Genomic DNA, 57,671 nt, shown 5'->3' with positions numbered 1-57,671 from the left:
GAAGTTGATCTACGGGATTTTCAAAATCCAGCAGTTTAAAAAACAGTTTCAGAAAGAAAGCTTTGACGGGATCAATTTTTACCGTACAAACCTGACTGAAGCACCATTTTCATACTTTAAAAACCTTTTCTGGAAGAATACAATCACATTGAATTCTGAAGTCGGAAAGCAGATTTTAAAGCACGAAATGGTACATATTGAACAGAAACATTCATTCGATAAAATCTTTATTGAGGTGATTACCTCTGTTTTCTGGTTCAATCCGTTCTTTCATTTGATCAAAAAAGAAATTAGTTTAATTCATGAATACCTGGCTGATAAAAAAGCCGTAAAACACTCGGACACCAAAGCATTTGCGCAGATGCTTTTAGCAAGCCACTTTTCCGGAACACAGTTGCCTGCCACCAGTCCGTTTCTAAGTTCAAACCTTAAAAAAAGACTTAAGATGTTACAAAAACCAAAAACCAAATTCGGATATGCGCGAAGAATTTTAGCATTACCGGTTTTATTTTCAGTAGCTTTTGCTTATCTGGTAAATGCTAAAAACAGAGAAATTGAAGAAACCAATCTGTCTATCAAAAAAGTGGTTTCTCAAATGCAAAAAGATACAGTGAGATCTGAAAAAGCAGGAGCGGAAAATGTTAAAGAGCCAAAGGCTTTAAATTCAGATGATGAGAAAAAACTATCTGCAATTGAGAAGAAAATTGATAAAAAAGGGAAAGAACTGGATAAACTAAAACCGGGAACTGACGCTTTTGATAAGAAAATTAAAGAGATTAGCAAGCTTGCCGGAGAAATAGGAAAGCTGGCCGATAATCAAGCTCTTAAAGCAACTACCGAGTATTTCAAATCTCCTGAATGGAAAAATAAATTGCAGGAAATTGAAAATATGAAGGTTGAAATACCGGATCTGTCGAATTTAGATGTTGATGTTGACTTCCCGGATCCGCCGGCAGCTCCATCAGAACCAGGAATCGCTCCATCTACACCGCCGGCTCCTCCTGCTGCTCCCAAAAGCTCACGAGTGATTTACTATAAAAATCATACGGTATCTTACAGCGATCTGGGTCCGAAGGAAAAAGAAGAAGTACGCCAGGCAATGAAAGAGGCCAAACAAGCATTGAAGGAAAGTGAAAAAGCCAGAAAGGATGCTCAAAAAGCGATGAAAGAAGGCGAAAAAGCCAGATTGGAAGGTGAAAAGGCAAGAATAGAGAACGACAAAGCAAGAAGAGAAAATGATGCGGCAAGGATAGAAAATGCAAAAGCAAGGTTGGAAAGAGAAAAATCTACCATGATAGCTTTTAAAAACTTTAAAGAAACTGACTTCAGCAAAGGTTCTCCCAGAGTAATGGTGATGCAGGCCGATTATATTAAAAAAGATGGCAGCGGAAATATAGCTTTGAATGGGGTTAAAAAATTCAAGGTAAGCGGAGGAGATAATATCAAATATTATATAGACGGAAAAGAAGTTTCGAAAGAAGAAGCTAACGCTTTAAGTCCTGACAATATAGCCAGCGTGAATGTCTACAAAGGAAAGATGGTAAAGGGAGCTGAAGGTGAAATAAAAATTCAGACCAAGAAATAAAGTTTAATCAAGCTTTGTCAATACGGTTGGCAAAGCTTTTTTTATCACTCATTATTATGAAAAATAACATTCTACTTTTTTTATTACTGGGAACGTTTGCCAGCGCTCAGACCAACAGATTCTTTTATGAATATAAATTTATTCCCGATTCTGATCATAAAGAAGAGGTGAAAAAGGAAATGATGTTACTGGATATTGATAAAACCGGATCCAGTTATTACAGTCATGATAAATTTGTGGCAGATTCTACAGGAAGAGCAGAGCTTGAAAAACAGCTGAAAGTTGGAGGCGGGAGTATTAGTATTAATAAACGGGAAAAGCCGGGACAGGTCTCTTATAAAGTGACCAAACAGTACCCTGACTTTAAAACCTACCTTTTCAGGAGCATTGCTATGGATCATTATAAAATACGGGAAGACCAAAAACCGGAATGGAAAATAGCTCCCGACAAGCAAAAGATAGGAGAGTATAATGCCCAAAAGGCTGTCACTAACTTAGGGGGCAGAGAATGGATCGCCTGGTTTTCAACGGATATTCCTTTTCAGGATGGGCCCTACATATTTTATGGACTTCCGGGACTTATCATCAAACTGGAAGATGCTACAGGATCTCACAGCATGATGCTGGTAGGAAATAAAAAGGTAGAATCAATGAGTAGCGAAAAAGAAATGCAGGTCCCTGAAAATGTAAAAGTATTGGGATTGGGTAGCAAAGAAATTGAAGTTTCCAAAGATCAGTTTAAAAAAGCCTGGAAATCCTATGTAAACGATCCTACTAAAAGTATGAGAGAGATGATGATGAAAAATGGAGGTGATTCGGGGACTAAAGTAGCTTTTAAAGTAAGAACCGCTGACGGTAAGGAAATTTCTGATCCTAATCAGGTATTCAGAGAAATGGAGAAAAGGGTAAAAGAAAACCTTAAAAAAGATAACAATCCGATTGAGCCGGATCTGGTAAATTAACTGTATATGGTGAATTGCGTGGGAATAGGATAGAAGTTACAGCGTAAATATTGGTCTTACTAGGGCAAATATCTATATTTTTATAACATTAACCCTTGAACTTTGATGCAATGACAGAAAAAGAAAAATGTGCAGTGGGACTTTTATATAATGCTAACTATGATCAGCAGCTGATTCAGGAACGTATTTCATGCAAAGATCTGTGCCAGGAATACAATGGATTGAAAAATTCTGATTCTGAAAAAAGAAATGAAATCGTCCGGAAAATTCTTGGCTCTGCCAAAGAAAATATATGCATAGAACCTACTTTCTGGTGTGATTACGGATATAATATTGAGGTTGGAGAGAATTTTTATGCCAATCATAATCTTGTTATATTAGATTGTGCCAAAGTGAAATTTGGAGACCATGTTTTCATAGGACCTAATTGTAGTTTTTATACAGCCGGTCATCCGCTGGATGTAAAGCAAAGAAATGAAGGACTGGAATATGCTCATCCTATTACCGTGGGAAACAATGTATGGCTTGGAGGAAATGTTGTCGTTTTGCCCGGAGTGAAAATCGGAGATAACGCGGTGATCGGTGCAGGAAGTGTTGTGACTAAAGATATTCCTGAAAATGCAGTAGCCGTAGGAAACCCTTGTAAAGTGGTCAAAAGTATTGGATAGAATGTTATTTCAATGCCATAAAAAAGAAAATCCCGGAACAGATTGTTTCGGGATTTTTATATTTAAAATTGTTGCTTGTCTTATGATAATTTCTGAGAATCAGCAATAAACTGAGCCAGTCCGCTATCCGTTAAAGGATGCTTTAATAAGCTCAAGATCGGAGGAAGTGGAGAAGTAATAACATCCGCTCCGATTTTAGCACAGTCGATGATGTGCATTGAGTGACGGATAGAAGCTGCAAGAATTTCAGTTTCGAACATATAATTATCGAAAATTAATCTGATTTCCTGGATAAGGTTTAATCCATCTGTTGAAATATCATCTAATCTTCCCAGGAATGGAGAAACATAATTTGCCCCCGCCTTAGCTGCCAAAAGAGCCTGCCCAGGAGAGAAAATTAAAGTACAGTTAGTTCTGATTCCTTTGTCAGAAAAATATTTTAATGCTTTGATACCGTCTTTGATCATTGGAATTTTTACTACAATATTCGGGTGAATAGCAGCCAATTCGTCTCCTTCTTTGATCATTTCTTCATACGTTGTAGAAAGTACTTCAGCAGAAATATCTCCATCTACAAGCTCGCAGATCGTTTTATAATGGTTTTTAATTGCTTCAGCTCCCTGAATTCCTTCTTTAGCCATTAATGAAGGGTTGGTTGTTACACCATCTAAAATTCCAAGATCTCTAGCTTCCTTGATTTGCTCTAAATTAGCTGTGTCAATAAAAAATTTCATTTTGTTAAATAGATTTATTGTTACAAAGATAGGGAATTAATTGAGTTCTGGGGTATGATTTTACGGGTTTTGAACGATTGAATACAGTAAGTATTAGAACGGGAGTATGGTACATTTTGAGTGGCAGATTGATTATAATGAAATAAAAATGGTGCTGTTTTTTGAATTGTAAAGCTTCAATTTTGCTTTGTAATTTAGATTAAATCATTATAAATTTGTGATTATGAAGCACAACCATTTCACAGCTCCATTGGAGATTATCGGGATTAATCCTTTCGTTTTTATTCCGGAAGAGATTTTAAATAAAATTTTTGAAGATTCCGGAAGAAATAAAAGCCCGATTCCTGTGAAAGGAAAGGTAAACGGAAAGGAATTTCAACAAAATCTGATGAAATATTTAGGAGAATGGCGGTTGTATATCAATACCATTATGCTTAAAAATTCTCCCAAAAGAATTGGTGAAACCATTGACGTTACTTTGGAATATGATGATTCTGACCGTTCTATTTCCATACATCCCCAGCTTGAAAAAGCGATCAAAGAAAGTCACCTGGCAACGATAAACTTTGAAAAACTGATACCGTCGAGAAGACATGAGCTGATTCGGTATATTCACAATCTGAAAACTGAAGTCAGCATCCAACGTAATATTGAAAAAATTATCCGACATCTGCACGGAGAAGAAGACTTCTTTGGAAAGAAGATTAAATAGTAAGATTTTAATTTTGACGTAAATAATCTAGCGAATCAAAAAGCCTTTTGCGTTAAAAAAAATAAAATTACAATTCAGCTGAAAAAACAAAAACCGGAAAATTTTTCCGGTTTTTACTATTATTAAGAGTTTAGAGTTTTGCTAAGTTTAATCGCATCCTGGTTGGTTGGGTCATATTGTATGGACTTAGCGATATGCTCTTTTGCTTTATTAGGATCGTTTTGTTGTTCCGTAAAAGCAAGATAGAAATACGCATAAGCCAGATTCTTTTTATTCTGTTCCACTTCTTCCGGTTTTACCGTAGCAATATACTTTTCATAAGCAATTTTTGCATTGGCATCGTCTTTAGCCGATTGGTAGGCGTAAGCCTGGCTATAATATGAAGGAGCCCAATCCGGTAATAAAACAGAGATCTTTTTCCATGTAGCTACAGCATTAGTCCAGTCTGAAGCTTCCTGATAGGCAGTAGCTAACTTAGCTAATGATTCCGTATCCTTTGGATTGGTTGCAATTTGCTTTTTAAGGGTTTCGATGGTAGGATTGCTTTGCTGAGTCGTTGCAACTGTATTAGCAGTGCTTTGTGTACTATCTGTCTGTGTAGTCTGAGCATTCACAAAACTTACACCTCCTACAAGGATTAAACCTAAAAATAGATTTTTAATATTAACTGTCGCCATTTTCATAATCGTATATTTTTAAAATTCTTACATTCTAAAATTCAATAATAATTCCAGAAAAGATCAATTTTTAGAAGCTTTAGGGTTTTTTAGAAAATATTAACGGTTAAGATGTTTTTTTTAGATTAATTTTTGATTCGTTGCAGTTTGAGTTTATCTTTGTTGTTCAACTTTTTAATAATTAATATAATTTCCTTGTATGAATATCATATTAGCTTCAACTTCAACACTTTTTGGTGGCGAATATTTAGAATATCTGAAAGAAGAACTTATCACGTTATATGCCGGAATTGACGAAATCGTTTTTATTCCCTTTGCCAGACCAGGCGGAATTTCCCATGACGACTATACGGCGAAAGCCCGCTCTTTCTTTGAAACCATCAATATTAAAGTAAAAGGACTACACGAATTTGAGAAGCAAGCTGAAGCTCTGAATCAGGCAAAAGGATACTTTACAGGTGGCGGAAATACTTTTTTATTGGTTAAAACATTACACGAAGAAGGATTATTATCTGTTTTAAAAGAAAATGTATCGGGTGGGAAAGCATATCTCGGATGCAGTGCAGGAAGTAATATCGGTGGTCAGAATATGAAAACCACTAATGATATGCCGATTGTGTATCCGCCAAGTTTTGAGTGTATGGGGTTGGTTCCGTTTAATATCAATCCACACTATCTTGATCCACACCCTGATTTGAAGCATAACGGCGAAACAAGAGAAACCCGTATTATGGAATTTCTTACCCAAAATGACATCAAAGTAGTAGGCCTTAGGGAAGGAAACTGGATCAGAAGAATTGGTGATACTATCACTGTGGAAGGAAGTGAGCTGACAAGGATTTTTGAAAAAGATAAAGAGCCTTATGAAATAGAGGCAGGAAGTTTAGTATAATGAAGCAGGATGATATTGACCGTTTTATAGAACGTAACCTTAAAAATTTTTCGGTAAACAGTACGGGTTGGAATGAAATTATCAGGCAAATGTTGTTCGAGTTTGCCATAGGAGGCTGGAATCTTGACAATGACGTTTTTGGACAAGAAAAATTGGGAGAACTGCGATGCCATACTTATTCTGAAAACCCGGACCTTAATACGGTTATTAAAAATATAACCAATAAATATCTGATTCTATCTGCAGAAACCTGCGAAATCTGTGGAAGTGAAGGTAAAAAGCGATATGGTGATTTATGGGAAGCCACCCTGTGCCTGAATCATTACCTGGATCAGAAAATTAGTATTGAGATTGATGATGAACGGAATATTAAAATCAGAAAAAAAGCAATTATCAATATCCGGGAAATCGTTAAGGTTGAAGTTGAGGATGATCTTCAGAAATTACAACTTTACACAAAAGAGAAGACATTTTCCTTTTCTTCATATGAACCTAATTATTATCTGCTTTTGAAAATTCTTCCGCGGGAACTGTTCCCTTTGGATATGCAGAAAAATATTACGAATTTATTTATGAATCTGCAGTACTGTGAAATTTGCGGATATAAGGCGGTTCATAAAGAATGTTGTTTACGTTGTTATAATGAACCATGGAATGATTCCAAACCTTTTATTGAAGATTACGGAGTAAAAGAAAATTATATAAAAAACTGTCAGATCGATATTTTTATTGATGAAGATGACTTTGAAAAGTGTTTTAAGTGTGACAGATCATTTGAAAAATCACCTGACCATCAGATTCTTTTTGAGTATCATGATCTCAGAGAATATGAAAAACTGCATTTTTAACTATATTTGATATCATTTTAAAGATATAAAGGTTTCGGCGAACTGCCATCTGGTAAGTTAAAACCGAACCTTAGTAAAATTAAGAACGAAAATACAATGTAATGAAAAAGACATTTGCAGTGCTAGCCCTTTCAGTTCAGATGGTTGCTGCTCAGAATATTGCCCAAAAACTGGATAAAGTAACGAAGGATCTTATGGAATCCTCATCAGCTGTAGCTTCCGGACTGTCATTTTATGTCTCTGATGAAAGCGGAAACTTTGTTTACGAATACCAGGGTAATAAAGGACTCTCTACGGCATCAACACAGAAAATTTTTACAGCTGCTGCTGCCCTGGAAACATTGGGTAAAAATTATACTTTTAAAACAACTTCCAGTTATTCCGGAAGTATATCCGGAGGTCTTTTGAACGGCAATCTTTTTATCAGTTCAAATGGTGATCCTACATTAGGAAGCTGGCGTTACGATGCCTATAAACCCGAAAATTTTAAGAAGAAGCTGATAGAAGCTGTTAAAAATGCCGGTATTACAAAAATATCAGGCGATCTGGTTGTTGATGATTCCTATTTTGACCATCAGACGGTTCCCGGTGGATGGCCGTGGGATGACTTAGGGAATTACTATGGAGCAGGAGTTTGGGGTGTAAACTGGAGAGAAAATCAATTCGATATCAATATCAATGGAACCGATTTTAAAGGTTTTTCTTATCCTTTGGAAGGTGTAAAATGGTTGAATGATCTGGAAACAGGTGGAAGCTCAGACCAAAGTTTGATTTTTACGGCACCTCATTCCAATGTAGCGTTAATTAATGGAATGCTTCCCGGAGGAAAAACGGTTACCGTCTCAGGTTCTGTGCCCAATCCCCCTTTGCAATTGGCAACAGAGGTAAGGCAGTGGCTGAAGGAATCGGGTATTGAATTATCAGGAAAAGTAGTTACCAATTCACAACTCGAAATAGAAGGCAAACAAGCATTGGAAGCTCCCAAAAATAATATTATTCTAACATATGAATCTCCGTCTCTGGACAAAATTGTCTATTGGTTTTTGAGGAAAAGCATCAATATGTACGGAGAAACTTTGATCAAAACTTTAGGAAAAGAAAAAAAAGGTAATTCCAGTTTCAAAAGCGGTGTTGCCTATTTGAAAGAATTCTGGAAGTCAAAAGGAATCAATCCGAATATGATCAATTTTGCAGACGGAAGCGGGCTTTCTCCTCAGAATTATGTAGCAGCCAAGGCTGAAGTGCAGGCTCTGTTGTATGCCAGAAAACAATCATGGTTTGAAGCTTATTACGACGGGTTTCCGATGCAGGACAACGGAATGAAAATGAAAAGCGGAACCATGAGAGATACCAAATCTTTTGCCGGGTATCATACTGCAAAAGATGGTAAAAAATACGTGTTTTCGATTATTATCAACAACTATCAGGGAAGCGGAAGTACAGAGTTGCAGAAAATTCTGAATGTTTTAAAATAAAATAACTTGAGGAAATCCATACTTACAAGACTCAATAACTGGATCATTTTTGTGGTCATGACGACGTTGGTAATTGCCATCGTGGTAGCTTCTACGTCGCTTATTAATTTTCTAAGAAAAGAGGAAATCAAAAGGATAAGCCTGCTTTCTAAAGCAATCAGAATTCAGCAGGAAGTAAAAACGCCGGATACCGATGTTCTTGATCTTCTGCCGGAGATTCTTAATATTAATAATACCATTCCTTTTATTGTAACAGATAAATATAAAAATCCGATTCTTGACCTGGGATATTACAGAAATATTCCTGAGAGTACGATAAAGGATCCCCGGAAACTGCAGAGTCTGATCCTGAATATGGAGAAAAATTATGATCCGATAGAGATTAAAGTACCTGACGGAAATAATCAGTTTGTATACTATGATAACTCCAGATTACTTAATAACTTACGGTATTCACCTTATATTTTAGGATTATTTATTCTTCTGTATTTTGGTTTCTCTTTCTGGTTTTTCAGAACCATCAAAAAAACGGATGAAGGATATCTGTGGGCAGGTTTGGCTAAAGAAACAGCCCATCAGATCGGTACACCCTTATCATCCATGATTGGATGGATGGAGATTATGAAACTGGATAATCCGGAATCAGAAGGAGTGCATGAAATAGAAAAAGATATCGAAAGATTGAGAACAATATCTGAACGTTTTTCTAAAATAGGCTCTGTTCCGGAACTGAATGATATGAACTTTAATGAAACCATTCAGGAAAACTATGATTATTTAAAGACAAGAATTTCCAGGAAAATCAATTTTACTTTACATCTTCCTACTTATACCTTGCTGGTTCCTCATAATAAAATCCTGATGAGCTGGGTGATTGAAAATCTTGTAAAGAATGCTGTAGACGCCATGAAAGGTGAGGGAACGATTATCATGTCAGTTTTTGAAAGGAATAAAAATATTCTCGTAGAAGTAAAGGATAACGGAAGCGGAATGACCAAACAACAGGCCAGAAATGCCTTTAAACCTGGGTATTCTACCAAAAAAAGAGGTTGGGGATTAGGATTGTCACTGGCGAGACGAGTGATCCACGAATATCATAACGGAGATATTAAGATTTCTCAAACCGAAGTAGGAAAGGGCAGTACTTTCAGAATAGCTATCAGAAGAGAATAATTTGAACAACATAAGCATAAAAAAAGCGGGAAATACTTCCCGCTTTTTCATTTATTTTTTACCAGTCAGCCACTGACTCTGCAGTTTTAATTCTGCAGGACTTGGGTTGGCTTTAAACTTCAGCGTTTCCGTAGTCATCTTATCCAGAATGGCTTTTCCTGTGAGTGTCATTTTGTCTTTTTTACCGGCATTGTCTCTAAGGATAGTTACCGTCACATTTTGTCCGTCTTTGATCGTTTGGGTATAACTGATAAAGTCCTGAACGTTTTTAATGTCTACCGTTTTTCCATCCAAAGCAAGAACCTGGTCGGTAATTTTAAATCCGATGCTTTTTGCAAATGGAGATAATGCAGAGCTTTCATCAAAAGCAAACGCATTGTTTTTATCATCAAACCCGGTTTGATTAGGGTTTTTGATAAACCAGAAAATAGGTCGGCTGTCCTGTTTTTGAATCTCTACTCCCACCATATTCAGATAATCGGCATAAGGAGTCGGCTGATTTCCGGCAATATATTTAGTGTAAAAATCCTTTACCTGAGGATAGCCGGTCACAGTTACTAACTCATCAATTAATTTATCATCTTTGAAAGGTTTATTTTCTCCGAATCTCTGAGACAGCTTTCTGATCATATCACGATAGCCCATTTCTCCGTTTGATAATTTTCTCAATTCAATGTCCAGACACATGGCTAAAAGAGTTCCTTTTTCATAAACATTTCTGTATTGATCTTTATAAGGAGCTTTCAGTACATTTTTACTCATTACCGTAAACGGCATGGTATCATCATAGTTTTTGGAGTTGGCAATTTTTTCACCAATTCTTTGAAGAAACTCATCTTTATTGATGAGACCTTCCTGAATCTGGAATAAGTTGGCAAAATACTCCGTTCCGCCTTCGTACATCCATAGATGCTGAGACATTTTTGGATCTGCATAATCGAAATAATGAATCTCTTCAGAATGTGTTTTCAAAGGATTAACCGTGTGGAAGAATTCATGCGAAACCACATCAGTAATGGTCTTGTCGATGGCATCTTTCGGCATCATTTCAGGAAGAACCACACTTGTTGATTCGTGGTGTTCCAAAGCTCCGAAACCTTTAATCTTAGGTCCGTCGCCACCTGAAAGGTAAAGCATGATTGCATATTTCTTATTGGTATTCATATCACCCAGAAATTTCTTTTGAGCGATTACCATTTTTTCCAGGTTCTCTTTAAAATCGGCGGCTTTATATTTTCCGGTAGGTGAATAAACACCTAGTACAAGCTCCATTCCTCCTGCATTGAAAGTGATGTAATCCGGTTTTGTATACATCAGCGGAGAATCAGTAACCTTGGCATAATTAGCCAAAGTAAAAGTATCTGTTGATTCGGACTTATCCTGATCTACCAATGCCGTTGTTCCATAGAAATCAGTAGGTTTCTGAACCACCAGCTGGTAAGGAACATCCTGCATATTATCAATATATCCAATGAATCCATGCGTATTGATCATGTATACTTTTCCTTGCTCAATATCTGTTCCTGAAGGTGAAAATACGGCCTTATGTTTTGAGGTGTCGGTTTCCTCGTCAAAGCTATCATTTACCAGATAGGAAATTTTGCTAAGGTTTTGAGCATTCTTTAAAGCGTAGGTATTGTCATTAACTTTCGTATACTTAAGCTCACTGCCTTTGTTGTCGTAAAACTTGATGCCTTCTATAAATCTTCCGTAATCATCCTCAGAATAGGTTCCGGGAACTGTTTTAGGAAAATGGAATTTAACATCCCCTGATTTCATTTTAGGGAATTCCATAGTAACGGCTACTTTATCATCTTTTACGTTGACCAGGTCAATCGTTGTTTTTATAGACTGTGCATTGGCTAAAAAAGCGGCAAAAAGGCCTAAGCTAAGTGCTGTTTTTCTCATTAAGATTTATTTTATAGTTAAATAGTTGCACTTTTTCTCGTTTTGTTACGAAATGGAGTATTAAACTTTTCTTAAAATTTAGATGAAAAGAAAAAAGGCAAATCCGCGGTTAAACAGTTTTGCCTTTTTACTTTATTTACTGAACATTTTTATAATTGATATAATAATTTTTATTCCATTCAACAGGAATGCTGCTTTTAAGTTTTACCGTTTGCCATTCTTCCGTTGGAGTAATGGTTTGATCTCCATCAATGATTATTGGTAGTTTTAGATTTTTCACTATCTCAGTATATCTGAATTTCAAGCTGTCTCCGGTTTGAGTATATTCAAGAGTGGGAATTTTTATCGTTCTGAGATATTGATCAAAAACCGTCGAGAAGTCAATTCCTGATTTCGATGAAATATAATCTTCCACTTGTTTTGTAGTAACTGTTTGGTGATAAAACTCTTTGCTTAATCCTCTTAAGATCTGTCTGAATTTTTCATCATCATTGATCATCTGTCTCATCGTATGAAGCATATTGGCTCCTTTCGGATACATATCACCACTGCCTTCATTTCTTACTCCATATTGCCCGATGATAGGAATATCGTTGTCGATTATATGGCGAAGTCCGATGAGATAGATATCAGCAGACTTTTTATCCATGTACCTTTCCGTGAAAAGAACTTCAGAATACATCGTGAAACTTTCATGAATCCACATATCTGCCTGATCTTTTGCGGTAATATTATTGGCAAACCATTCGTGGCCGCTTTCGTGGATGATGATATAATCCCAATTAAGGCCAACTCCCGTCCCGGATAAATCTTTTCCGCGATACCCATTCTGGTAGTTGTTTCCATATGCTACATTGCTTTGGTGCTCCATACCTAAGTAGGGAGAATCTACCAATTTGTAAGAATCCTCATAAAATGGATAAGGACCAAACCAGTATTCAAATGCAGAAAGCATAGGTTTTACCTGTTGAAATTGTTTTTTCGCCTTATCAAGATTATAATCCAGTACCCAGTAATCCAGATCCAGTTTTCCTTTTTCCCCGTCGAAAGTATCTTTAAAATTTACATATTTACCGATATTCGGTATAATAGAGTAGGCGTTAATTGGATTTTTTACCTGCCAGGTGTAGGTCGTCTTGGTGCCTTCTGTTTTTTTGTCGATCAGTCTTCCGTTTCCAACCCCTACAAGATCATTGGGAGTAATGATTTTCATGATGATACCGTTGTCAGGTTCATCACTCCAGATATCTTTGGTAGGAAGCCAGATAGAAGCTCCAATACCTTCATCTGCAACACTCATCCAGGGATTGCCTTTTTCATCCTTTGTGAAAACCCATCCACCATCCCATGGAGCTTTTTCGGCGATATGAGGATTTCCGGAATAGGCAACGTCAATCGAGTATTTTTCTCCTTTTTTAAATTTTTTATTAGCGGTGACGAAAATAAAATCACCATCCTGTTTGTAGTTGGTAATAGGGAAATTTCCACTTACCTTATCCGCTTTCATCGGTTGCTGAAGGTCAATCTGAAAAGTGGGATTTGTAATATCTTTAATGATTTCAAAGCTGATTTTATTGTTTCCTTTAATGCTTTTCTGAACAAAATCAGGTTCCACAGAAAGGTCGTACTTCTTAACATCCCAAAAATTTCTGAATTCAGTATTAGAACCTTTTAAAGTATCTTGTTTAGTGAAAACCTTACCTTTTTCAAAGAATTGTCCGAAGGCAATCCCGGAAACAAACAAAAGTGTATATGACAGCTTTTTCATTTTTAAACTTTATTAATAATCTATTCAAAAATAGAAAATTTAATTTACAGCAAAATCGTAAAAGACCTAAAATATCAATATAAAAAAGCCCGACAAATGTTTGCCGGGCATGAAATCAATAATTTGATTGATTATTTTTTAACAAATTTCAGGTTTGAAGTTGTTCCTTTATCTTCAATTGAAATGATATAAGCACCTGTAGTCAGCTTTGATACAGAAACTTTATTATCCGTAATCTGACCATTCATTACAACTTGTCCGGTCATATTGGTGATTGTAAATTGAGCTTTTGGAGATACTTTATTGATATAGAGTACATCGGTAGCCGGGTTAGGATAAATTTGAATTGAAGAATTATCCTTAGCGACTTCTCTGGTGCTCAATGCATCCTGTACCAAAACAGGGTAATCCTCAGTTTCACCATATTCAGGGCTTGTACACGCATCCAAAGGCTGGGTATTGTAAGCCAACATTACTCTCATAATCACATTTCCTCCAGTATAAGCATCTACAGGAACACTGAAAGTACCTGAAACAGGAGTTAGTTTATTAGGAATACTTGTAAAGATTTTTTCAGAATCAGAGAATGAGCCATCTCTGTTGAAATCGATCCATACCGTTACCCCTTCGTCGTATTTGGTTCCTGTCCATTGTTTTGCAACACTCACTGTATTGCCGGAAGAACCTTTTTTAAGAGTAATCAGTTTCGTAGCATCAGTCGTGTAATTGGTGTAGGCAGATGCTCCGCTATTGTTAGAAACGGCAGGCATTCCCGTAGGAGTTACCGTAACGTTGGATATAAATTCATCCGAAGAATTTGAAGAAACAGCACAAGTACTAAATGAAAGTGTTGTAAAATTGGTAGATGCCGAGTAACTTCCGGTAGTGGAACCACACACATTGGCAATCTGTACTTCGTATTGAGTAGCCTCATCAAGTCCTGTGAATGAATAAGAATTTGTTGCTACAGGAACAGTCGTCCACGTTGCACTTCCGGTTTTTCTATACTGTAAAGAATAAGTGGCGCCTTGTAAGGCAGTCCACTTTATATTAGCTGAAGATCTTGTGATTTCAGAAGCAGCAACACCTGCAGGAGCTGTTGAAGAACAAGCTTCGGCAGTAGCAACGGTAGCATTTCCTATAGCATAGAATACATTGTCAATAGCACTTACTCTTATCTTTAAGCTTGCACCGGTAGCCAGTGAAGCGAAAGAATAGGGTTCTACACCGTCATTAGGGGTAGATGCGGTGATGACTGTCCAGGAAGCTCCATTATCTGTTGTATAATCTATTTTAACATTGGATACATTATAAACATTGTTATTGGTATTGGCAATATCCCATGTGATGGCTCCCGGAGTATTATTATATACTGAAGATGAGGTTACTTTAAATGGACCGTCATTTCCAATATTCAGTTTAACTAAACTGCTTTGAGTCTGCTGCTGAGCAATATCAGGGTTGTTGTCTCTTACAGTTACCTTGAAGTTCATTTCCCTGCTTACATTGGAAACCGTTTCCCATTCTGAAAGATTGGTAAGGTTACCGTTCAGTACACTGGAAAGCTTTGGAAAATATCGGGTTGGAGAATCTGTAGGAGATAAAGATCTGAAGTTGGCTCCATTAGTACGGGTAGCATCCGGGATATTAAACTTAGTTAAAGCAATATCATACTGCTCCCATGTATAAGTCATAGGATCGTTTTGAGCATCTGCTGCACTTGCTGTCAATACGAATGCTGTGCCTTTTGGTATGGTTTTGTTAACAATCGGTTGTATCACCGGTGGAGTATTGGCAACAGGGGTAACAATACCACAGGTTTGAGAATTTACATATTGTTGTATTTGCTCAATATTTAATACATGAAAATAAGCATCAGAATGCATTTGAACATTGGCCTGGGTAATTCCGGCATATCCCATGATGGTGGATCCGGATCCTGGTTCTATAGGGCGGTCTGTTTGCGGGTGTACAACAGACATTGTATGACGTCCGCCAAACTGGTGACCCAGTTCATGCGCCACATAATCAATATCAAAAGCATCTCCGAAAGGTTGATCATTTACACTAGGGGAGGTGATCCCTGCTCCTTTTGAAGTCGCATCATTGTTACTGGAAGGGTTTCTACAGACATTTCCAATATCACCTGCTGATCCACCACCACCTCTATGTCCGAAAAAATGGCCTACATCATAAGCTCCGTTTCCAACACCGGGAGTAGTGGTAAGAGTTCGTTGAACTTCAAGATTCCATGAATTAGGTGCAGAATATGAGCCATTGGCATTGGCAATAACATTAGAATAAGGATCGGTAGCCGGATCGGTGAAAATGAGTTGTGGTAAATCCTGTACAATCATATGAATTCCAAGATCCTTTTCGTAAACCGCATTAACTCTGTTGATCGTGGCATTGATGCGGGCTGCTGCCTGCGGAACACCTCCTGCCAGTTGAGTGTATTCACCATTTACAGAGACTGCTAACCTGTAAGTCCGGTATTTTTGATCTGTACTTTTATTAAAAGTTCCTGATTTTTCCAAAACACTTTTGGAATTGAGCAGCTTTTTCATTTGCTTTTTCGATTGCTCAGGCTCTGTGGCTTTACATTCAAAAGGAGTACCGTCTGATGTTTTGTTAGATTTAAAGAATACTCCAAAGACGTCCTTTTCCTTATTGATAGGCTCTATGAATTCATACTGCCCGGTCTTAGTATCAAAAAGCATGGATTGAAAGTCATTAGGAGCAGTACTGAATCTAACTTGTTTGGTAGGATTATCCAACCCAACTCCGGAATAGGCTCCCAACTGATATCGGTCTGCCATTGATTTTGCGACAACCGGCGCACTGTACACCGAGAATCTTTCAACTCTCCCGTCAGTGGTGGGAAGAGAAATGACCACCGGACTTCCCTGACCTGCTTCCGGAGCATTTTTTAGAAGTTCTCTTAAGGAGTTGAGATCAACTTTGTAAGAATAAATTACATTGACTTCTTTCCTTATCGGATTAATCTTTTGAGATACCGGCTCCCAACGTTGTGCTTGCAAACTCGTTAGCCCCATAGCCAACGCAAATACGAAAATAATTTTCTTTTTCATAATATTTTGGTGTAAACTGAATTGTTTTGTGAATTTTTGGTAAATTTAATTAATAAAATGGTAAAATATTCATAAATGTATTTAATTTCTAATTTTTTATTCATTGTTAGGAATAAAAACATGTATAAATAGTAATTTTAATATTTTTTTTCGTTATAAATGCATTTTAAGAAAAAAAATACATAAACATTTTAAATTCAGTTGACTGAATAATGAAAAAGAGCCGGCCTCTGGATAAGAAACCGACTCTTTATATATTGTAGTAATGCAATTATTTCTGTACAGCAGGAAGATTTCCGTTGCTTTTTTGTACTCTTTTATAAGTGAAATTACACATCATGATACTGAATTCATACAGAATCAATAGCGGGAGTGCAGCCATTATCATACTTAAAACATCTGCCGGAGTAATGATTGCTGCTACGACCATAATCAAGACGATGGCATGACGACGATATGTTTTCATAAACGTCGGTGTCAGGATTCCAATGCTGGTAAGGAAATAAATCAGAATAGGAAATAGGAAAATAACTCCCATACCCAAGACCACCTGTAAGAACAATGTCGTATAATCACTCAGGTCATAAAGCGGAACAATAATATCTGAAATTTTAAAAATAACCCCAAAATTCACCGCAAAAGGAAGGATTAAGAAATAACCGCATAAAACACCGGTCATAAAAAGCATCCAAACAGCATTGATAATATAGATGGAGTTTTTCCTTTCTCTCGGATGTAAAGCAGGCCCGATAAAACGCCATAATTCCCAGACAATATAAGGAAATGCTGCTACCATTCCTCCAAAAACAGAAACCGCCATCATTACATTAAACTGTTGATACAGTCTTTGTACACGAACAGGAAAATCTTTTGGAAGATGAATACTGTCTTCTCCTAAAATCATTCTCGAAAAATGATTCACAATTCTGAAGGTGGGAAAATCATTTCTTGTAGGTCCAAAAAAGATATGGTCCATAATCCAGTTGATATTAAATCCAACCACAAAAGCGGCAACTACGATAGCAATAATCGAACGGACTAGATGTCCTCTTAATTCCCCTATATGCCCTAAGAAGGACATGTCTTTATTATTGTCCATATAATAGAATCTATCTAAAATACCAACCATCGTAGGTTAGCAGTTTAAGTCTGCGAAATTATGAAATAATAATCAGTATTTAGAATTTATTGCTGATGATTTTTCAAGATTTGGCCTGTCGGGATTTTATAGTGTTTAAAAAAAACAGCCAATCAAGAATCTTGTTTGGCTGTATATGATTTTTAGTACTATCGGTCTTCAATTACTTTTCCAGGATTTCCAGTACTTTTTCTGCGACCTGCCCTCCAGACTGAGGATTCTGACCGGTGATCAGTTTTCCGTCTGCAATGGCAAAAGGGACAAAATCCTGATCAGCCTTTACATAATGAGCACCCTTACTTTTCAAAACATCTTCAGTAAGATATGGCATGTGATCGGCAAGCTCTGCTGCAATTTCTTCCGAATTTGAAAATCCGGTAACTGTTTTTCCTTTAATTAATAATTCTCCGTCAGAAAGTTTAATATTGAAAAGTCCTACAGCTCCATGGCATACGGAAGAAATAATTCCTCCATTTTCATAAATTGTACGGGCAATTTCCTGTAGTTTTTCATTATCCGGAAAATCCCATACCACCCCATGTCCACCGGAATAGTAAATAACGTTGTATTCTTCCGGATTAATATCTTCAGGTGTTAAAGCGTTTCCCAGCTTTTCCCTGAATGTTTTATCTGCATAATATTTCCAGTCTACTGGCTGTACAAACATCTGTAAAGAAATAGGATCAAGTGGTGTATAACCTCCTTTTGGGCTCACGAAATCAATTTCGTACCCTTTTTCATGCAGCTTTTCATAAAAATGAACGGCTTCACCCAGCCATAGCCCGGTTGCACGATCCATATTTGGGTATTTTTCTACACTTGTCACTACAATTAATGCTTTCTTTTTCATTGCTTTTGTTTTAAAATTTATAATACAAAGGTTGGAAATTTCCGGCAGTTGATATAAGGATATAGGTCAAAAAAAAGATGTGACCCAGGTCACATCTAAGAATATAGTCTGCTTAACGTTTCTCTTGAAACCCCAAGATAGCTTGCTATAAGCTGTTTGGGGATATGATCTATAAAGCCCGGATATTGTTTTATAAAATCTTCATATCGTTCTTTAGCGGTTTTGCTCATTAATGAAAGAATTCTTTGTTGCAACGCTACATATCCGAAATTGGATTTTATTCTGAAAAAATGTTCTGTCTTTGGAATTTTTGAACAAAGATGATTTAGATTTTCATAAGATATAGCGTACACTTCAGAATCTTCAATACAATCTACAGCTACTGACGACAAATCCTGTTTAAAGAAAGCCGCAAAATCTGAGATCCACCAATTGGGTGCTGCAAACTGAAGAATATGTTCTTTTCCTGTGCTGTCAATGAAACTACTTTTAATAAATCCCTTTTCTATCAGATATATTTCTTTTACTGGCTGATTTTCCTGTATAAGAAACTGTCTTTTCCTGAATTTCCTTTTTACGAAAAGTGATTGTATTGTTTCAAATTCATCATCAGTCAGATGGATGATTTCACTGATATGTTCTTTCAGAAAGTGATTCATACCAACGTGGTTAATTTATTCCTTCATCAAGCAACTTATGCAGATCAATGATTCCGAAGTATTTTCCATTTTCAGTTACCACAAGCTGTCCGATATTATTTTCTTTCAAAATTTTCATGGCTTCTTTAGCCAACGCTTCTTTTTCAATAGTTCTTGGATGTAAAGACATAATATCTTTAGCCGATACTTTACTGATGTCTTCTCCTTTCATCAGCATTCTTCTTAAATCTCCGTCTGTAATGACTCCGATAATCTCCTCCTCACGGGCAACTACTGTAATTCCATGGCTTGAGGCACTGATCGAGATAATCACGTCTCTTATCGAAGCATCCTCTGTTACCTGAGGTTTCTGTGAAGAAAGAAACTGTTCTACCTTCGAAGTCAGATTTTTACCTAAACTTCCCCCGGGATGAAATTTGGCAAAATCATTTGCTTTAAAATCATTGAGTTCCATTAAAGCCACTGCCAGGGCATCACCAAGAGCCATTTGAATAGTGGTGGAGCTGGTAGGGGCCAGTTTGTTAGGACAAGCCTCTACATCTACGTGAGTATCTAATATAACTTCAGAAAACTCGGCAAGTTTACTGCTTTTATTTCCTGTCATTCCGATTAAAGCGGATGAATAATCTCTTAAATAAGGAACCAGATTTGCAATTTCAGGAGAATTTCCTGAATTGGAGATACATAAAACGACATCTTGCTTCTGAATAACTCCCAAATCTCCGTGAATAGCTTCAGAAGCATGAAGAAATTGTGAAGGAGTACCGGTAGAATTCAAAGTGGCAACAATTTTATTACCAACATGGGCAGATTTTCCAATTCCTACCACAATAAGCTTCCCATTTGCTGAATGAATGATCTCTACTGCCCGGGCAAATTGGTCATCAATTCTGTTTTTTAATTTTTCAAGCTCTGAAATTTCAATTTCTAAAGTACTTTTAGCAATTGATATAATGTTGGTTCTCTCCATTTTACTTTGATAGGTATACAAAAAAGTTCTTAAAAAACGTTATATTTTAAAAAGAAAATTTAATATAAGTTTTATTTTTTATAAATTCGTTCGCTTTTATTTTAAGCAGAATTTTTATAACTTTGGGTTAGATGCAAATTTAGCAATAGAAAATTAGATGAGCGCAAAAAAAGCCAATTTATCAGGCGAATTGAAAAAGTATTTTGGGTTTTCTACATTTAAAGGTCAGCAAGAACAAATCATAGACAATCTCCTGAATGGGAAAGATATATTTGTTTTGATGCCTACAGGTGGTGGTAAATCATTATGTTATCAACTTCCGGCACTTATTTCGGAAGGTACCGCGATAGTCGTTTCGCCATTAATAGCGTTAATGAAGAATCAGGTTGATGCAGTGAATGGCCTATCATCAGAAGATGGGGTAGCACATGTATTGAATTCATCATTAAACAAGACACAGACAAAACAGGTTTTTGACGATATTAGAAGTGGAAAAACCAAATTGTTGTATGTAGCTCCTGAATCATTGATTAAAGATGATTATCTGGACTTTTTGAAAGACGTTAAAATTTCTTTCTTTGCCATTGACGAAGCCCACTGTATTTCAGAATGGGGGCACGATTTCAGACCTGAATACAGGAATCTGAAACAAATCATTGACAGGATCGCCAGTGTGCCGGTGATTGCTTTAACGGCAACCGCAACTCCTAAAGTCCAGGATGATATCCAGAAAACATTGGGAATGACGAATGCATTGGTATTTAAAGAAAGTTTCAACCGTCCTAATCTATATTATGAAGTATGTCCTAAAATTAATGTAGATAAAGAGATCGTTAGATTTATCAATCAACATAAGGGAAAATCAGGAATTATATATTGCCTGAGCCGTAGAAAAGTTGAAGAATTTGCCCAGCTATTGCAGGTAAACGGAATCAATGCGCTTCCTTATCATGCAGGTCTTGATCAAAAGGTAAGGGTAGCGAATCAGGACAAGTTTCTGATGGAAGAAGTGGATGTCATTGTGGCAACCATTGCTTTCGGGATGGGAATTGATAAACCGGATGTTCGTTTTGTTATCCATTACGACTTCCCGAAATCCCTTGAAAGCTATTACCAGGAAACCGGAAGAGCAGGAAGAGATGGTGGTGAAGGTCATTGTCTCGCATTCTATGATCCAAAGGATATTGAAAAGCTTGAAAAGTTTCTGGCTCAAAAGCCTGTTTCTGAGCGGGAAATCGGGTTGCAACTTTTGAATGAGGTGGTAGGTTATGCGGAGACCTCAATGAGCAGAAGACAATACATTCTATACTATTTTGGAGAAAGTTTCGATCCGGTAACCGGAGATGGAGCAAGCATGTGTGATAACTCTTCAAATCCTCCAAAACTAAAGGATGCAACTGCCGACCTCGAAAGGGTCCTGGAACTGATCAATGATACAGGTGAAAAATTTAAAGCCAAAGATATTATTTCTGTAATCGTAGGAAAGGAAACTGCGGTAACAAAATCCTATAAATTGGAGCAGAATCGTCATTTTGGCTTTGGAAAAGAAGAAAAAGATAATTACTGGAAAACAATTTTGAGACAGGCTACTGTTCAGAATTTTTTACAAAAAGATATTGAAACCTACGGGGTTTTAAAGATTGAAGAAAAAGGCAGAATTGTACTGAGTGGCAAATCAAAGGAAGTATTTCAAATTGCTGAAGATAGAGAGTTTGACCTTAACCAGGCGAAAGCAGAAAGCGATCAGGTACAGCAGCTGGCCAGCGGAGGCATGGATCAGAATCTGTTTAACCTCTTAAAAGAACTGAGAAAAAAAGTAGCCAAAAAACACGGTATTCCACCTTATACGGTATTTATGGATCCGAGTTTGGAGGATATGACAGTTCAGTACCCGGTTACCGTAGATGAGATTGCTAAAATTTATGGGGTAGGAGAAGGAAAAGCCAAAAAATATGGTAAAGAGTTCGCCGATTACATTAAAACATATGTTGAAGATAATAATATAGAACGTACTCAGGATATGGTATTGAAGCAGGTGGCTAATAAATCCAGCCATAAAGTTTTCATTATTCAGAGTACTGATAAAAAAATTGATCTTGAAGATATCGCCAGAGCCAAAAACCTTTCTATGGATGAACTTCTGAAAGAAATGGAAAGGATTGTGTATCAGGGAACAAAGTTGAATATCGATTATTATATTGAAGACAATTTTGATGAAGATATCGTAGACGGCTTTATGGAATTCATGAACGAGTCTGAAAGCGACAGTATGAAAGTTTTGCTTGATGAGTTCGGAGATGAATTGTCTGATGAAGAAGTAAGAATGCTGAGAATTAAATTTATCAGCGACGTTGCCAACTAAGGAATGGAATATAGAAAAATCATAAAAACTCTTCAGCTGAAGAGTTTTTTTATTGTAATGAATGAGATTGCTTCGCTTTGCTCGCAATGACTTTTTAGTCATAGAAAATCTTCAGCATTCCAATATTTGAAAGATAATGAAACTTTTTAGTAACTTTAACTGATGAAAAAAATCTCTGTCATATTTATTCTGCCGGATCTGGAGACAGGCGGTGCAGAAAGAATTGTCACTACGATTGCCAATCACCTGTCGAGGGATCGATTTGAACCTAAGATTTTGTTGTTGCGTAAACGTGGTGGATATCTTAATTTCCTCAAGAAAGATGTTGAAGTTATCGATATCAATACAGAGAGAATCAGACATTCGTTAAGACCTATATTGGGTGAGATTTACAGGAGAAAACCTGATATCGTATTCTCGGGATTTGGAGAAGTAAATGCTTATTTAGCATTATTTATTAAACTTTTTCCGAGAACAAAATTCATTGCAAGAGAAACCAATGTAGTAACTGAGCATGTTACCAGAAAAGAAATCAAATTCTTTTATAATTTTTACAATAACTACCAGAAAATTATTGCCCAAAGTGATGATATGATGAAGGATCTGGTGGATAATTTTAATATTAAGAAGAAAAGAATTGTTAAGATTAATAATCCGGTTGACTTTGATTTTATTGACGAAAAAATGGCCAATGTCCTAAAGCCGGAGAGTTTTAAATACAACTACAAAAATGTAGTGGCTATCGGCAACCTGTCTGCCAGAAAGGGATTTGATAATCTTCTGAAAGTTTTTTCCAGACTTAAAAATGAAAATATTTTATTGCATATTTTAGGTGATGGAAAAGACAAAGAAGTCCTTTATCAAATGAAAGACTTTCTGGATCTGAAAAATGTTGTTTTTCACGGCAGACAAGATAATCCCTATCAATTTTTAAAATATGCAGATTTATTTATCCTTTCTTCAAGATACGAAGGGTTTCCGAATGTACTTCTGGAAGCCGGAGCCTGTGGTACCTATTCTTTAGCCAACAATTGCCCCGGTGGAATTAATGAAATCATCCAGAATACAGTGAATGGAGAAGTTTCAAATATTGAAAATTATGAAGATTTTGCTAAAAGAATCATGATGATTTTACAAAAAAATTATAATCGGGATGCAATAAAAAATTCTATTAAATCGAGATTTTCTAAAAATATTATTTTGAATGAATACGAGAAAGTATTATTGGATCTGATGAATAAATAATCAATAACATAAAGGCTTGTGACAACCCGGAGAGTCTGTTTTTCAGATATAGGAAAAGGGAAGGAGATGCTTTCTATAAAACTAAAAACGTTAGTACTCTTCGTTTTGATAATGCCCCAAAAGAAAAGCCACCGGTTTTTACGACAATGTATTTGAAAGAAGGACACGAAGAAAATATTTAGTTTTTGAATAAATAACCCCTATTCTCGAATTCTTCCTTAAACAAAAAGACTTTTTACTTTATCTGCACTGCCAATCGTAAGTTCTGGTTACTGGGTTTTTAGTATTTTTGCGTTTCAAATAAAAATAGAATGAAAATGATTCCTAAAATAGGATGTGCTTGTGAAAAACCTGACCACAATTATACTGAATACAGAAGTTCGGAATTAGGGATAGATCATACCAACGGAAGATACGGCGAAGTAAGTATTCAACAGTGTAAGTTATGCCAGAGAATATGGATTCATTATTTTGTTGAATATGAGCATTATTCAAAATCAGGAAGATGGTACAAAGGAATTGTTTCTAAAAAAGATCGCTCACAGATTACTCCGGAAAATGCAGTGGAATATCTTGAAAACCTTGAATGGTATGTGTATGGAGGTTCATTTTTTGACAGTTCGGGAACAATAGGACAAGGCAAAGTAATAGTAGACTAATAACCGCGTTAAGGTATTTAAAATTTTTCGAACTCAAAATTGATAAAACTCACTTTGGTGCTTGGTAATTTATATGTAAATTTGTGAGAATTAAGATAGATAGTAATAAACAAATTCATAAAATAACATGAGTCAATTCGATGTTACCGTAATAGGTTCTGGTCCCGGTGGTTATGTAGCTGCAATCCGTGCAGCACAATTAGGTTTCAAAACAGCAATTATTGAAAAATATTCAACTTTAGGCGGAACTTGTCTTAACGTTGGATGTATTCCGTCAAAAGCACTTCTTGATAGCTCTGAGCATTTCGAGAATGCAAAACACAATTTTGCAAGCCACGGAATTATTATCAATGAGCCGCAGGCAGATATTGCAAGAATAATCGAGCGTAAGAACGAAGTTGTTGATCAAACGACTAAGGGAATCAATTTCCTGATGGACAAAAACAAAATTACTGTTTTTGAAGGAGTAGGAAGTTTTGAATCTGCTACTCAGATCAAAATCACAAAGAAAGACGGTTCTTCTGAAACAATTGAATCAAAATATACCATTATTGCAACTGGTTCTAAACCATCTTCTTTACCTTTCATTTCTCTGGATAAGGAAAGGGTAATTACCTCTACTGAAGCTTTAAATCTTAAGGAAATTCCTAAACATTTAGTAGTTATCGGAGGTGGAGTAATCGGTCTTGAATTAGGATCTGTATACTTAAGATTAGGATCTCAGGTAACTGTAGTTGAGTTTATGGATAAAATTATTCCTGGAATGGATGGGGCTTTAAGCAAGGAATTGACTAAAGTTCTTAAAAAACAAGGAATGAAGTTTATGCTTTCTACTGCTGTTTCTGCTGTTGAAAGAAACGGAGACACTGTGAAAGTTACTGCTAAAGATAAAAAAGGAGAAGAAGTAGTTGTAGAAGGAGATTACTGTTTGGTTTCTGTAGGAAGAAAACCATATACAGAAGGTCTTGGTCTTGAAAAAGCAGGTGTAGAACTTGACGAAAGAGGTAGAGTGAAAGTAAACGATCATTTACAGACCAATGTTGCCAATATCTATGCAATCGGAGATGTAATTAAAGGAGCAATGCTTGCTCATAAAGCGAGTGAAGAAGGAACTTTAGTTGCTGAAATATTAGCAGGTCAGAAACCTCACATCAACTATAACCTGATCCCAGGTGTTGTGTACACTTGGCCTGAAGTTGCCGGAGTAGGTAAAACTGAAGAGCAATTGAAAGAAGAAGGTGTTGCTTACAAAGTAGGATCTTTCCCAATGAGAGCATTAGGAAGAAGTCGTGCAAGTGGTGATGTTGATGGTCTTGTTAAAATTATTGCAGACGAAAAAACAGATGAGGTATTAGGAATGCATATCATTGGTGCAAGAGCCGCTGACCTTATTGCAGAAGGCGTAATTGCTATGGAATTCCGTGCAAGTGCAGAAGATATCGCAAGAAGTTCTCATGCTCACCCAACATATGCAGAAGCTATTAAAGAAGCTGCATTGGATGCAACAGGAAAAAGACCTATCCATATTTAATATTTGATTAAAAAGTTTAATCATCCAGATATAAAAAAGAGAAATCAATTTGATTTCTCTTTTTTTTGGCATAAAAATGGACTGTCCTCTAAGAAAATAAAACATGAAGAAAATTTTTATTAGTTTAATGCTTTTGTTGGGTATCAGCTCCTTTGCACAGGAAGCGGGAAAAGCTGGAGAGCTGTTAAAAAACGAAGCCTCAACAACAGAAATGAGGTCGCCTGACCATTCCAGAATACAGAATAATATTCCCGATCGTAATGCTTTTGATCCAAGAAATAAAATAAAGAACCCATCCTACCAATGGAATAGAAACTACGGGTATGCAGAAGTTTTTTTACGGATCCCGGAACAAGGATTTTTTATGGTTGAAGTCGGTGACCAGATGATAGCAAATGGCTCCGGAAAGTACAGATTTTTCGACCTGCAATCCGGCAGAATGCCAGTATCAATCTATGCCAATGGCTTTCTTATTTACAGAACAACATTGATGCTCCGGAATAACAGCAGAGTGGTGCTTGATTTTTTCACGAATGAAGGCCTATATCTGCTGGATTCGTATCCTGTTCAGGGACAATATGGTTTCAACGACTGGAATGACGTATGGAACAACCCTTATGGGAATCAGTCCGGAAACTGGAACAATCCGGGAAATGTAATGGATAATAATACTTTCCAGCAGTTTTTCGACATGTTAAAGAGAAAAGAAAGCTTTGATGATGGAAAAATAAAGTTCATTAACCAGCAAATGCGTACCTCCATGTTTACCGCTGCCCAGATCAGGGATCTTGTAAAATCTATGAGTTTTGATAAAAACAAACTGGCCCTGGCTAAATCAATGTATGGTAATTGTGTGGATAAAAACAAATACTTTGTAGTGACGGATGCTTTTGATTTTGAAAACAGTAGACGTGAACTGATGGATTATATTTCTAAATTATAATGAAAATAATTAACTCTTTCGCACTTAAAAGTCGCTGAAATACCCTGTCAATTGGGATTTTAACCTTTTCGATCATTCATTAAACTCTTTAATAAAATACTCTAAAGCCCCCTCTGGAATACAGAATTTTTTTTAATTGAGAAAAGATTTCATCTCTCATATCTATTTTTTCATTATTTTTGTAATGACTATTACAAAAATAATGAAAGGGAGACCAAATATTTTTCAGGACAATGAATTAATTCTAAAAGCTCAAAAGCTTTTCTGGGAAAAAGGATTTACTGCAACTTCGCTTGCCGATCTGAGCCTTGCTACCGGAGCCGGAGCCGGGAGTTTGTACAATACATTCAAGGGAGGGAAAAAAGAACTCTTTAAAAAAAGTCTTCAGCAAAGAAGAGAAGAACTGCAGGCATTTAAGGAGGTTCTGGAAAAAAGTGAAGATCCGGTTGCTCTCATTAAAGATTTCTTTATGAGCACGGCCATTGCTGAAAACGAAACTCATATGAAAGGCTGTATTGTAGCCAATACTCTTGTTGAAATGACATTTGTGGATGAGGAATTAAAGGAAGAAGCCATAGATATATTAAGAGAAACTGAAAAACTTTATACCTCCGTTATTGAAGCTCAGCAAAAAAAAGGAACTGTGAAATCAATACTTCCGGCAGAGATTTTGGGAAAATATCTGATCACGTTTTGGTGTGGAATTAATTCCCTTCGTAGAATATATCCGGACAAGAAGATTTTAAAAACTCAGATAGAATTACAATTGCAGTTACTGAATTAAATTTTTTTAATTATTTATTTAACGATCATTACAAAAGTAAAACAATGAATTTACAATTAAAAGGGAAGAAAGCATTTATTAGCGGTGCCACACAGGGAATAGGATTTTCTATAGCCCAACAATTATTGGAAGAAGGAGCATCAGTCATTATCAACGGAAGAAATGACAAAAAAATTAAACAGGCCAAAAAGAAACTTCAGCAACAGTTTCCGGAAGGAGAAATATCAGCTGTTGTAGCTGATTTTGCTCAGAGAGAAGATGCTGTCAAATTATCTGAAGAATTAACGGATATTGATATTCTCATCAATAATGTAGGGATTTTTGGAATAAATGATTTTTATGATGTGACAGATGAAGACTGGTATCATTATTTTGAAATCAATGTAATGAGTGGAGTGCGGTTATCAAGACAACTACTGCCCGGAATGATCAAAAGGAATTCAGGTAGAATTATTTTTATCAGCAGTGAATCAGGGGTGAATATTCCTGAAAATATGATCCATTATGGAGTGACAAAGGCTGCAATGTCGGCATTAAGTAATGGATTATCCAAACTTACAAAGGGGACAGCAGTTACCGTTAATACAATTCTTGGAGGTCCTACTTATTCCGACGGAGTTGCTGAAACTGTCGAACAAATTGCTAAAGCACAAAACCTCACCGTTGAACAAATGAAGGATATCATTATTCAAAATTCAAATCCACATATTCTTTTACAGAGATTCATCCATCCAGAGGAAATTGCTAATCTTGCAGTATACCTTTCCAGCTCCCTTTCTGTAGCAACAAATGGAGCAAGTTTAAGAGCTGATAGCGGGGTTTTGAAGGTTATCTGAGAAAACAGATGTTTCCGGGATGGTATATGTTTGATTTTGAAGTATATAGAAATTAGCTTACATCATTTTCATCTGATCATAAAACTTTGAAGCCTTGGCCGGAGCAATATTAAACTGGATTCCAAAGGTTATTCCTTTAAAATACTTCTCTTTGTGTATCGGAAAAGCATACCCGGTATTAAGAAAGAAAATATTAAATAAGGAAATCCCGATTCTTGGCTCTAGCGCATATTGATTGATGGAAACTCCGTACAGCTGCCCGTTATTGGTGTAATATATATTCGCTTCAGGAAGGAATTTATCTTCACGGTTAATGCGGGTATACAACATGGAAGGGCCAAGGACAAGCGATTTATAACTGGAATCTCCGATTCTGAATTCTAATCCGGCCTGTAAAACATTTCTTCCTGTATACCGATATCCAAGATTAATGGCCGTTTTTTCGAGTATTTGTGCATTTACAACCCATGTGGAAAGAAGGAATATGATCATCCAGAATTTTTTCATGTTTTAGTATTTTATTCAAATGTACTGGTTTTATCGGCTTATTGAAAGATTAATTTTTTTAAAAAAGATTAGAGCGGGATTAAGTAGGCTGAAATCTTCAAATTTCCGTACCTTTGTCAGCTAATTTATCATCAATGCAACTCGGAAAAACTCAAAGTTTAAAAATTTCAGAAAAAAATAATTCAGGATGGGTCCTAACAGACGATTCCGGTGAAAAGGCTTTTTTACCCAAAATCTTTATTCCGGAGGAAAAAGAAATAGGAGAAGAAGTTGAGGCTTTCGTATATCAGGATGATGATAAATTGAAAGCAACCACTGAAATTCCATTAGCTGAAGTAGGCGAGTTTGCCGTGATGAGCTGTGTACAAAGTCTTCCAAGCGGTGCTTTTATGGATTGGGGAATCATTAAAGATTTATTCATTCCTTATAAGCAGCAGAAAACCAAGATTATTGAAGGAAAAAGATATCTGGTGTATATCTATGTAGAAGAAAATATGGAGCTGATTACAGGGACAACGAAATTCAAAAGAAATCCTCAATATGAAGATTTACCATTCCAGAAAGGAGATAAGGTGGATCTGATTATGATGAATGAAAGTGAATTGGGCTGGAATGTGGTTATCAATAAAAAATACATCGGATTAATTTATGTGTCTGACGTGTTCAAAAAGTTATATCCTTTATCTGAAGAAACGGGCTATATTAAAGCAATTCGTGAAGATGGTAAAATAGACATATCCCTGCAGCCGGAAGGATTTGAAAATATTGATGAGTTCAAACAACAGATCTTAAATAAACTGGAAGAAAACTACGGACTTCTGTATGTATCAGATAAGTCTTCTCCTGAAGAAATTAAAGCAGAACTTCAGATGAGTAAAAAGAATTTCAAAAAGGCCATCGGAGGTCTTTACAGAGATAAGATTATTGATATTTCGGAAGATAAAATCAAATTACTATAATAATCTTACCGGAGAAAAGTAAACTATTTAGTTAAAAAAATATGGAGATCGTCAAATTGGCGATCTCTTTTTTGTTGTTATATACTTGATTAATTGACAGTAATGATGTTTTCATAAAAAATATCTGGTTAACCTCAATGATCGGAATTCGGAAAAACATGATGCAAATCATACAAATTTGTTTAATTTTTTTGTTTAACAATTTTGTCAAAAATGAAAAATGTTTAATTTTGCACAAATTTGTTTAACAAAAATGTCAAATCAAGCAAAAAAAGACCAAACACAGGAATTGATCAAGGAGACAGCGAAGAATTTGTTCTTTGTGAAAGGAAAATTTGATGCTACCACGCAAGAGATTGCCGATGCAGCCGGAGTAAACAGAACTCTTATCAATTATTATTTCCGATCAAGAGATAAGCTGATTCAAATCATCTTTGATGAAGCTCAGAAAGTAGAGCAGGAAAAGTCAAAAATTATCCAGAATGCAGATCTTCCTTTTAAAGAAAAGATCAGCAAGTTTATTGAAGGAAGTCTTGCAACAAGCCTTCAGTATCCTTATCTGGAAACGTATATCGTTTCGCAGATCAATAAAGGAACCTGCCACCAAAGAGAAATTGAAGAAGATATCCTCAACCAGATGTACAGGGATATTGAAAAAGAAATGGAATTGGGAAACATCGAAAAAATGGCACCCGTTCAGTTTATTCTGAATATGGTTTCGTTATTAGTCTTTCCAAGTGCCATAAGACCATTGTTTATGGAGAATTTAATGATCAGTGATGAAGAATATGACAAGATTATTTCAGAGCGAAAAGGAATTATTATCAGTATGCTATTTAAAAATTAAGTGAAAACTAAAGTATTTCTTAAAATGATTCGTCATTTAGAAGTAAATAACAAACGAACAAACAAGTAAAAGAATAAACGAAGTATAAAATTATGAAAAGAAAACGGATAACTGCTATAAAGCTAAAAATTGGGATAGCTGCAGCATTTATGATTTTCGGCTTTTCATCGGTGTCAGCCCAGCAGCAGGTTTCTCTGCAGGAAGCAATTAAGCAGGCACTTCAAAATAAGGCAGAAGCTAAAAAAGCCGCCTTACAAGTCAAAAAAGCCGAATATAAGATTGATGAGGCCAGAGCCGGTGCTTTACCTCAGATCAGTGCAACTATAAATAACACCTACAATCCTATTTTACAAAAGACTGTTCTTCCCGGAGAGATCGTAGGTAAGCCCGGAGAGCTTATTCCGGTTGCTTTCGGAACAAAATGGCAATCTGTAAACGTGGTGACTCTTAACCAGAATATTTTTGATCAGAGAGTTTTTATTGGTCTTAAGGCAGCCAAATCAACCAGAGAATTTTACCTTTTAAATTCCGAATTGACCAATGAACAAATCATTGAGAACGTTGCGACTGCATACTATCAGGTATTTGTTCAGGAAGAGAATCTTAAAACGGTAGAAGATAGTTATTCAAATACTGAACGCGTTAGAAATGTAATCAAAAGTTTGGTAGATAACGGGTTGGCAAAACCAATAGATCTGGATCGTACGAATGTTCAGCTTACCAATATTAAATCCAACAAGCAGCAATTGATTAATGCTGTTGAGGTTTCAAAGAACTCATTGAAGTTTTATATGGGAATTCCTATTGAAAACTCTATTGAGCTTGAACAAAAAGAAATTGTACCTAATTCTGAACTCCTGGGAACGAATGTTAATTTGGAAACCCGTTCAGAATTAAAAGTTTTAAACAAACAAAGAGAACTTTTAGAGTACAGCAAAAAAGCAACGGTAGCCAATCTTTATCCTACGGTAGGACTTACTGCAAACTACGGATGGCAAGGACTGGGAAATAAATTCCCCTATACATCAGGATCAAATCAGGGAACCAACTGGGGAGACTATGCTTCTATTGGGGTAGCGATTAAGATTCCTATTTTTATGGGAGGTGCGACCAAAGCTCAGATTCAACAGGCTGAAATTGATATTCAGGATCTGGATCAGGATATTCAAAATAAAAAGCTTAACCTGAGCTTAGATTATAAAAATGCGATCTCCAATATGGAAAATGCCATCATCAATATCCAAAGCATGAAAGACAACGTAGATCTGGCAGAAAAAGTACAGAAAAATACGCAGTCTAACTATCAGTACGGGTTGGCAACGCTTACTGAAGTTCTGGATACTGAAAATGCTCTCACGCAGGCTAAACAAAACTATGCCAATGCACTGCTGGATTATAAACAAGCTGAGATCAAAGTCATTAAAGCAAAAGGAGAGTTAAACACACTACAAAACCTATAATAAACAATGAAAAAAACTTTAATATATATCATCGTAGCAGCTGTACTTGTAGGTTTAGCGGCTTATAAAATTGCTGGTAACAAAGAGAAGCAAACCAAAGAAGTAAAAGAGGTTGCCAAGCAGGTAGATAAAATCAACGTCAATATCGTAACTGTTTCAAGAGAAAATATTGATACGGATTATTCAGCAAACGGAACTTTTCTTCCTAAGCAGGAAATGAATCAGTCTTCTGAAATTGCAGGTCGTATCGTTAATGTTTTGGTAAAAGAGGGTTCAAGAGTTTCTGCAGGTCAGACTTTGGCAACGATCAAAAGAGATGCGATTGAAGTTGATGTGAGTCAGGCTCAAAATAACTTACAGAATGCAATAATCGACAACCAACGTTACGAAAACGCATATAAAACCGGAGGGGTTACAAAACAACAACTGGATAACTCAAGGCTGCAGCTGAAAAACATGCAGGTTGCAGTAAAAGCTCAGGGTGTAAGAGTAAACGATACAAGCATCCGTGCCGGAATCAGTGGTACGATTAATAAAAAAATGGTTGAACCTGGAACTGTTGTTTCCGTTGGTACTTCAATGTTTGAAATTGTTAATATTAACAGTTTAAAGCTATCTGTTTTAGTGGATGAAAGCCAGATCGGAAGAATTCAGCTGGGTCAGGAAGTTCCGATTAATGTGAATGTTTTACCGGAGGATTCTTTCGTTGGTAGAATTACATTTATCGCTCCTAAAAGTGATGCTTCTTTGAATTTCCCGGTTGAAATCGAAGTTCAGAACAGAGGAAACCTAAAAGCCGGTATGTATGCCACAGCTACATTTAAAACAAATCACGGTGCAGAAACTCAGAATATGTTGACCGTTCCTGCAGAAGCATTTGTAAACGGAGTGAGTTCAGGACAGCTATTTGTTGTTGAAAACGGAGTGGCTAAAATGATTAAAGTGACTGTTGGAAAAATTTACGGTGATAAAGTTCAGGTTTTAAGCGGATTGAATGGAGGTGAGCAAATCGTAACCAGTGGACAGATCAACCTGGATAACGGATCTAAGGTAAACATTATAAAGTAGTAGGTTTATGAAGTTAGCAGAAATATCGATTAAAAGACCCTCGTTGGTAATTGTATTATTTACAATTCTAACGCTGGGAGGTATCCTGAGTTATACGCTCATGGGATACGAATTGATTCCGAAATTTGAAACCAATATGGTAACTATTTCTACGGTTTATCCGGGAGCATCACCTGCAGAGGTGGAAACTTCCGTCACCCGAAAGATTGAGGATGCCGTTGGTTCTTTGGAAAATGTAAAGAAAGTAGAATCTTCTTCCTATGAAAGCTTATCCGTAATTATGGTACAGCTGAATAACGGAGCTGATGTAGATTTTGCTTTAAATGATGCACAACGTAAGGTAAATGCTATTCTGGCAGATTTCCCTAAAGACGTGAAAGCACCATCACTGAATAAATTCTCTTTAGATGACTTACCCATTATCACGATGAGTATCTCATCTGATAAACTGAATAGTAAAGACCTTTATGACCTATTAGATAAAAAGATCGAACCGATTTTCTCCCGTGTGAATGGGGTTGCACAGGTTGATCTTGTAGGAGGTCAGGAAAGAGAAATTCAGGTGAATCTTGATGAGAAAAAATTACAGGGGTATGGCCTTTCAATTGGTGATGTGCAGCAGGCGATTTTGGCCTCAAACTTAGATTTCCCTACAGGAAGTTTGAAAACCAGAACTACAAAATCTACGATCAGATTATCCGGAAAATATAAGTCGATTGCAGAAATGAACAGCCTTGTTGTTTCCAATAAAAATGGAGCTCAGGTGCGTTTATCTGATGTTGCAACGGTTTTTGACTCTCAGAAAGATGTTGAAAAAGTAGCAAGATTCAATCAGTTTCCAACGATTTTAATGCAGGTTAAAAAGCAGTCTGACGCCAACGCGGTGGCTGTATCTGAAAGTGTTCAGAAAACAATTAAAACAGTAGAAGAAGCATATAAAATTCAGGGAATAAAAGTAAAAGTAGTAAATGATACTACAGATTTTACCCTGGAATCAGCTAACCACGTTATTTTCGACTTATTCCTGGCGATTATTCTTGTAGCAATTGTAATGCTATTGTTCCTTCACAGTATCAGAAATGCATTTATTGTAATGGTTTCCATCCCTGCTTCATTGGTAGCAGCGTTCATCGGAATGAATTTGATGGGATATACATTGAACTTAATGAGTTTACTGGGACTTTCGCTTGTGGTAGGTATTCTGGTGGATGATGCGATTGTGGTACTTGAAAACATTTACCGTCACATGGAAATGGGTAAAAGTAAGATCAGGGCAGCCTATGACGGAGCTTCGGAAATCGGATTTACAGTAGCGGCGATTACCTTGGTAATTGTAGTGGTATTCTTACCGATTGCGATGAGTTCGGGTCTTGTTGCTAATATTTTGGCTCAGTTCTGCGTCACGGTGGTTATTGCAACCTTATTATCATTGTTGGCCTCATTTACTATTATTCCTTGGTTATCTTCAAGATTTGGTAAACTGGAGCACCTGACAGGTAAAAACTGGTTCGAGAAATTTATCCTTTGGTTTGAAAGTCTTATTGACAAATTTACTCACTGGATTACTGGCATTCTTGAATGGTGTTTGAAAACAACATTAAGAAGAATTTCAACAGTAGTAATTACGTTCATTGTTTTGATCAGTTCATTCTCACTGGTAATATTCGGGTTCATTGGAGGAGAGTTCTTCCCACCGATTGACCGTGGTCAGTTCCTGGTACAAATGGAGCTTTCGAAAGATGCTACCATTGAAAAGACCAACCAATTGACGCTGGATGTAGAGAAGTATTTGAGAAATGATAAAGACGTTGTAGACTTAATTACAACAGTTGGTCAGCAATCAACAGGTTTTGGTGGAGCTCAGGCGACAACGTACCAATCAGAGGTTCAGGTAAATTTAACAGATAAATCTGAACGTTCGGAAAGTACAAACATCAAAGCTGCAAAAGTAAAAAGAGCATTAGAAGAGAAATTCACAGGTGTTGAATTTAAAACAGCTCCGATCGGTATCATGGGGGCGGAAAATGCTCCGATTGAAATGGTAGTAACCGCTCCGGATAATGCAACGGCTGTAAAAGAAGCGACAAGAATCCTGGAATTATTGAAAAAAGTTCCCGGAGCAGTAGATGCAGAATTATCTACAGACTCAGGTAACCCTGAAGTACAGGTAACTCTTGATAGAGATAAAATGGCTTCTTTAGGCCTGAATGTTTCAAGTGTAGGACAGACTATGCAAACCGCATTTAACGGAAACACTGATGGGAAATTCAAAGCCGGAGAATATGAATATGACATTAACATTCGCTTTGGAGACGTCAACAGACAATCTATTGATGATGTTAAAAATCTAATGTTTACAAACCCACAAGGGCAGCAGGTTCGTCTGAGCCAGTTTGCTGATGTGAAAATGGGTTCAGGGCCGAGTTTGCTTGAACGTAGAGATAAATCTCCTTCAGTAAAAGTAAGAGCTAAAGCGGTAGGTAGACCTGTTGGAGACGTTGCCAACGAGTGGGCAGCCAAATTTATGAATGGTAAAAAACCTATCGGGGTAGATTATATCTGGAGTGGTGATATGGAAAACCAGCAGGAAGGTTTCGGTACCTTAGGGATTGCATTATTAGCAGCTATCGTATTGGTATATCTGGTAATGGTGTCATTATATGACAGTTTTGTGTATCCTTTCGTCGTATTGTTCTCTATTCCGTTAGCAATGATCGGAGTAATGGTTATCCTTGCTTTGACTGCTAATTCATTAAACATCTTCACGATGCTGGGAATGATCATGTTGATTGGTCTTGTGGCGAAGAACGCGATTATGATCGTTGACTTTACGAATGCAAGAAAAGCAGCGGGAGCAACCACCCATGATGCGTTAATTCAGGCTAACCACGCCCGTCTTCGTCCGATCCTGATGACAACAATCGCGATGATCTTCGGGATGTTACCGATTGCATTGGCAACCGGAGCAGGAGCAGAGATGAACAAAGGTCTTGCATGGGTAGTAATCGGTGGTTTGACATCGTCTCTATTCCTTACCTTGATTATCGTACCGGTAGTGTACTCATTATTTGATTCTATTCTACGAAGAATGGGGAAAGATACCAAAGTAGACTATGAAGCTGAAATGAAAGCAGAATACGTACACAGAGAACTGAATGAAGACGGATTTACGCCTAAACATTTAGACAAATAAATTAAACCTATAATTAATTAACCGAAAGCGCTTCAGAATTTCTGAGGCGCTTTTTGTTTCTGGATGAAATAGTAATTGTGGTTATGAATCTAAGTTTTGGCTAAAGCCAAATGGATCTTTTGACATGTAAATGGGCTAAAGCCCATTTCTATTGATGTCTTTTCCTAAAATGTTCTATACCATGATGCTATATCAATAGGAGCGGGCTAAAGCCTAGTGGTGGTCGGAAGAATGTCCGACCATTTTATTTTAAGTTTTAAAGACTTTATCAGGATTTCCACCTGCCCCTATTATTAATATGGATATGGCAAGGTTTCTTATCTCCATAGCAAATCTTCTTTTGGCTGTTTTATATCCTATATTATTTGCTTTTTTATAGATCAGTATAAGCATAGCTGTAATAAGAGTCATGTAAATCATTACTTCTATACCATTTTTATTGAGTGAAAGAAGATGACTTGCATGAAGTTCCTGTTTTAGAAATCTAAAAAAAACTTCAATATCCCATCTTTTTCGATAATAATTCGCAATATCTTTTGCAGAGATTTGAAAGTCATTGGTCAGAAACCAAAATTCTTTTTCAGGTTGCTGTTTGCTGCTTACTACAACCAATCTGAAATGTGTTTCAATTTGTTCCTCTTTATTATAAGTTTTCCCTTTTTGAGTTGGGACAGGTTTTGACGAATATAGCTTTACTAAACTGTCTTTTATCAGTACAATTTCTCCTAAGTCGATATTCTGATCTTTTTCAATAAAAGACTTTATTTCTTCATGTTTTCTATTTTCTTTAGATCTTATAACAAAAAACACCCCTTTATCATCAAATTCTTTCATTCTTTGGGCAGAACCCAATCCTTTATCTATAATATAAATATTGGCATGTTCTTTTTCTCTTTTCACATGTTGCAATACAGCTTCAGAAAGAGCATTATCTTCTGCACAGTATTTGGGAGTATTGTAAATTTCAACTCCACAAGGAAGTAGTCCATCAAATAAGACACTGTACTTAATAAATTTCTTACCTCCGTTTTGAGCAATGCCTTCTTTTAATTTTCCAGCGGCTTCACCAATAACAGTGCTATCTGTTCTTATTAAATCATATTTTTCTCTTTCTGCCGGGTTATAGGAATCACAGAACATATTATAAATACAATCGTAGATTTCTTTAAAGTATCCTGAATCGATTTTCGAAAGCCTCTCAGAAATAGAACTGCGTCTGACAGTTTCAGTTTCATCAAGATTGAATAAAGCCTTAAATACAGGATCTTTAAATGTGTCTTCCAGTGTTCGCTGGCTTAATTTTTCACTGCTGGTAATGGCAAATAATAGAAGATAAAACATCTTTCTGCCTTGAAGAACTTTAGAATAATGATCTACTTTAGTATTGGCTGAAAGATGGGATAAAAGGGCTTCAGGAATAAAGCTTAACAACTGGGAAACTGAAATTTTGTGTTCGTTGAAAATGGACATATTAATAAGTATACTTATCAAAGATAAAACTTAAGTAACCAAAAATGAAAATCGGAAGAAAAAATCTTCCGAACACCACTAGGCTTTAGCCCGTTTAATTTTATAGTATGAATCTCGGCTTTAGCCAAACATACTATTTTTCCATTTTCACAATAAAAAAAGACTTCCGGAATACACCGAAAGTCTTCATTTATTTTTTATGTGAAAAATTAATCTGCCATTGCCTCACCGGACTTTCTGTAGATAAAATTTCCATAGATATGTCTTCTTGCAAAACGGCTTGGAGAATCCGCATTCACCATTTTGATATAAGTATTTCTTGGAACACCAATATATTCATACATTTCTCCGTTCAAATGCTGAACCGTCAATATTGCTTTTTCAAGATAAAAATCCTGAATATTGGATTTGGTAATCGTTTCAGTATATTCTTCCTTATATTTCTCCTGAGTTTCTGCATTAATGCTTACCAGGAAATGATAGGCTTCAATCACAGATTTACTTTTTTCTTCTGCTTCAAGTTTTCCGGCTTCGTCATTGATAAACTTATCAGGATGCGTATCTTTCATCGTATTCCTGTAAATGGTCTTTAATTCTTTTAAAGTTACATTTTTATCAACTCCAAGAAGTGTTCTGTGTTCGCCAAGTTTTTTCATATGATCTATCCTTATTTTCGGGGTGCAAAATTAAGGAATTAAATTTAAAAAATCATAACTTATTCATTATTAATTTGTTTTAATGTGAAATGATAAGTACTGTTAGAATTATTTTACCGCTTTTAAGACTGTCTATCTTACTCTTAGCTCCCTTAAAGACAATTTCTGGTTATTTTATTTTTATTAATGAAAAGTGTATTGGATAATCAGTTTCCCTGGTGCATTTTCTTATTTCATTTCAATTTCAACAATTTTCTTTCCGTAATTTCCCATAAAATCAGTGAGAAGCTTTTTATAGACTTTAGTTCCTTCGTCGCTATTGGTAAAAATGACAATACCTTCTTTAGTTTTGGGAATAATCACGAATAAAGTTCGTACTCCTTCATCTGATCCACCATGAGACAAGGCGGTGGTGTCATTCCCAAGATCATACAATTCAAACCCAAGTCCGAAATGTTTTCCCTTTTCTGTAGCTATCTGACCGGTTTGCATCTCCGAAAAAATCTTTTTAGAAAGTCCCTCACCATTCATGACACTAATTAGAAAGTGGCTATAATCCGAAACAGTTGTCATCAAATCATCGGCACCATTGGCTGTTCCTCTTTTAACAGGTTCATAAGCTTTTCCATCTTTATCATATCCAATTGCAATACGGGAGGCATCCGTCGTTTCATCCCAGATATAAGAGGTATCTTTCATTCGTAAAGGTTTAAAGATCAATTCCTGTCCAAGTTGACTAAGAGGTTTATGGAATTTATTTTCTAAAGCCTTTCGTAAATATTCAAAACCTTCTCCTGAATATTGATATTTCGTCCCGGGATCAAACTGAAAACCCAGTTTCCCATTTGGGTTTAATGCACGCCAGTTTGGAAAGCCTGTCTGATGGCTTACAATAAGTCTCGTAGTTAGCATTTTGTTTCGGGGATCATTGGCTATGTCCGGATCTGTCCAATATTTGTAAAGAGGTTCATCTATATCCCATTTTCCTTCGCTTGCCAGTTTCAAAGCAATCATGGCGGTAACCGGTTTGGTTAATGAGGCTACATTAAATCGCATATTATCCGGGGAAAATTTTCCGTTCTGATAATCGCCGTACACTTTAGCTTTCTCCACTTTTCCGTTTTTAATAATACCAAGTCCAAGAGTAGGAATTTTATTTTCTTTCAGCCATTGTTCCAGATTTCTGTCATTTTGTGATAGAAAAGAATCTTGTCTAGTTTGTTTCATCGCCCCATCAGTTTGAGCTGATAGCAGAGAAAAGCTTACACAAAAACTAATACCAAGAAGAATAGATTTCATATGAGTCTGTTTATTGATAAGGTTAAAGCTACGGTAAATTTTTATGGTATTAAAACAAATCTGATTACAAGTAAATCTGGATGAAATAGTCTCTGAGTGTGTATTGAAATTTTTTACTTAACGTCATAATAAAAAAAAGTATGAGCAAAATTGGCCTCTTTTTAAAATTTTTAAAGATCGAACAGAAGTATAAAAAACTAATTTCGATTTAAAATCTTTTATTTTTTTAGTAAGTATCTAAATAGTGAATTATTTTTTTACTGAAATTATAATATTAGTAGGCTATTCTCAGATTTTGATTATTGTTTTGATATATTTTGTAATATTAAAATAGAAATTATCTCATAAAAACTCATAATTAAGAGTATGAGCAACGTATCAAAGAGAAAGGAAATTAGTAATCAAAAGAACACAAAAAACATTTGATGGGAAATGAAAAGTAGTATCAATAAATACAGTATGCTTCTCTTACTTATTAGTATAATTTTGTCTTGCCATTCTTCTCAAAAAGAAGGTCTGGATAAAACATTGAGCTGGTCATTAATAAAGGAAAGTCATAAGCTATTAAAATCAGGGAAATATACGGAGTATGTTAATTTGCAGAGAGAATATTTAAAAATTTCAGAGCAAAATGGATATGAACGGGATAAGATGCTATGCTACACTAATCTTGCAGAATTAAGTATTTCGTCCGGAAACACAAAGTATGCAGTTTTTCTATTAAAAAAAACAGAAAAGATTCTCGAAACCTTTCCCGATATTAGGACTGAAGCCATTTTGCATGAATCTTATGCCAGATTGAGCAGGTATCTTAATATGCATGATAACTCTCTTTATTATAATGCCAAAGCTATTAAAACCGTTAGCCAGCTTGGAGATGTAGAACAAAAAAAGTACTATTTATCATTGTTTTATAAAGATAGAGGGGCATATTTATATTTCAGTTCCCAAAGAGATTCTTGTACAACTTATTTTCATAAAGCTCTAGAGCTTACCGATGATCGGGCAGAGATTCTCTGTGATATGGCAGAATTTTATCGTACATCAGGTAAGCTTGACTCTGCTTTTACCTATTTGCAAAAAGCACAACATGCTGTAGATCTTCATAAAATCGCTGATCAGCCGGACTATCTTAATTATCATATTAATCTCATCAAAGGAAAATATTATTTCAATCAACATCAATACAAAGAATCAGAGGTTGATTATTTAGCATCTTTACAGGCGCTTAATGCTATTAACAAGGTATATGGTTCTTTTTATTTTTCAGAATTGTATAGCTGGATGACCAGGCTTTATAAAGAAATCGGAAACAAACAAAAAGCACATTATTATGAAGATCTATACAGTCATGAAAAAGAAAAAATAGAATATAGCCAGAAATCAATCCTTAAACCAGTCATGGAAAAATTTATCGCGGAGATTAAAAAGGATGATGAGAAACAACATGGACGGATGCAGTACACCATTATTTCTTTAGGGATTCTTTGTTTGATCATCATCATATATTCATACAGACAAGTAAAGACTTTACAGATAAGAAGAGAGATACTGCATAATAAAGCCACTGAGTTGCAGGGACAAATTTTAGATAAACGCTATGAAGAAATTTTGGATTTGGCAAAAAAGAATGATTCTTCATTTCTGTCCAGGTTTAAAGAGGTTTATCCCGGCTTTATAACCAAATTGATGGATATAAATCCTCATCTTGAAAGCTCAGAACTTGTATTTTGTGCCATGCTAAAATTAAATTTTTCATCCAAAGAGATTGCCAGCTATACTTTTATATTGCATACATCTGTCCAACAAAGAAAGCGCAGGCTTCGACGACGCCTTAACATTTCGAGCGAAATAGATATTTATCAGTTCTTTAATAAACTTTAAGCGGATGAATTCTTACACAACCTCCCGGAATATAAATTGTGATAATAAAAAAATCAGGAGATTAATCCCCTGATTTTATGACAATCAAATTTTTTTTTATTTTTCCTGAACTGCATATTCAAGACTGGCTTCTCGCGAGGCTTCTACCATAGCTTTTAAAGCCTTCTCTGTTTCATCCCAGTGGCGTGTTTTTAGTCCACAATCGGGGTTTACCCAAAGTTGTTGTGCGGGAATAACCGCCTGTGCTTTTCTCAGTAGTGCTACCATTTCTTCTTTTGAAGGAACTCTGGGAGAATGAATGTCATATACACCGGGGCCAATTTCATTCGGATATTTAAAATCAGCGAAAGCATTTAACAGCTCCATCTGGCTTCTGGAACATTCTATGGTAATGACATCGGCATCCATATCTGCAATATTCTGGATAATATCGTTGAATTCAGAATAACACATATGGGTATGGATTTGAGTGGCATCCTCAACACCACTAGCCGAAATTCTAAAAGCTTCCACGGCCCATTTCAGATAAGTTTGCCATTCTGATTTTCTTAACGGAAGACCTTCTCTGATCGCGGGTTCATCGATCTGGATGATTCTGATCCCTGCTTTTTCAAGGTCATTCACCTCATCACGAATGGCGAGAGCAATTTGTTTACACGTTGATGAGCGAGGCTGATCATCCCGTACAAAAGACCATTGAAGAATAGTTACAGGGCCGGTTAACATTCCTTTTACCCATTTTTTTGTCACCGATTGAGCATATTCTGACCAATACACCGTCATAGGATGGGGGCGGTGTACATCACCGTAAATGACAGGTGGTTTTACACAACGGCTTCCATAGCTCTGAACCCATCCGTTTTGGGTAAAGGCAAATCCGGAAAGCTGTTCGCCAAAATATTCAACCATATCATTACGTTCAAATTCTCCATGAACCAGTACATCAATTCCGATCTCTTCCTGCCAGTGGATGGTCCTTTCCGTTTCCTGTTTCAATAAAGTATCATATTGTTCTGCAGTAAGTTCTCCTTTTTTGAATTGGGCTCTCCAACTTCTCACTTCCTTGGTTTGAGGAAATGAACCGATCGTTGTGGTCGGGAATAAAGGAAGTTGCAATTCTTTCTGCTGAATTTCTTTTCTTACATTAAATGGATTTCTCCTTTGCGCATCATCCTCAGTGATTATAGCAATACGGTTTTTTACTTCCTGATTGTGAATTAAAGTTGAAACTTTACGGGTTTCTATGGCCTTTTTATTTTCTGCCAACAGTTGTAAAGCATGATAATCAGGATTGTTTGCCAATTTTTTTAAAGCAACAACTTCATGAACTTTCTGTTTGGCAAAAGCTAACCATTCTTTAATTTCAGGAGATAAAATAGCCTCATCTTTTTCAGAATCAAGATCAAAAGGAGAGTGAAGCAATGAACATGAAGGAGCAATCAATATCCTTTCTGTTCCAATTTCATGGATTACCTTTTTAACCAACTGCAACGATTTTTCAAAATCATTTTTCCAGATGTTTCTTCCATCTACAATGCCCAGAGAAAGACTTAATGATCTGGGAAGCAATGGTAGAATTTCTTCAAGCTGTTCCGGGTTTCGTACAAGATCAATATGTAATACATCAACAGGAAGATGTACTGCAAGAGAGGTGTTGTCTTTTAATCCTTCGAAATAAGTCGCTACAATAATTTTAAGATTTGGAAATTGTTTTCTGATCTCGTTGTAAACCAATTCATAGGCTTCTTTTGCTTTATTATCAAGATCTAACGCAAGGAATGGTTCATCAAACTGGATATATTCTGCCCCTTGATTTTCAAGCTCTGTCAGGATTTGAATATAAACAGGCAGCAGGTTTGAAACCAGGTCCAGTTTATCAAAATTCTCCTCTTTTTCTTTTCCTAAAAGAAGATAAGTAATCAAACCAATGATAACCGGTTTTGCATTAATTCCTGCCTGTTTGGCACTAATGAATTCATTGATGATTTTGTTTGAAAATAATTTAAATGACTGATTTTTTTGAAACTCAGGAACGATGTAATGGTAGTTGGTATCAAACCATTTGGTCATTTCCATCGCTGTAATATCTAATCCGTTTTTCTGATATCCTCTCGCCATTGCAAAATAAAGGTCAAGCTCAGACCGGGACTCATCAGAAGCTATTTCCTGATAACGCTCGGGAATAGCTCCTATTGTTAAAGTCATATCCAATACCTGATCATAATAGGAAAAATCATTACAAGGGATAAGGTCTATTCCTGCATCGTGCTGAAGTTTCCAGTTTTGATGGCTGATTGCATTTCCGGTTTCCAGAAGCTGATCAATTGATGTTTTGCCTGCCCAATATTGTTCACAGGCTTTTTTTAGTTCTCTGTTGCTACCAATTCGCGGATAGCCAAGAAGGTGTGTTTGCATTTCTTTTACACTTTTAAATTAAACTTATGATTTTAAAAGCTCTTTGGATGCTTCACAATACTTTTGGAGAAAGAAGAAAGGAAATCAGAGAGATACAATAAGGACGTAGTTTTTCCGTTAACGTCGGGACACGTTCAAAAAGTATCATCTGTATGACCCAAAGCTTCAAATCGCGAAAGCATTGTCAATTCAGAACAGGCAGGTCTCCTGGCTTGTAACGGTTTTTATCATCCTTCCCGCTCTGGCAGTGGATATACACGGATAAAAACCTTTGGTTGTTACTTACAGTTGCGCGACAGCTCGTGATTCTCACACGATTCCCTATTAATCTACGTTATGTAAAACCTCTTCCGTTTGATGAAGTATTTTAAAGAACAAAATAGGGTGTAAAGATATATAATTGAGTGGTTTAATTGGTGTAATTTCAAAACTTAAGGATAAAATTTTGTTTTTAATTATTTTAAAAGATAAATATTCTTTATTTTTGAAAAAATCAACGCTAAAAAGAATAATATCCTGTGGAAAGACTTGATGAAAAGGATCTTCAACTGCTAAGAATCCTGCAAAAGAATGCTAAATTGACGATAAAGGAGCTTGCCAAAGAAATCAACCTCTCACCATCTCCTGTTTTTGAACGGGTTAAAAGGTTGGAGCAGGAAGGCTATATCAAACATTATGCAGCGGTATTGGAAGCTGAGAAATTGAATCGTGGCTTTACTGTGTTTTGTCAGATTAAACTGAAAATCCACGACCGGGCGATAGGCAATCAATTTGTAAAAGATATCCTCCTCATTGAAGAAGTAGCCGAATGCTATAATATTTCCGGAGATTTTGATTTTTTACTCAAAGTTCAGGTGCGGGATATGAAACATTATCAGGATTTTGTATTCAATAAGCTAGGATCAGTAGATTCTATCGGAAGTACCCACAGCACCTTTGTGATGGCTGAAGTGAAGAATACACACGGAGTTACGATATGAAAAAGTTTAGTTTTTATAGCAATTCAGCAAGTGTTAAAATATAAATTCTCCCGGGAAAAGTCAGAAGTTTTTATCACTTAAATCAATAAAAAACAGCATCCAAAGGGGATACTGTCATTATATTTTTAAAAAAAATCAATTTTCAAGAAATCTTATGGCTCATCGCAAGTTCTTTTCAGTTTAATAAAAAGTTTGTCGAAGTCTTTGTAAGCAACTCCTTCCTCTTCACGTTTCTGTCTGAAACTACTGTTGGCACAGTTGTGAAAACTAAGTCCGATCATGTCGATTAAAGCGTAGTCTTCTTTTTGGGGATCATTCAGCTTTGCATTGAATCTTGCCAATACTGCTTTCGGATCAGCATTGCTTTTGCTTTTCAATTCAATATAGTTTTTCCATGCTGTAAACATCTTCTCTCTATCAGGAGATGAGATCGCATCAATATGCTCTTTGCAGGATCCGTAAAACTTGCTGTCTTTAAGAGACGAAGGGTCAGAATAGGCAATAATTTCCTCCTTGTTTAGTTGATATTCATTTTCAAAAGACTGGATGGTTTCCTGCTGTAATTTTTTCCACATCGGAAGATTAATCACTTCAAGGCTGTATAATTCTTTTTTCTTTTCCTGATATTGGTTTTCCAGTTGCTGAAGATATTCTTCTCTGTTTTTACGAATTTCTTCAAGATTAGAAAGTTTAAAAACGGGTTGTGTATCAAATTGAACCCCATTGAACTGATACAAAAGCTTATTTACTCCGTCTATTTCCTCTTTTTTATATTTGGCGGAATCAAAATATCCTTTGTTATCACAATTGAAAGTCTGATAACTATAAGGTGTCAGACTATTGTTTTTCGCGGGAGTTTTTTGCCCCGATATAGTAGTAACAGATAGTGCTAAAGAAAGCCCAACCATCATTTTTTTCATGTACATAGCAGTGAAGAATCCGAATTTTTTAAATTTCGTGGCAAAATTAAGGCTTTAAATTTGAAAATTAAAGGATTAGGCCAACTTTATCTATTTATTTTCTCAATTTGATAAAGATTTTAATTTCACCTTTGTTTTGGTTCTATATTTTGAAGAGACGACTTACAAAATAACAATAGAATGCACGTTGAAAAAATGACGTGGAGATATCAATAAAAGCTGGTTATAGCCAGCTTTTATTGTTGATAAGTTTATGGATTGATAAAAGGATTGGACCATTTCCTATCCTTATAGACATTTTTCCCGGTAAGGGTTTTCATAAATGCAATAATAGCCTTTTTTTCTTCTGGAGTGGCATTTAAGCTTCTCAGACGAAGGTTATTGTCCAGTTTATCCGTTCTGGCTTCTTTGGGAATATTGTTATAATGGTCAATGACCTGTTCCAATGTAGAAAATACTGCAGAATGCATCATTGGGGCATGGGGTTGCCCGTTAGAATTGACAAGATCACGCATTGAAGGAGAATTGGTGACACTAAGATCTTTTTCGGTACTGCCTATTTTGTCAATAACACCGTTATTTCCGCTCAGGGCAGTCATGCCAAATTCAGGAGCAAAATGACAACTTGCACATCCCATTCCACCCCCCGCTCGGGTTCCGCCTACAGCTACGGGAAATTCCATATAGAGTTTTTTTCCAAGGTTTTCCTCCGGAGTGAAATTCGGGAAATCAAGAAATTCGGAGGAGATTTCTGCTCTTCCTTCATCATACTTTGAATCAAATGAAATAATGCTGCTCACAAATTGAGCAAGAGCTTTTTGTATTTTTTCTTCCGTAATTTCAGCACTTCCAAAGGCTCTGGTAAAAAGTTCCTGGTAATAGTCCAGTCCCTGGAGTTTTTTAATAAGATGATCAAAAGAGGGAGCGCCTTTTTTACCACTGTATCCCATTTCTATGTGGTCTCTGATAGGGATGGTAGTCTGGGTATCCAGAGAAGTGGCTCTTTTATCCCAGAAAACCCTAAATTCCTCAGCAAACCTGACATTGATTAATCTCATGGAATGCCTTCCCGTATTTCCGTTCACTCCCTGGCTGGCCCTATTATTATCACCGAAAGCCAGCTCCTGTTTATGGCAGCTCGAACAAGAAACTTTATTGTTGCTGGATAGATTTTTATCATAAAACAAAACTCTACCCAATGTTGCTCCTTCATCGGTAATCCGATTAATAAATGGCGTATTGTTCCTGAACACATACATTGGTATACTTTGATTGGCATAGTTGGGTAAATTGCTGAAATCAATATTATCCCCAAAATAGGCTGCGAGTAATGAAGCATTTTTGGATACAGATAGAGCTGATACTTTGGCATTCGGTTCTGAGATAGGTTCCAGCGTAAAAGTATCATTGGAACAGGAGAATAGTACTCCAAACAAAGCTATCGTAATAGCCGGGAAAAATATTTTTTTTACTTTCATTTTTATTTTTGTTTTTAATTAATAGGTTGATTATTCAGGATTTGTGTAAGTATTTGAGTTAATAAAAGGGATGTTTTTTCAGGATGTTGCATCGGAAAAAAGTGACTGCCTTTTATAGAGAAAAAATCAGTGTTACCTGAAGTATGAAGCTTCCAGTTTTCATAATAAGATAAAGCAGGGTAGAGTTCATCATCATCGCCCATAATTACTGCTATCGGGCTGGATAGATACATTTCCGGCCAATTTTTAATCTGGTATTTTTCCAGTAATTCCACATCTTTTTCCATAATTTCTATTCTTTTTTTGTAAATCCTTTGAAAAAGAGGAGCTTCCTTATTTTGCTCATATTTGATGGGTAAAAGATCAGATAATAATTTATTCTTGGCTTTTTCGGAAAGTGCATGCGGAGAAGACGGATGGGTAGGTGCTTTCATCCCTGAAACCAGTAATCCAATCATATTGAACTGATGTGTATGTAACCGGGAAGATAACAGCAATGCCAGGATTGCTCCCATGCTATGTCCCCAAATGAGGATAGGTCTTTCCTTTAGTAAAAGGCTATCTTTTATTTTAAAATAAAGATCATCCACAACCTCATCCAAAGAGGCTGGAAGCAGTTCTCTATGTCGGGTACCTCTTCCCGGCAGCTCAAGACATTTGATTTCAAGCCCCTCAATAGTAATGAGACTGACGATATTAGAAAATGACATTGAAGATCCTCCTGCATAAGGGATACAGAATAAAATTGGAGTATTCATTCTAAGAGAATATCGTATTCTGATCAACGGACATTACCGTTATTTTACCTTTTGCACAAACAGATCCTTCTACGGAAGCTTTGACATTTACAGAGCTGGCGGATCCTTTTCTCCAATCTAATTTAACGTCAAGCTCCAGAAGACTTCCGGGGAGAACAGATTTTAAAAAGCTGATCTGGACATTCCCCAATACTCCAATTGTTGTTGTGTGAAATGATGGAATGGGATCACTGGGCTTCCAGTCTAAATTATTTAAAACCATCATTAATGAAGAGGCTTGTGCAAGGGCTTCGGTAATAAGAACTCCCGGCATAATCGGAAAGTTTGGGAAATGTCCCGCAAAATAAGGCTCACCTGCAGAAACGGCCTTAACAGCCTTTAAACTGTCATCTTTCACATATTCAGTAACTCTGTCAATAAGTAAAAAAGGGTATCGGTATTGTAAGATCTGAGTGATTTGATAAGATTCTAAAATGGTTGGCATTTGATCTGTTATTTTTTTTCGATGATGGTATAAATAAGTGTTCCAGACGGGTCGATAGATAAGACTATGATGTCTTTTTTATCTGTTTTATGGATGTTTTGTCCATTAAATATTGAGATAGCATAGGCAATCCCAAACATTCCTCCTGCATTATCCAGGTCTCCGAATTGTTGTTCCGGATATAGTACGGTTACATCAATATGATTCTCTTTGAATAAATTGTTAAATATTTTTTCATTGATCATAAATCCTCCTCCGGAAATGATGGTGGTATCTATCTCATATAATTGGATGACAGGGAATACTATTTCATACAGATAAAACTCAAAATGGTCATTTACCATGAAGGTTTCAGAGTGGATCAGCTTAATTCCGGCTAAAGGTTTTCTGGCATCTTTTTCTAATGTTTCGCGATGTTCCAGAATCATAGAAATTCCAAGTTCCGGGGAGAGCTTTTGCTGATTGTTTCTGATTGAAAGCTGATATTTGTTCCGAACTTCTGTAGAAGCTGCTATTCCATAGTCAATCATCCTTTGTTTTAAATGAAGACAGGCTATATCTAGTGCCTGAAGACTTCCGGCCATCCCGGCACATACACTGAAATTGGGGCCTTTTATACCTGCCTGTATGGCCATCTGACTTGCTGCTGCATTAGCTATTGTGCTGGGCGCTTTCATTGGGCTGACTCTGTCCGGTCCCTGATTTCTGGCAGTCAGATCAAAAATAAAACAGTCTTCAAGGTTAGATAGTTCAGTACCGTCATAAAGTCCGATTCTTTCCGGAGAACTCTGAATGTATTGCATTAAATCTCTGTTATGAATGGCCTGAAAAGCAGTGTTACAATACAACAATGTAGCTTTGTTGAGAAAACGCTGGCCTTTAGGTTTTAAAAATTGTTGAGGGTCATGATCTTCAATAATCATAGACGAGGGAAACCGTCCTTCTGAGTTACTGAGATATTCATTGATTTCTGTGCCAGAAACACTATTAAAACCAATAGCGGAGATGACAATGTCATTGTTGGGATGTGCTGGTATCATATGTACTGAATATTACACTGCAAATATTGCCGCCAAAGGCAAAAGAATTACTGAGAACATGTTCTACACGGTATTCTAAAGGCGGTTGTATTTGAAAGTGGGTGTTAAAAGATTCGTCAATTTTTTCGGTGTTTGTGTTTCGGGGTATTTGCTGATGATAGAGTGATAATACAGCTGTAACGGCTTCAAGAGCACTGGCAGCTCCCATACAATGTCCCAGCATTGATTTGATACCATTTACGTACAAATTGCTGATGTCGTCACCGAAAACATTATTCATAGCTTTAACTTCGTGGGCATCATTGGCTTTGGTTCCTGTTCCATGAGCACTTACATAGGTGATGTTTTTAGCATCAATATTGCCTGATGTAAGAGCATTGGTCATCGATAAGGTTGCTCCCGAGCCTTCCGGATCCGGTGCTGTGGGATCATAGGCGTCACAGGCAAGTCCGTAACCTGTAATTTCCCCATAAATTCTTGCTCCGCGGGTTAAAGCATGTTCCAGTTCTTCAAGAACAAGAACTGCCGCTCCTTCACCAACAATCATTCCCGTCCTGTTTTGGTCAAAAGGTTTACAATGATCTTTTGCCATGGCTCCCAATCTGTAAAATACTGTATAACAAGATCTGGTAAAAGGATCTGCTCCGCCGGCAATAATCACTGAAGAGCGTCCTTCCTGAATCATAGAGTAGGCGGTTCCGATAGCATAATTTCCCGCTGCACATGCGGTGGGAATCACCATATTCGTTCCTTTAAGGTTAAAATATCTGGCAATTCCGGCGCTGAGTTCTACCGGTCTGAAATACCTAAGTGTTTGTATGGCTGCCTGATTAAGATCTTCGTGATCCATATCCAGATTCCATTCATCTGCTATACGTTCTACAATATCCTGATTGCCATTGGTGGTTCCCAGAATAATTCCGTAATTATTTTTCTGAGAGATTTCAAGACCTGCATCTTTCAATCCCATATCTACAGCAGCGGCTGCATAGGTGACGGCTTTTCCGTAAGGCTGGAAATGATTGATCACTTCCCGATTTTTGTATTCTTTTTCCAAATCCACTTCTGCGGCCTTTGTGATCCCTTTAAAACGGGAAGGATCCAGCTTGGTAAGGTCACCAACACCGGTTTCCCCACGAAGTATTTTTTGCCAGAAAGCATCTTTTTCACAGGCTAGCGGGCTTACAATCCCGACTCCTGTAATGACAACTCTTTTCATATTTGTTTTGTGTTTGATTTTATAATGTTAATCCTCCGTCAATGACAAAAGTTTGTCCCGTGATATAGTTGCTTTTTTCGGAACAGAGAAAAACGACCAGATCAGCCACCTCATCAGATGTACCCATTCTTTTCATGGGAATCATCTGGTCTATTTTTTTCTTCTCGTGATCATCCATTTTAGCCACCATTTCTGTATCGATAAATCCAGGCGCTACAGCATTCACCTGCAGGTTGAATCTGGCAAATTCTAAGGCCAGTGTTTTGGTAAGTGAAATGATAGCCGCTTTCGATGCTCCATAATTAGCCTGTCCTATGGCACCACGTATTCCGGAAACAGAGGAAATATTGATGATTTTTGAATTCTTCTTTCGGATCAATGATTTTATAACTGCTTTGGAGAGAAAATAAGTTCCGTTTAAATTGGTGTTGATTACCTCTTTCCACATCTCATGGGACATGCTGAAAAATGGGGAATCAGCGGTAATTCCGGCATTATTAATCAGTCCATAAAGTGGCCCTAGTGAAGACTTTTCAATCATCTTAATTAAGGATTTTGATTGCTCCTCATTTTGAATGTCTGCTTGGTACAACGCTGCTTTACCGGGAAATTCTTCTAAAAGATCATGCAAAAATTTTTCTGCTGTTTCTTTTCCCTGATGATAAGTGAACGAGACGGAAGCGCTTGAAGAAAGAAGATTTTTGACAATAGCTTTTCCGATTCCCCGCCCTCCACCGGTAACCAGGAAGTGCTTGCCTTCTAAATTGATACGCATATAGAATGTGTTATTTTAAGATTAAAATGTGTTGAGACAGACGGATTAATCATAGTTTTTATTCATGACGTTGTCTATATCAGTTTCTGTTGCTGATTTCTTTTTGAAATAATCCTGCGCATCTTCGGCATCTTTTTCAAAACCGTTTTCCTTCCAAATCTGTCTGTTTTCATGATCACAGATTCCTATTTCTATAAAATATCTCATCATAGGAGCCATTATTTTAGAATTAATTCTTTTTCTGTTTTCTGAGTTAAGGACAGCAGGGATGAGGTCTTTATAATTTTTAAAGGCTTTATCTTTAAATCCTACCCGGGAATATACCATGATACTGGAAACGGACATGTCGAGCATACTTCGGAGCATAGGAGCCGTTATTTCCCGTGCTTCGTTCAAAAATCCGGGAACGACATCGATGAACTCACGGATCATATTTTTCCCCCATTCAATATGCCTGGCTTCTTCCTTGTGGTGTTCTACAGCTACAGCCCTGGAAAGCTTCGAAATTTCTTTGCTATTACAATCCTCCATTGCATTGTTTTCTGCAAGCCATTCTATTAAGATGGTAAGGTAAATTGCTTTAAGCGGAAATTCAGACATGGAAGCATTATGGCTGTATATCTCCTTTAAATTTAAAGGCATAGGGAAGGGACTAATATTAAAATAATTCATGGCTTTTCGAAAGACCATCGCATGCACAATTTCCTCTTTGCAGAAATGATGTATATACTTTACCACTTCCGGAAATCTTTTCAGAGAACCATGATTAACGATTTTCATATAATATTCGGAAACCAGATTTTCAAATATAATAAAGGTATACCACCAGGATCCGGTTTCATAAACAGACAGGAGTCTTCTTTCTTCCTCCGATGCAAGATCGTAGTAAGGAGTTCCGTAAATGGCAATGTTTTCTCTTTTTTTCAGCCATACATTGTCGATGGGTTCATCCCAGGGATGATCTAAAAGCAGGCTCATTTGCTTTTTTTCAGAAGCTTTATTAAGCTTATCAAGCAGATCTGAAAATTGAGGACTTAATGTTTTTTTCTTTAATGGATTCATACTTTTGTGGTTTTACTCAATAATTTACCCTGTGTAAATCCGAAGCACATTGCGGTTTCATAACCGGGACCTCCAGCCCAGGTGCTTACCAGTTTTATTTTGTCATTCGGGAAGTTATTAAGCAGGCTTAAATTGGTTTTTGGCAGCATTTTATAGGCAAAAGCAGAACCTTTGGTAGCAAGGGTAAATTTGTAATTGGTTTTTGGAGTTGATGATTCTGAATAAATTATTTTCCCCTCCAGTTTTGGAAATGTTTTAAAGGCTCTTTTAATAAACTTATCCTGAATTTTTTGTTTCCGCGTTAAATATTCTTCTTCTAAAAGATGAAACCAGCGGTCTCCGTGATCGAGCATAACAAGTTGGAGAACATATCCTCCGGCAGGATCAAATCGATGATAATTACTCACACTCAATGTAAAAAGGTCATAATACCGGTCATTTTCAAAATCTTCTCTGGTAAAATCATCCCCGGAATCTGAGACCAAAAGGTATTCAGGAGAAAATATGTCAATTTCTTCGGGAGGCACGGAAATCACAAGATAGACGCAAAAGTGTCCCCATCCGACTTCAAAATTGTTGATAACGTTTTGGAAGTCTTCTATATAGTCCTCTTTCCTGAGCATTTTCAGTACATCTTCCGGTGGGCACGTTGCAATAACTTGCTGAGCTTTGATTACATTTTTTCGGGTTTTTACCAACATATAATCCCTGCAATCTTCCATTTCGTGAACCTGATTCTTCTTTAATATAATGCCACCACGATCGACAAATTCTTTAAGCAATACATCGGAAAGATGTTGTCCGGTTCCCTTTACATAGGCTTGTCCTCCATAAAACATGGCATATAGACAATGAAGAAAGTAAAAGGCATTCACTTCATTAGAGATAGATCCCGAATAGATCGCAATGGGACTCAGTACTTCAATGATGTTTTTACCTTTAAAAATAGTTTCAAAGTAGTCTCTCGCGGTTATTTTTGAAAGATTCCTGCTTTCTCTTAAAATCTCTTTATTGATGGTATATTCGTTCATCAGTCTTCTAAAAAACATATAATGCTGGTAACCATGAGATTCAATATCTTTGAATAGCTGTTCTATTCCTTGTATTTCATCCGGAAAATGAATGATCAGCGTTTCTTTGATTTCATCTGGTTCTGAGGGGATTTTAATCCACTGATCTTTATAAACTACTGTTCCAATTTCGTCATGAAGATGAAATTCTTCCAGTAATGAATGAAGTTCCAAACGTTTTAAAGTATTCCAAAGATTTCCTACATTTTCTCTGAGACCGCTTACTTTATGCTGGCTGCAATCGAAAACAAACTTCCTTTTATTTCTATAAAAATTGGTAGCATAACCGCCTACTTTGTGGTGTGCTTCACTGATTACTACTGAACGGCCTTCTGTAACTGCGGTCAAACCATACATCAGACCACATAAGCCTGCTCCAATGACCATATCATCGACCTCAAGATTATCAATCATATTTTTTTATTTACAATTCCCTAGTTGATCAATTTTATTGATGAGTTTTACTTAAAAAGTCTTGGTTTAAATAGCCAATTCCTCTTCCAATACTTTAACGATGTCTTTTGGAGTTCTCATATTTGCCAACAGTTCCTCGTCAAGCGTCACCTCAAAATTTCTTTCGAGCTCAACAAGAACTTCAAGCCCCATGAGCGAAGTCATTCCCATGTCATGTAAAAGGTTAGTGTCAGGCTGAATTTCTTTTGGATCGTATTCTGTAATGTCTCCTAAGATTTCGTACACTTTTTCGAATAATTTTTTTTGATTTTCCATAATTTTTTTGATGTTTATTGTTAAATGATAGTTATTGATAGAACGTAAATAATTAGGCTAGTGGCTTTCATTAATTGTTTTAACAGTTATTTATTTTTAATTTAATCCCAACCTGTGCTTGTTGAAATTTGATAAGGCAAATCCTTATTCATCACGTATAAATATCATCTATTTTCCTGATGAAATAATAAGAGATCTTTACAGTAAAAACTGTTATAATTACTATTTAAATCTAAAGAGGATACTACCTGGAATCAGATAGGAAGTAGGTGTTTTTTTTCATGCGTATTCATTTGTTTGTTTTGTTTTTCAAATATACTATACTCAAAATAACTGACAAAGAAAATAAGTAACTTTGTGGTGAAATATTAATTAAATAAATGAATATTGTATTGCTTGAAGTTTTTATTAAAGTTAATGTCTTTTTTATGTTGATATTTTTTTTAATAATCAACGAATTGTAAGAAAATTTTCCTTTACAATTGTGGACATCATAATGTTAAAGGAGGATTAGCACTATCTATTGAACTTCATATTTACGATGACACAATACTTAAACGGATCTGAAATTTATGTCTGTATAGTTGCTAACTTCGATAAGGTTTTGGTCCGGGTCTCGAAAATAAATAGATTGTATTTTGCCCAAAGCTCCGGTTCTCTCTACAATACCTTCAATGATATTTACCTTCTTTTCTTTTAATTCTTCCAGAATCTCATGAATATCGTTTTGAGCAATAAAACAAAGATCTGCAGATCCGCAAGTAGGGGATGCTGCCTTCGGTTCAAACTCATGACCTTTTTGATGCAGATTGATTTTTTGATTTCCAAAAGTCAAAGCTTTTCTGTTATCTCCAAAAGTAACAACTTTTAATCCCATGATATTTGTATAAAACTCAATAGTTTTATCAATATCTGCTACAGTAAGTACAAGGTGATCTATATTTTTTATTTCCATTTTAATTTTTTTAAACAAATGCTATGAATATTTTTCACAAATAGCCTTTTGCCTCATCAGACAATCCTTTAAAATTGATGACAGTAATTTTTATTTATCATTTAATATTGTATTTTAGTTCAAAATAATAACACAACCAAATTGATCATATGAACTGGGACATTGTTTTCTTCGTCTTTACCTTCGTCATTTTTGCCGGAATTTCTTATCTGATTATGCGTTTTTGCGGAAAATGGACTCAAAACAGTAAATACAAACATCTCCTGAATTTTTTAATTCTTATCGGTTCATTTTCTCTGATCTTGTTTATCGTCTTTGCTATTTTTATTTATAATCTTAACCTGGGAAGATAAAGTATTCTGACTTTTTTTAACTACCAGATACGCGATTAATACATTGATGAAAAGAGCAAGCCAGACATTGATTCCATAAAATAACTGATAGTCGTGATATTGCTCATTATAAAACAGATTCTTAATGATTCTGAAAGTTATAGCTGTTGTTGTCACGGCATAACTCAGGATCATATAATTCCGATGTCCGGCTATATTGCCTTTTTTAACTAAAAGGACTGCTGCGATTGTACAATAAGCCCAAAGAATATCCTGTATCAGGAATCCTGTAATGCCAATTAAACCTCCGTTGGAAAACAATCCAAGTACAAAACATGCGGGAACATTGATAATGAGAATGTTGTAAACATATATTTTACCAATAATTCTATGCAGCTTTCTGTTTTCCATTAAAAATTGATTGGAAAACTGAGTCAAACCAGCCAGAAGACAAAGAGTTATTGAAAAGATATGAATATAAAAAAATGTCAGCCAATAAGGATTGTTGACCACTTGTTGCTTAAATGCCAGAAAGGCAACATTCTTTTCAAAACTGGTATATTGTGAAACAACCTTCAGCATCAGGATACTGAAAATAATGACAGAAAAAATAGCAAGTGCGTGAACAATCTTTGTTCCCAGTGATTTTACCATTTCATATTACATTCTTTTGTAATTAGATTTTTAAAGTGATGAAAGTGTTATTCCTCAAGAATCTTTCTGATTTGAGTTTCCATTTCATGTATATCTGCAAACTTTTTCAGGCGCAATGATTTTCCAAGATTCTTCAACTCCCTTATGAGATCTAGACAAAGCTCCAGAGGCTCAACTTCGTATCCAAAGAGGTTATTGTCGAAATTGGTACCTGCAATAAGGCCATCATTATCCATACCTATACACCAGTTTTCCATGAATTCCTCGAGGGGAATAGAGCAAACTTCGTAATGATTCCATTCTTCTTGTATACATAATTTTGCAGTTGCATTATCAGACCAGAAGCAAACAATTTCCACTGGTTCTCCATCACCGTATTGCAGATCGTTGGAGCAAGAAGTGGCATACCCTTTTTCACCTCGTAGAGCATATACAATTTCAGTTGTAGATACCTTTTTAATAAAGTATATATGACGATTTTTTACGGTAATATGATCTTGAAGCATCTTGTAATTGGGTTAAAAGTTTGAAATAAATGCATAGGAATTGAAGCATAATTATCTATAAGACTCCCTTAATTTTCAAATGTTGTAGCAACATAATAGTCTTGGCATCGTTGATTTCTCCTGTATCTACCATTGTTAAAGCTTTTTCAAAAGGTAATTCCAGGACTTCTATATTTTCGCCTTCTTCTTCAAGTCCGCCACCGTCGGTGATTTTCATATCATTGGAATATTCAGCGATGAAAAAATAAAGAATCTCCGTTACAGAACCGGGAGACATATAGGCTTCGAAGATTTTTTCAACCTTGGAAATTTTATATCCCGTTTCTTCTTCTGTTTCTCTTTTGATACATTCTTCAGGATTGTCGTTGTCGAGAAGGCCTGCGCAGGCTTCAATCATCATTCCCGTTTTATTTCCGTTGATATAGGTGGGCAGCCTGAACTGTCTTGTCAGAATAACGGTATTGGAATTTGTATTATAAA

Annotated in this window: 50 protein-coding genes and 1 riboswitch (2 of these 51 cut by a window edge); of the genes, 22 read left to right on the top strand and 28 right to left on the bottom strand. The window is 36.2% G+C overall.

Annotated features, from left to right (window positions below; genetic code table 11):
- The 3 genes from EG342_RS19505 to EG342_RS19495 form a co-directional block, all read left to right on the top strand.
- Positions 1-1,585, top strand: the 3' portion of a protein-coding gene (locus EG342_RS19505; RefSeq protein ID WP_103292858.1) for a M56 family metallopeptidase. Its footprint begins 311 nt before the window's first position; only the last 1,585 of its 1,896 coding nucleotides appear in the window; its start codon lies off the left edge, out of view; the stop codon is at positions 1,583-1,585.
- Between the two features lie 56 nt (positions 1,586-1,641).
- A complete protein-coding gene (locus EG342_RS19500) occupies positions 1,642-2,547 on the top strand; it encodes a GLPGLI family protein (protein WP_103292710.1) in 906 nt (301 codons plus the stop codon).
- Positions 2,548-2,657: 110 nt separating this feature from the next.
- Complete coding sequence (locus tag EG342_RS19495) at positions 2,658-3,215, top strand: sugar O-acetyltransferase (RefSeq protein WP_103292709.1); 558 nt, start codon at positions 2,658-2,660, stop codon at positions 3,213-3,215.
- An 80-nt stretch (positions 3,216-3,295) separates the two neighbouring features.
- On the opposite strand, the gene fsa is transcribed toward EG342_RS19495, so the two are convergent.
- Complete coding sequence (fsa, locus tag EG342_RS19490; RefSeq protein ID WP_103292708.1) at positions 3,296-3,949, bottom strand: fructose-6-phosphate aldolase; 654 nt, start codon at positions 3,947-3,949, stop codon at positions 3,296-3,298.
- A gap of 223 nt (positions 3,950-4,172) precedes the next feature.
- Here fsa and EG342_RS19485 point away from each other — a divergent pair, with 223 nt between their 5' ends.
- On the top strand, positions 4,173-4,661 hold the full coding sequence (locus tag EG342_RS19485; protein WP_103292707.1) for a DUF1905 domain-containing protein: 489 nt from the start codon (positions 4,173-4,175) through the stop codon (positions 4,659-4,661).
- A gap of 122 nt (positions 4,662-4,783) precedes the next feature.
- Here the strand turns inward: EG342_RS19485 and EG342_RS19480 are convergent, their stop codons facing one another.
- A complete protein-coding gene (locus EG342_RS19480; RefSeq protein WP_103292706.1) occupies positions 4,784-5,344 on the bottom strand; it encodes a tetratricopeptide repeat protein in 561 nt (186 codons plus the stop codon).
- Positions 5,345-5,537: 193 nt separating this feature from the next.
- On the opposite strand from EG342_RS19480, the gene pepE reads away from it, so the two are divergent.
- The 4 genes from pepE to EG342_RS19460 all read left to right on the top strand — a co-directional run bounded on the left by pepE (position 5,538) and on the right by EG342_RS19460 (position 9,726).
- The gene (gene pepE, locus EG342_RS19475; RefSeq protein ID WP_103292705.1) at positions 5,538-6,230 is read left to right on the top strand and encodes a dipeptidase PepE; all 693 of its coding nucleotides are present in this window, start codon (positions 5,538-5,540) and stop codon (positions 6,228-6,230) included.
- A complete protein-coding gene (locus EG342_RS19470; protein ID WP_103292704.1) occupies positions 6,230-7,078 on the top strand; it encodes a hypothetical protein in 849 nt (282 codons plus the stop codon). Before pepE ends, EG342_RS19470 begins: the two co-directional genes overlap by 1 nt.
- Before the next feature lie 101 nt (positions 7,079-7,179).
- A complete protein-coding gene (dacB, locus tag EG342_RS19465) occupies positions 7,180-8,553 on the top strand; it encodes a D-alanyl-D-alanine carboxypeptidase/D-alanyl-D-alanine endopeptidase (protein ID WP_103292703.1) in 1,374 nt (457 codons plus the stop codon).
- A 6-nt stretch (positions 8,554-8,559) separates the two neighbouring features.
- Positions 8,560-9,726: a sensor histidine kinase gene (locus EG342_RS19460; protein WP_103292702.1), complete on the top strand. Its 1,167-nt coding sequence runs from the start codon at positions 8,560-8,562 to the stop codon at positions 9,724-9,726.
- Between the two features lie 51 nt (positions 9,727-9,777).
- Here EG342_RS19460 and EG342_RS19455 read toward each other — a convergent pair whose 3' ends face one another.
- The 7 genes from EG342_RS19455 to EG342_RS19425 all read right to left on the bottom strand — a co-directional run bounded on the left by EG342_RS19455 (position 9,778) and on the right by EG342_RS19425 (position 20,111).
- Positions 9,778-11,634 (bottom strand): M61 family metallopeptidase, encoded by a 1,857-nt coding sequence (locus EG342_RS19455; protein ID WP_103292701.1) that lies wholly within the window; start codon positions 11,632-11,634, stop codon positions 9,778-9,780.
- Positions 11,635-11,770: 136 nt separating this feature from the next.
- Positions 11,771-13,402: a M1 family metallopeptidase gene (locus EG342_RS19450; protein ID WP_103292700.1), complete on the bottom strand. Its 1,632-nt coding sequence runs from the start codon at positions 13,400-13,402 to the stop codon at positions 11,771-11,773.
- A 131-nt stretch (positions 13,403-13,533) separates the two neighbouring features.
- Positions 13,534-16,494, bottom strand: a complete 2,961-nt coding sequence (locus EG342_RS19445) for a reprolysin-like metallopeptidase (RefSeq protein ID WP_103292699.1) — start codon at positions 16,492-16,494, stop codon at positions 13,534-13,536.
- Positions 16,495-16,765: 271 nt separating this feature from the next.
- The gene (tatC, locus tag EG342_RS19440) at positions 16,766-17,593 is read right to left on the bottom strand and encodes a twin-arginine translocase subunit TatC (RefSeq protein ID WP_103292857.1); all 828 of its coding nucleotides are present in this window, start codon (positions 17,591-17,593) and stop codon (positions 16,766-16,768) included.
- Between the two features lie 202 nt (positions 17,594-17,795).
- Positions 17,796-18,482 carry a type 1 glutamine amidotransferase domain-containing protein gene (locus EG342_RS19435; protein ID WP_103292698.1) on the bottom strand — a complete coding sequence of 229 codons (687 nt, stop codon included), beginning with the start codon at positions 18,480-18,482 and terminating at the stop codon, positions 17,796-17,798.
- A gap of 95 nt (positions 18,483-18,577) precedes the next feature.
- Complete coding sequence (locus EG342_RS19430; RefSeq protein WP_103292697.1) at positions 18,578-19,141, bottom strand: Crp/Fnr family transcriptional regulator; 564 nt, start codon at positions 19,139-19,141, stop codon at positions 18,578-18,580.
- Positions 19,142-19,151: 10 nt separating this feature from the next.
- Entirely contained in the window at positions 19,152-20,111 is a 960-nt protein-coding gene (locus tag EG342_RS19425) for a KpsF/GutQ family sugar-phosphate isomerase (protein ID WP_103292696.1), read from the bottom strand.
- A 157-nt stretch (positions 20,112-20,268) separates the two neighbouring features.
- Here EG342_RS19425 and recQ point away from each other — a divergent pair, with 157 nt between their 5' ends.
- The 7 genes from recQ (at position 20,269) to EG342_RS19390 (ending at position 28,471) form a co-directional block, all read left to right on the top strand.
- Positions 20,269-22,473: a DNA helicase RecQ gene (gene recQ, locus EG342_RS19420; protein ID WP_103292695.1), complete on the top strand. Its 2,205-nt coding sequence runs from the start codon at positions 20,269-20,271 to the stop codon at positions 22,471-22,473.
- A 162-nt stretch (positions 22,474-22,635) separates the two neighbouring features.
- Positions 22,636-23,718, top strand: coding sequence for a glycosyltransferase (locus tag EG342_RS19415; protein ID WP_103292694.1), 1,083 nt, complete (start codon positions 22,636-22,638; stop codon positions 23,716-23,718).
- Between the two features lie 311 nt (positions 23,719-24,029).
- Positions 24,030-24,377, top strand: coding sequence for a hypothetical protein (locus EG342_RS19410; RefSeq protein ID WP_103292693.1), 348 nt, complete (start codon positions 24,030-24,032; stop codon positions 24,375-24,377).
- Positions 24,378-24,504: 127 nt separating this feature from the next.
- Positions 24,505-25,908 carry a dihydrolipoyl dehydrogenase gene (lpdA, locus tag EG342_RS19405; RefSeq protein WP_103292692.1) on the top strand — a complete coding sequence of 468 codons (1,404 nt, stop codon included), beginning with the start codon at positions 24,505-24,507 and terminating at the stop codon, positions 25,906-25,908.
- A gap of 103 nt (positions 25,909-26,011) precedes the next feature.
- Positions 26,012-26,851: a DUF4476 domain-containing protein gene (locus EG342_RS19400; protein ID WP_103292691.1), complete on the top strand. Its 840-nt coding sequence runs from the start codon at positions 26,012-26,014 to the stop codon at positions 26,849-26,851.
- Positions 26,852-27,053: 202 nt separating this feature from the next.
- Positions 27,054-27,635: a TetR/AcrR family transcriptional regulator gene (locus EG342_RS19395; protein WP_103292690.1), complete on the top strand. Its 582-nt coding sequence runs from the start codon at positions 27,054-27,056 to the stop codon at positions 27,633-27,635.
- A 44-nt stretch (positions 27,636-27,679) separates the two neighbouring features.
- The gene (locus tag EG342_RS19390) at positions 27,680-28,471 is read left to right on the top strand and encodes an SDR family NAD(P)-dependent oxidoreductase (protein WP_103292689.1); all 792 of its coding nucleotides are present in this window, start codon (positions 27,680-27,682) and stop codon (positions 28,469-28,471) included.
- Positions 28,472-28,528: 57 nt separating this feature from the next.
- On the opposite strand, the gene EG342_RS19385 is transcribed toward EG342_RS19390, so the two are convergent.
- The gene (locus tag EG342_RS19385; RefSeq protein ID WP_103292688.1) at positions 28,529-28,978 is read right to left on the bottom strand and encodes a hypothetical protein; all 450 of its coding nucleotides are present in this window, start codon (positions 28,976-28,978) and stop codon (positions 28,529-28,531) included.
- 134 nt (positions 28,979-29,112) lie between these two features.
- Between EG342_RS19385 and EG342_RS19380 the strand changes: the two genes are divergently transcribed.
- From EG342_RS19380 to EG342_RS19360, 5 genes are all read left to right on the top strand, one after another.
- Positions 29,113-29,937, top strand: a complete 825-nt coding sequence (locus tag EG342_RS19380) for a CvfB family protein (RefSeq protein ID WP_103292687.1) — start codon at positions 29,113-29,115, stop codon at positions 29,935-29,937.
- 253 nt (positions 29,938-30,190) lie between these two features.
- Positions 30,191-30,784: a TetR/AcrR family transcriptional regulator gene (locus EG342_RS19375; RefSeq protein WP_103292686.1), complete on the top strand. Its 594-nt coding sequence runs from the start codon at positions 30,191-30,193 to the stop codon at positions 30,782-30,784.
- 92 nt (positions 30,785-30,876) lie between these two features.
- Positions 30,877-32,244 (top strand): TolC family protein, encoded by a 1,368-nt coding sequence (locus EG342_RS19370; RefSeq protein WP_103292685.1) that lies wholly within the window; start codon positions 30,877-30,879, stop codon positions 32,242-32,244.
- A gap of 6 nt (positions 32,245-32,250) precedes the next feature.
- A complete protein-coding gene (locus tag EG342_RS19365) occupies positions 32,251-33,312 on the top strand; it encodes an efflux RND transporter periplasmic adaptor subunit (RefSeq protein WP_103292684.1) in 1,062 nt (353 codons plus the stop codon).
- Between the two features lie 7 nt (positions 33,313-33,319).
- Positions 33,320-36,505 (top strand): efflux RND transporter permease subunit, encoded by a 3,186-nt coding sequence (locus tag EG342_RS19360; RefSeq protein ID WP_103292683.1) that lies wholly within the window; start codon positions 33,320-33,322, stop codon positions 36,503-36,505.
- 249 nt (positions 36,506-36,754) lie between these two features.
- Here EG342_RS19360 and EG342_RS19355 read toward each other — a convergent pair whose 3' ends face one another.
- The 3 genes from EG342_RS19355 to EG342_RS19345 form a co-directional block, all read right to left on the bottom strand.
- A complete protein-coding gene (locus EG342_RS19355) occupies positions 36,755-37,975 on the bottom strand; it encodes an IS4 family transposase (RefSeq protein WP_103294394.1) in 1,221 nt (406 codons plus the stop codon).
- Positions 37,976-38,184: 209 nt separating this feature from the next.
- Entirely contained in the window at positions 38,185-38,631 is a 447-nt protein-coding gene (locus tag EG342_RS19350) for a KTSC domain-containing protein (RefSeq protein ID WP_103292172.1), read from the bottom strand.
- Between the two features lie 228 nt (positions 38,632-38,859).
- On the bottom strand, positions 38,860-39,930 hold the full coding sequence (locus tag EG342_RS19345; protein WP_103292173.1) for a serine hydrolase domain-containing protein: 1,071 nt from the start codon (positions 39,928-39,930) through the stop codon (positions 38,860-38,862).
- Positions 39,931-40,362: 432 nt separating this feature from the next.
- On the opposite strand from EG342_RS19345, the gene EG342_RS25520 reads away from it, so the two are divergent.
- The gene (locus EG342_RS25520) at positions 40,363-41,814 is read left to right on the top strand and encodes a tetratricopeptide repeat protein (RefSeq protein ID WP_246008666.1); all 1,452 of its coding nucleotides are present in this window, start codon (positions 40,363-40,365) and stop codon (positions 41,812-41,814) included.
- Between the two features lie 96 nt (positions 41,815-41,910).
- On the opposite strand, the gene metE is transcribed toward EG342_RS25520, so the two are convergent.
- On the bottom strand, positions 41,911-44,229 hold the full coding sequence (gene metE, locus EG342_RS19335; protein ID WP_103292174.1) for a 5-methyltetrahydropteroyltriglutamate--homocysteine S-methyltransferase: 2,319 nt from the start codon (positions 44,227-44,229) through the stop codon (positions 41,911-41,913).
- A 180-nt stretch (positions 44,230-44,409) separates the two neighbouring features.
- Positions 44,410-44,593: riboswitch (cobalamin riboswitch) on the bottom strand.
- Between the two features lie 154 nt (positions 44,594-44,747).
- Between metE and EG342_RS19330 the strand changes: the two genes are divergently transcribed.
- Positions 44,748-45,209 (top strand): Lrp/AsnC family transcriptional regulator, encoded by a 462-nt coding sequence (locus EG342_RS19330; RefSeq protein WP_103292175.1) that lies wholly within the window; start codon positions 44,748-44,750, stop codon positions 45,207-45,209.
- A gap of 152 nt (positions 45,210-45,361) precedes the next feature.
- Here the strand turns inward: EG342_RS19330 and EG342_RS19325 are convergent, their stop codons facing one another.
- The 14 genes from EG342_RS19325 to nudK all read right to left on the bottom strand — a co-directional run.
- A complete protein-coding gene (locus EG342_RS19325) occupies positions 45,362-46,129 on the bottom strand; it encodes a hypothetical protein (protein WP_103292655.1) in 768 nt (255 codons plus the stop codon).
- 251 nt (positions 46,130-46,380) lie between these two features.
- Entirely contained in the window at positions 46,381-47,607 is a 1,227-nt protein-coding gene (locus EG342_RS19320) for a cytochrome-c peroxidase (RefSeq protein ID WP_103292176.1), read from the bottom strand.
- A 14-nt stretch (positions 47,608-47,621) separates the two neighbouring features.
- Positions 47,622-48,365 carry a thioesterase II family protein gene (locus EG342_RS19315; RefSeq protein ID WP_103292177.1) on the bottom strand — a complete coding sequence of 248 codons (744 nt, stop codon included), beginning with the start codon at positions 48,363-48,365 and terminating at the stop codon, positions 47,622-47,624.
- 1 nt (position 48,366) lies between these two features.
- Positions 48,367-48,849, bottom strand: a complete 483-nt coding sequence (gene fabZ, locus EG342_RS19310) for a 3-hydroxyacyl-ACP dehydratase FabZ (RefSeq protein ID WP_103292178.1) — start codon at positions 48,847-48,849, stop codon at positions 48,367-48,369.
- 8 nt (positions 48,850-48,857) lie between these two features.
- The gene (locus tag EG342_RS19305) at positions 48,858-49,889 is read right to left on the bottom strand and encodes a beta-ketoacyl synthase N-terminal-like domain-containing protein (RefSeq protein WP_103292179.1); all 1,032 of its coding nucleotides are present in this window, start codon (positions 49,887-49,889) and stop codon (positions 48,858-48,860) included.
- Positions 49,864-51,108 (bottom strand): beta-ketoacyl-[acyl-carrier-protein] synthase family protein, encoded by a 1,245-nt coding sequence (locus EG342_RS19300; protein ID WP_103292180.1) that lies wholly within the window; start codon positions 51,106-51,108, stop codon positions 49,864-49,866. The genes EG342_RS19305 and EG342_RS19300 overlap by 26 nt, the downstream gene beginning before the upstream one ends.
- A gap of 19 nt (positions 51,109-51,127) precedes the next feature.
- Entirely contained in the window at positions 51,128-51,883 is a 756-nt protein-coding gene (gene fabG / locus EG342_RS19295) for a 3-oxoacyl-ACP reductase FabG (RefSeq protein WP_103292181.1), read from the bottom strand.
- Positions 51,884-51,928: 45 nt separating this feature from the next.
- Positions 51,929-52,945 (bottom strand): diiron oxygenase, encoded by a 1,017-nt coding sequence (locus tag EG342_RS19290; protein WP_103292182.1) that lies wholly within the window; start codon positions 52,943-52,945, stop codon positions 51,929-51,931.
- Positions 52,942-54,429 (bottom strand): phytoene desaturase family protein, encoded by a 1,488-nt coding sequence (locus EG342_RS19285; protein ID WP_103292183.1) that lies wholly within the window; start codon positions 54,427-54,429, stop codon positions 52,942-52,944. Before EG342_RS19285 ends, EG342_RS19290 begins: the two co-directional genes overlap by 4 nt.
- 66 nt (positions 54,430-54,495) lie before the next feature.
- Entirely contained in the window at positions 54,496-54,744 is a 249-nt protein-coding gene (locus tag EG342_RS19280) for an acyl carrier protein (RefSeq protein WP_103292184.1), read from the bottom strand.
- A gap of 553 nt (positions 54,745-55,297) precedes the next feature.
- On the bottom strand, positions 55,298-55,699 hold the full coding sequence (locus tag EG342_RS19275; protein ID WP_103292185.1) for a VOC family protein: 402 nt from the start codon (positions 55,697-55,699) through the stop codon (positions 55,298-55,300).
- Between the two features lie 287 nt (positions 55,700-55,986).
- Positions 55,987-56,685 carry a DUF2306 domain-containing protein gene (locus EG342_RS19270; protein ID WP_103292186.1) on the bottom strand — a complete coding sequence of 233 codons (699 nt, stop codon included), beginning with the start codon at positions 56,683-56,685 and terminating at the stop codon, positions 55,987-55,989.
- A 47-nt stretch (positions 56,686-56,732) separates the two neighbouring features.
- Positions 56,733-57,191, bottom strand: coding sequence for a DUF2750 domain-containing protein (locus EG342_RS19265; protein ID WP_103292187.1), 459 nt, complete (start codon positions 57,189-57,191; stop codon positions 56,733-56,735).
- A 55-nt stretch (positions 57,192-57,246) separates the two neighbouring features.
- Positions 57,247-57,671, bottom strand: partial view of a GDP-mannose pyrophosphatase NudK gene (nudK, locus tag EG342_RS19260; protein ID WP_103292188.1) — the 3' portion only. Its footprint extends 157 nt past the window's final position; 425 of the gene's 582 nt are visible here — the last part of the coding sequence; its start codon lies off the right edge, out of view; it ends in the stop codon at positions 57,247-57,249.

This window comes from Chryseobacterium lactis (assembly GCF_003815875.1).
In the GTDB taxonomy this organism is placed as follows: Bacteria; Bacteroidota; Bacteroidia; order Flavobacteriales; family Weeksellaceae; genus Chryseobacterium; species Chryseobacterium lactis.
This window is presented reverse-complemented; position numbering and strand designations above follow the sequence as displayed.

Coding starts and splice junctions, on each gene's coding strand:
- EG342_RS19500 (WP_103292710.1), top strand. CDS start 1,642: ATGAAAAATAACATTCTACTTTTTTTATTACTGGGAACGTTTGCCAGC.
- EG342_RS19495 (WP_103292709.1), top strand. CDS start 2,658: ATGACAGAAAAAGAAAAATGTGCAGTGGGACTTTTATATAATGCTAAC.
- fsa (WP_103292708.1), bottom strand. CDS start 3,949: ATGAAATTTTTTATTGACACAGCTAATTTAGAGCAAATCAAGGAAGCT.
- EG342_RS19485 (WP_103292707.1), top strand. CDS start 4,173: ATGAAGCACAACCATTTCACAGCTCCATTGGAGATTATCGGGATTAAT.
- EG342_RS19480 (WP_103292706.1), bottom strand. CDS start 5,344: ATGAAAATGGCGACAGTTAATATTAAAAATCTATTTTTAGGTTTAATC.
- pepE (WP_103292705.1), top strand. CDS start 5,538: ATGAATATCATATTAGCTTCAACTTCAACACTTTTTGGTGGCGAATAT.
- EG342_RS19470 (WP_103292704.1), top strand. CDS start 6,230: ATGAAGCAGGATGATATTGACCGTTTTATAGAACGTAACCTTAAAAAT.
- dacB (WP_103292703.1), top strand. CDS start 7,180: ATGAAAAAGACATTTGCAGTGCTAGCCCTTTCAGTTCAGATGGTTGCT.
- EG342_RS19455 (WP_103292701.1), bottom strand. CDS start 11,634: ATGAGAAAAACAGCACTTAGCTTAGGCCTTTTTGCCGCTTTTTTAGCC.
- EG342_RS19450 (WP_103292700.1), bottom strand. CDS start 13,402: ATGAAAAAGCTGTCATATACACTTTTGTTTGTTTCCGGGATTGCCTTC.
- EG342_RS19445 (WP_103292699.1), bottom strand. CDS start 16,494: ATGAAAAAGAAAATTATTTTCGTATTTGCGTTGGCTATGGGGCTAACG.
- tatC (WP_103292857.1), bottom strand. CDS start 17,593: ATGGACAATAATAAAGACATGTCCTTCTTAGGGCATATAGGGGAATTA.
- EG342_RS19435 (WP_103292698.1), bottom strand. CDS start 18,482: ATGAAAAAGAAAGCATTAATTGTAGTGACAAGTGTAGAAAAATACCCA.
- EG342_RS19430 (WP_103292697.1), bottom strand. CDS start 19,141: ATGAATCACTTTCTGAAAGAACATATCAGTGAAATCATCCATCTGACT.
- EG342_RS19425 (WP_103292696.1), bottom strand. CDS start 20,111: ATGGAGAGAACCAACATTATATCAATTGCTAAAAGTACTTTAGAAATT.
- recQ (WP_103292695.1), top strand. CDS start 20,269: ATGAGCGCAAAAAAAGCCAATTTATCAGGCGAATTGAAAAAGTATTTT.
- EG342_RS19415 (WP_103292694.1), top strand. CDS start 22,636: ATGAAAAAAATCTCTGTCATATTTATTCTGCCGGATCTGGAGACAGGC.
- EG342_RS19410 (WP_103292693.1), top strand. CDS start 24,030: ATGAAAATGATTCCTAAAATAGGATGTGCTTGTGAAAAACCTGACCAC.
- lpdA (WP_103292692.1), top strand. CDS start 24,505: ATGAGTCAATTCGATGTTACCGTAATAGGTTCTGGTCCCGGTGGTTAT.
- EG342_RS19400 (WP_103292691.1), top strand. CDS start 26,012: ATGAAGAAAATTTTTATTAGTTTAATGCTTTTGTTGGGTATCAGCTCC.
- EG342_RS19395 (WP_103292690.1), top strand. CDS start 27,054: ATGAAAGGGAGACCAAATATTTTTCAGGACAATGAATTAATTCTAAAA.
- EG342_RS19390 (WP_103292689.1), top strand. CDS start 27,680: ATGAATTTACAATTAAAAGGGAAGAAAGCATTTATTAGCGGTGCCACA.
- EG342_RS19385 (WP_103292688.1), bottom strand. CDS start 28,978: ATGAAAAAATTCTGGATGATCATATTCCTTCTTTCCACATGGGTTGTA.
- EG342_RS19380 (WP_103292687.1), top strand. CDS start 29,113: ATGCAACTCGGAAAAACTCAAAGTTTAAAAATTTCAGAAAAAAATAAT.
- EG342_RS19375 (WP_103292686.1), top strand. CDS start 30,191: ATGTCAAATCAAGCAAAAAAAGACCAAACACAGGAATTGATCAAGGAG.
- EG342_RS19370 (WP_103292685.1), top strand. CDS start 30,877: ATGAAAAGAAAACGGATAACTGCTATAAAGCTAAAAATTGGGATAGCT.
- EG342_RS19365 (WP_103292684.1), top strand. CDS start 32,251: ATGAAAAAAACTTTAATATATATCATCGTAGCAGCTGTACTTGTAGGT.
- EG342_RS19360 (WP_103292683.1), top strand. CDS start 33,320: ATGAAGTTAGCAGAAATATCGATTAAAAGACCCTCGTTGGTAATTGTA.
- EG342_RS19355 (WP_103294394.1), bottom strand. CDS start 37,975: ATGTCCATTTTCAACGAACACAAAATTTCAGTTTCCCAGTTGTTAAGC.
- EG342_RS19350 (WP_103292172.1), bottom strand. CDS start 38,631: ATGAAAAAACTTGGCGAACACAGAACACTTCTTGGAGTTGATAAAAAT.
- EG342_RS19345 (WP_103292173.1), bottom strand. CDS start 39,930: ATGAAATCTATTCTTCTTGGTATTAGTTTTTGTGTAAGCTTTTCTCTG.
- EG342_RS25520 (WP_246008666.1), top strand. CDS start 40,363: ATGAAAAGTAGTATCAATAAATACAGTATGCTTCTCTTACTTATTAGT.
- metE (WP_103292174.1), bottom strand. CDS start 44,229: ATGCAAACACACCTTCTTGGCTATCCGCGAATTGGTAGCAACAGAGAA.
- EG342_RS19325 (WP_103292655.1), bottom strand. CDS start 46,129: ATGAAAAAAATGATGGTTGGGCTTTCTTTAGCACTATCTGTTACTACT.
- EG342_RS19320 (WP_103292176.1), bottom strand. CDS start 47,607: ATGAAAGTAAAAAAAATATTTTTCCCGGCTATTACGATAGCTTTGTTT.
- EG342_RS19315 (WP_103292177.1), bottom strand. CDS start 48,365: ATGAATACTCCAATTTTATTCTGTATCCCTTATGCAGGAGGATCTTCA.
- fabZ (WP_103292178.1), bottom strand. CDS start 48,849: ATGCCAACCATTTTAGAATCTTATCAAATCACTCAGATCTTACAATAC.
- EG342_RS19305 (WP_103292179.1), bottom strand. CDS start 49,889: ATGATACCAGCACATCCCAACAATGACATTGTCATCTCCGCTATTGGT.
- EG342_RS19300 (WP_103292180.1), bottom strand. CDS start 51,108: ATGAAAAGAGTTGTCATTACAGGAGTCGGGATTGTAAGCCCGCTAGCC.
- fabG (WP_103292181.1), bottom strand. CDS start 51,883: ATGCGTATCAATTTAGAAGGCAAGCACTTCCTGGTTACCGGTGGAGGG.
- EG342_RS19290 (WP_103292182.1), bottom strand. CDS start 52,945: ATGAATCCATTAAAGAAAAAAACATTAAGTCCTCAATTTTCAGATCTG.
- EG342_RS19285 (WP_103292183.1), bottom strand. CDS start 54,429: ATGATTGATAATCTTGAGGTCGATGATATGGTCATTGGAGCAGGCTTA.
- EG342_RS19280 (WP_103292184.1), bottom strand. CDS start 54,744: ATGGAAAATCAAAAAAAATTATTCGAAAAAGTGTACGAAATCTTAGGA.
- EG342_RS19275 (WP_103292185.1), bottom strand. CDS start 55,699: ATGGAAATAAAAAATATAGATCACCTTGTACTTACTGTAGCAGATATT.
- EG342_RS19270 (WP_103292186.1), bottom strand. CDS start 56,685: ATGGTAAAATCACTGGGAACAAAGATTGTTCACGCACTTGCTATTTTT.
- EG342_RS19265 (WP_103292187.1), bottom strand. CDS start 57,191: ATGCTTCAAGATCATATTACCGTAAAAAATCGTCATATATACTTTATT.